At 32.1% G+C, this 57,671-nt stretch carries 58 protein-coding genes, 1 tRNA gene, 1 pseudogene and 1 riboswitch (2 of these 61 cut by a window edge); of the genes and pseudogenes, 55 read left to right on the forward strand and 5 right to left on the reverse strand.

Features of this window, described 5'->3' with window-relative positions:
- From ABDJ34_RS04055 to ABDJ34_RS04095, 9 genes are all read left to right on the forward strand, one after another.
- On the forward strand, positions 1 to 1,192 hold the 3' portion of the coding sequence (locus ABDJ34_RS04055) for a DUF4153 domain-containing protein (RefSeq protein WP_412701473.1). The gene continues 569 nt to the left of window position 1, outside the view; 1,192 of the gene's 1,761 nt are visible here — the last part of the coding sequence; the start codon falls outside the window, past its left edge; it ends in the stop codon at positions 1,190 to 1,192.
- Positions 1,193 to 1,281: 89 nt separating this feature from the next.
- The gene (locus tag ABDJ34_RS04060; protein ID WP_412701474.1) at positions 1,282 to 2,298 is read left to right on the forward strand and encodes a threonine aldolase family protein; all 1,017 of its coding nucleotides are present in this window, start codon (positions 1,282 to 1,284) and stop codon (positions 2,296 to 2,298) included.
- A 537-nt stretch (positions 2,299 to 2,835) separates the two neighbouring features.
- Positions 2,836 to 4,491, forward strand: a complete 1,656-nt coding sequence (locus ABDJ34_RS04065; RefSeq protein WP_412701475.1) for a peptide ABC transporter substrate-binding protein — start codon at positions 2,836 to 2,838, stop codon at positions 4,489 to 4,491.
- Between the two features lie 72 nt (positions 4,492 to 4,563).
- The gene (locus ABDJ34_RS04070; RefSeq protein WP_094223720.1) at positions 4,564 to 5,490 is read left to right on the forward strand and encodes an ABC transporter permease; all 927 of its coding nucleotides are present in this window, start codon (positions 4,564 to 4,566) and stop codon (positions 5,488 to 5,490) included.
- 9 nt (positions 5,491 to 5,499) lie between these two features.
- Complete coding sequence (locus ABDJ34_RS04075) at positions 5,500 to 6,417, forward strand: ABC transporter permease (protein ID WP_316103487.1); 918 nt, start codon at positions 5,500 to 5,502, stop codon at positions 6,415 to 6,417.
- 11 nt (positions 6,418 to 6,428) lie between these two features.
- On the forward strand, positions 6,429 to 7,664 hold the full coding sequence (locus tag ABDJ34_RS04080; RefSeq protein ID WP_002835178.1) for an ABC transporter ATP-binding protein: 1,236 nt from the start codon (positions 6,429 to 6,431) through the stop codon (positions 7,662 to 7,664).
- Positions 7,665 to 7,673: 9 nt separating this feature from the next.
- Positions 7,674 to 8,849, forward strand: coding sequence for an ABC transporter ATP-binding protein (locus tag ABDJ34_RS04085; protein ID WP_412701476.1), 1,176 nt, complete (start codon positions 7,674 to 7,676; stop codon positions 8,847 to 8,849).
- A gap of 149 nt (positions 8,850 to 8,998) precedes the next feature.
- Positions 8,999 to 9,643 carry an HAD hydrolase-like protein gene (locus ABDJ34_RS04090; RefSeq protein ID WP_412701477.1) on the forward strand — a complete coding sequence of 215 codons (645 nt, stop codon included), beginning with the start codon at positions 8,999 to 9,001 and terminating at the stop codon, positions 9,641 to 9,643.
- A 5-nt stretch (positions 9,644 to 9,648) separates the two neighbouring features.
- Complete coding sequence (locus ABDJ34_RS04095) at positions 9,649 to 10,497, forward strand: aminoglycoside 6-adenylyltransferase (RefSeq protein WP_110057791.1); 849 nt, start codon at positions 9,649 to 9,651, stop codon at positions 10,495 to 10,497.
- Between the two features lie 30 nt (positions 10,498 to 10,527).
- Here the strand turns inward: ABDJ34_RS04095 and ABDJ34_RS04100 are convergent, their stop codons facing one another.
- Positions 10,528 to 10,899, reverse strand: coding sequence for a DUF6483 family protein (locus ABDJ34_RS04100; protein WP_094204014.1), 372 nt, complete (start codon positions 10,897 to 10,899; stop codon positions 10,528 to 10,530).
- 92 nt (positions 10,900 to 10,991) lie between these two features.
- On the opposite strand from ABDJ34_RS04100, the gene aroF reads away from it, so the two are divergent.
- From aroF to ABDJ34_RS04215, 23 genes are all read left to right on the forward strand, one after another.
- Entirely contained in the window at positions 10,992 to 11,993 is a 1,002-nt protein-coding gene (gene aroF / locus ABDJ34_RS04105) for a 3-deoxy-7-phosphoheptulonate synthase (RefSeq protein ID WP_094210087.1), read from the forward strand.
- On the forward strand, positions 11,981 to 13,012 hold the full coding sequence (gene aroB, locus ABDJ34_RS04110) for a 3-dehydroquinate synthase (protein WP_412701478.1): 1,032 nt from the start codon (positions 11,981 to 11,983) through the stop codon (positions 13,010 to 13,012). Before aroF ends, aroB begins: the two co-directional genes overlap by 13 nt.
- Positions 13,002 to 14,198, forward strand: a complete 1,197-nt coding sequence (locus ABDJ34_RS04115) for a 3-phosphoshikimate 1-carboxyvinyltransferase (RefSeq protein WP_412701479.1) — start codon at positions 13,002 to 13,004, stop codon at positions 14,196 to 14,198. The genes aroB and ABDJ34_RS04115 overlap by 11 nt, the downstream gene beginning before the upstream one ends.
- Entirely contained in the window at positions 14,182 to 15,273 is a 1,092-nt protein-coding gene (aroC, locus tag ABDJ34_RS04120) for a chorismate synthase (RefSeq protein WP_412701480.1), read from the forward strand. Before ABDJ34_RS04115 ends, aroC begins: the two co-directional genes overlap by 17 nt.
- Positions 15,249 to 15,500 carry a chorismate mutase gene (locus tag ABDJ34_RS04125; RefSeq protein WP_412701481.1) on the forward strand — a complete coding sequence of 84 codons (252 nt, stop codon included), beginning with the start codon at positions 15,249 to 15,251 and terminating at the stop codon, positions 15,498 to 15,500. Before aroC ends, ABDJ34_RS04125 begins: the two co-directional genes overlap by 25 nt.
- A complete protein-coding gene (locus ABDJ34_RS04130) occupies positions 15,497 to 16,708 on the forward strand; it encodes a shikimate kinase (protein ID WP_412701482.1) in 1,212 nt (403 codons plus the stop codon). Before ABDJ34_RS04125 ends, ABDJ34_RS04130 begins: the two co-directional genes overlap by 4 nt.
- Positions 16,689 to 17,117 (forward strand): type II 3-dehydroquinate dehydratase, encoded by a 429-nt coding sequence (gene aroQ, locus ABDJ34_RS04135; RefSeq protein WP_412701483.1) that lies wholly within the window; start codon positions 16,689 to 16,691, stop codon positions 17,115 to 17,117. The genes ABDJ34_RS04130 and aroQ overlap by 20 nt, the downstream gene beginning before the upstream one ends.
- A 28-nt stretch (positions 17,118 to 17,145) precedes the next feature.
- Positions 17,146 to 18,189 carry a ribonucleotide-diphosphate reductase subunit beta gene (locus ABDJ34_RS04140; protein ID WP_412701484.1) on the forward strand — a complete coding sequence of 348 codons (1,044 nt, stop codon included), beginning with the start codon at positions 17,146 to 17,148 and terminating at the stop codon, positions 18,187 to 18,189.
- A gap of 52 nt (positions 18,190 to 18,241) precedes the next feature.
- Positions 18,242 to 19,549 carry a coproporphyrinogen III oxidase gene (locus ABDJ34_RS04145; RefSeq protein WP_412701485.1) on the forward strand — a complete coding sequence of 436 codons (1,308 nt, stop codon included), beginning with the start codon at positions 18,242 to 18,244 and terminating at the stop codon, positions 19,547 to 19,549.
- Positions 19,542 to 19,922, forward strand: coding sequence for a hypothetical protein (locus ABDJ34_RS04150; protein WP_002835162.1), 381 nt, complete (start codon positions 19,542 to 19,544; stop codon positions 19,920 to 19,922). The genes ABDJ34_RS04145 and ABDJ34_RS04150 overlap by 8 nt, the downstream gene beginning before the upstream one ends.
- 413 nt (positions 19,923 to 20,335) lie before the next feature.
- Positions 20,336 to 21,292, forward strand: coding sequence for a 3D domain-containing protein (locus tag ABDJ34_RS04155; protein WP_412701486.1), 957 nt, complete (start codon positions 20,336 to 20,338; stop codon positions 21,290 to 21,292).
- Between the two features lie 143 nt (positions 21,293 to 21,435).
- A complete protein-coding gene (locus tag ABDJ34_RS04160) occupies positions 21,436 to 21,918 on the forward strand; it encodes a CarD family transcriptional regulator (protein WP_094223707.1) in 483 nt (160 codons plus the stop codon).
- A gap of 24 nt (positions 21,919 to 21,942) precedes the next feature.
- Complete coding sequence (locus ABDJ34_RS04165; RefSeq protein WP_094206070.1) at positions 21,943 to 23,046, forward strand: PIN/TRAM domain-containing protein; 1,104 nt, start codon at positions 21,943 to 21,945, stop codon at positions 23,044 to 23,046.
- Between the two features lie 125 nt (positions 23,047 to 23,171).
- Positions 23,172 to 23,867, forward strand: coding sequence for a 2-C-methyl-D-erythritol 4-phosphate cytidylyltransferase (gene ispD / locus ABDJ34_RS04170; RefSeq protein ID WP_412701487.1), 696 nt, complete (start codon positions 23,172 to 23,174; stop codon positions 23,865 to 23,867).
- Positions 23,864 to 24,343: a 2-C-methyl-D-erythritol 2,4-cyclodiphosphate synthase gene (gene ispF, locus ABDJ34_RS04175; RefSeq protein WP_110057799.1), complete on the forward strand. Its 480-nt coding sequence runs from the start codon at positions 23,864 to 23,866 to the stop codon at positions 24,341 to 24,343. The genes ispD and ispF overlap by 4 nt, the downstream gene beginning before the upstream one ends.
- 8 nt (positions 24,344 to 24,351) lie before the next feature.
- Entirely contained in the window at positions 24,352 to 25,395 is a 1,044-nt protein-coding gene (gene mreB, locus ABDJ34_RS04180; protein ID WP_094206067.1) for a rod shape-determining protein, read from the forward strand.
- Positions 25,396 to 25,480: 85 nt separating this feature from the next.
- Entirely contained in the window at positions 25,481 to 26,023 is a 543-nt protein-coding gene (locus ABDJ34_RS04185; RefSeq protein WP_316537405.1) for a rubrerythrin family protein, read from the forward strand.
- A 56-nt stretch (positions 26,024 to 26,079) separates the two neighbouring features.
- Positions 26,080 to 26,343 carry an HPr family phosphocarrier protein gene (locus tag ABDJ34_RS04190; protein WP_094207460.1) on the forward strand — a complete coding sequence of 88 codons (264 nt, stop codon included), beginning with the start codon at positions 26,080 to 26,082 and terminating at the stop codon, positions 26,341 to 26,343.
- A gap of 103 nt (positions 26,344 to 26,446) precedes the next feature.
- Positions 26,447 to 27,289, forward strand: a complete 843-nt coding sequence (cdaA, locus tag ABDJ34_RS04195) for a diadenylate cyclase CdaA (protein WP_094206064.1) — start codon at positions 26,447 to 26,449, stop codon at positions 27,287 to 27,289.
- Entirely contained in the window at positions 27,279 to 28,256 is a 978-nt protein-coding gene (locus ABDJ34_RS04200) for a CdaR family protein (protein WP_154253706.1), read from the forward strand. The genes cdaA and ABDJ34_RS04200 overlap by 11 nt, the downstream gene beginning before the upstream one ends.
- A 1-nt stretch (position 28,257) precedes the next feature.
- Positions 28,258 to 28,509, forward strand: a complete 252-nt coding sequence (locus ABDJ34_RS04205) for a hypothetical protein (RefSeq protein WP_412701488.1) — start codon at positions 28,258 to 28,260, stop codon at positions 28,507 to 28,509.
- Positions 28,510 to 28,611: 102 nt separating this feature from the next.
- The gene (gene glmM / locus ABDJ34_RS04210) at positions 28,612 to 29,961 is read left to right on the forward strand and encodes a phosphoglucosamine mutase (protein WP_412701489.1); all 1,350 of its coding nucleotides are present in this window, start codon (positions 28,612 to 28,614) and stop codon (positions 29,959 to 29,961) included.
- Entirely contained in the window at positions 29,958 to 30,635 is a 678-nt protein-coding gene (locus ABDJ34_RS04215; protein WP_094208940.1) for a 5'-methylthioadenosine/adenosylhomocysteine nucleosidase, read from the forward strand. The genes glmM and ABDJ34_RS04215 overlap by 4 nt, the downstream gene beginning before the upstream one ends.
- 148 nt (positions 30,636 to 30,783) lie before the next feature.
- Here the strand turns inward: ABDJ34_RS04215 and ABDJ34_RS04220 are convergent.
- Positions 30,784 to 30,860, reverse strand: a tRNA-Pro gene (locus ABDJ34_RS04220).
- Positions 30,861 to 31,034: 174 nt separating this feature from the next.
- Positions 31,035 to 32,297 (reverse strand): M18 family aminopeptidase, encoded by a 1,263-nt coding sequence (locus ABDJ34_RS04225; protein ID WP_412701490.1) that lies wholly within the window; start codon positions 32,295 to 32,297, stop codon positions 31,035 to 31,037.
- A gap of 83 nt (positions 32,298 to 32,380) precedes the next feature.
- Positions 32,381 to 32,495, forward strand: a riboswitch (FMN riboswitch).
- Between the two features lie 70 nt (positions 32,496 to 32,565).
- On the opposite strand from ABDJ34_RS04225, the gene ABDJ34_RS04230 reads away from it, so the two are divergent.
- The 5 genes and pseudogenes from ABDJ34_RS04230 (at position 32,566) to tsaD (ending at position 35,839) form a co-directional block, all read left to right on the forward strand.
- Positions 32,566 to 33,156 carry an ECF transporter S component gene (locus ABDJ34_RS04230; RefSeq protein WP_412701491.1) on the forward strand — a complete coding sequence of 197 codons (591 nt, stop codon included), beginning with the start codon at positions 32,566 to 32,568 and terminating at the stop codon, positions 33,154 to 33,156.
- Positions 33,157 to 33,266: 110 nt separating this feature from the next.
- The gene (gene tsaE, locus ABDJ34_RS04235) at positions 33,267 to 33,731 is read left to right on the forward strand and encodes a tRNA (adenosine(37)-N6)-threonylcarbamoyltransferase complex ATPase subunit type 1 TsaE (protein WP_316102549.1); all 465 of its coding nucleotides are present in this window, start codon (positions 33,267 to 33,269) and stop codon (positions 33,729 to 33,731) included.
- Entirely contained in the window at positions 33,712 to 34,398 is a 687-nt protein-coding gene (gene tsaB / locus ABDJ34_RS04240) for a tRNA (adenosine(37)-N6)-threonylcarbamoyltransferase complex dimerization subunit type 1 TsaB (protein WP_002835140.1), read from the forward strand. Before tsaE ends, tsaB begins: the two co-directional genes overlap by 20 nt.
- A gap of 4 nt (positions 34,399 to 34,402) precedes the next feature.
- Positions 34,403 to 34,795: pseudogene (gene rimI, locus ABDJ34_RS04245) on the forward strand (ribosomal protein S18-alanine N-acetyltransferase); the annotation flags it as partial.
- A gap of 21 nt (positions 34,796 to 34,816) precedes the next feature.
- Positions 34,817 to 35,839 (forward strand): tRNA (adenosine(37)-N6)-threonylcarbamoyltransferase complex transferase subunit TsaD, encoded by a 1,023-nt coding sequence (gene tsaD / locus ABDJ34_RS04250; protein WP_412701565.1) that lies wholly within the window; start codon positions 34,817 to 34,819, stop codon positions 35,837 to 35,839.
- 71 nt (positions 35,840 to 35,910) lie between these two features.
- Here tsaD and glmS read toward each other — a convergent pair whose 3' ends face one another.
- A complete protein-coding gene (gene glmS / locus ABDJ34_RS04255) occupies positions 35,911 to 37,731 on the reverse strand; it encodes a glutamine--fructose-6-phosphate transaminase (isomerizing) (RefSeq protein WP_412701492.1) in 1,821 nt (606 codons plus the stop codon).
- Between the two features lie 344 nt (positions 37,732 to 38,075).
- Here glmS and ABDJ34_RS04260 point away from each other — a divergent pair, with 344 nt between their 5' ends.
- From ABDJ34_RS04260 to ABDJ34_RS04275, 4 genes are read left to right on the forward strand one after another with little or no spacing between them, the layout of a single operon-like run.
- Positions 38,076 to 38,300, forward strand: a complete 225-nt coding sequence (locus ABDJ34_RS04260; RefSeq protein ID WP_412701493.1) for a FeoA family protein — start codon at positions 38,076 to 38,078, stop codon at positions 38,298 to 38,300.
- 29 nt (positions 38,301 to 38,329) lie between these two features.
- Positions 38,330 to 38,560 (forward strand): FeoA family protein, encoded by a 231-nt coding sequence (locus ABDJ34_RS04265; RefSeq protein WP_035109672.1) that lies wholly within the window; start codon positions 38,330 to 38,332, stop codon positions 38,558 to 38,560.
- Positions 38,561 to 38,572: 12 nt separating this feature from the next.
- Entirely contained in the window at positions 38,573 to 40,702 is a 2,130-nt protein-coding gene (feoB, locus tag ABDJ34_RS04270) for a ferrous iron transport protein B (RefSeq protein ID WP_412701494.1), read from the forward strand.
- A 27-nt stretch (positions 40,703 to 40,729) separates the two neighbouring features.
- A complete protein-coding gene (locus ABDJ34_RS04275) occupies positions 40,730 to 40,870 on the forward strand; it encodes a FeoB-associated Cys-rich membrane protein (RefSeq protein ID WP_412701495.1) in 141 nt (46 codons plus the stop codon).
- Positions 40,871 to 40,884: 14 nt separating this feature from the next.
- Here the strand turns inward: ABDJ34_RS04275 and ABDJ34_RS04280 are convergent, their stop codons facing one another.
- Entirely contained in the window at positions 40,885 to 41,547 is a 663-nt protein-coding gene (locus ABDJ34_RS04280) for a helix-turn-helix transcriptional regulator (RefSeq protein ID WP_094224981.1), read from the reverse strand.
- Positions 41,548 to 41,673: 126 nt separating this feature from the next.
- Between ABDJ34_RS04280 and ABDJ34_RS04285 the strand changes: the two genes are divergently transcribed.
- From ABDJ34_RS04285 to ABDJ34_RS04350, 14 genes are all read left to right on the forward strand, one after another.
- Entirely contained in the window at positions 41,674 to 42,660 is a 987-nt protein-coding gene (locus tag ABDJ34_RS04285; protein ID WP_412701496.1) for a cell wall-binding repeat-containing protein, read from the forward strand.
- A 123-nt stretch (positions 42,661 to 42,783) separates the two neighbouring features.
- Positions 42,784 to 44,109 carry a trigger factor gene (gene tig / locus ABDJ34_RS04290; protein ID WP_412701497.1) on the forward strand — a complete coding sequence of 442 codons (1,326 nt, stop codon included), beginning with the start codon at positions 42,784 to 42,786 and terminating at the stop codon, positions 44,107 to 44,109.
- A 40-nt stretch (positions 44,110 to 44,149) separates the two neighbouring features.
- On the forward strand, positions 44,150 to 44,737 hold the full coding sequence (gene clpP / locus ABDJ34_RS04295; protein ID WP_002835127.1) for an ATP-dependent Clp endopeptidase proteolytic subunit ClpP: 588 nt from the start codon (positions 44,150 to 44,152) through the stop codon (positions 44,735 to 44,737).
- 10 nt (positions 44,738 to 44,747) lie between these two features.
- Entirely contained in the window at positions 44,748 to 45,983 is a 1,236-nt protein-coding gene (gene clpX / locus ABDJ34_RS04300) for an ATP-dependent Clp protease ATP-binding subunit ClpX (RefSeq protein WP_412701498.1), read from the forward strand.
- Between the two features lie 63 nt (positions 45,984 to 46,046).
- Positions 46,047 to 48,377, forward strand: a complete 2,331-nt coding sequence (gene lon / locus ABDJ34_RS04305) for an endopeptidase La (RefSeq protein WP_316533118.1) — start codon at positions 46,047 to 46,049, stop codon at positions 48,375 to 48,377.
- A complete protein-coding gene (gene yfcE / locus ABDJ34_RS04310) occupies positions 48,377 to 48,919 on the forward strand; it encodes a phosphodiesterase (protein WP_311437415.1) in 543 nt (180 codons plus the stop codon). Before lon ends, yfcE begins: the two co-directional genes overlap by 1 nt.
- 53 nt (positions 48,920 to 48,972) lie before the next feature.
- Positions 48,973 to 50,886 carry an ABC-F family ATP-binding cassette domain-containing protein gene (locus ABDJ34_RS04315; protein WP_412701499.1) on the forward strand — a complete coding sequence of 638 codons (1,914 nt, stop codon included), beginning with the start codon at positions 48,973 to 48,975 and terminating at the stop codon, positions 50,884 to 50,886.
- A gap of 11 nt (positions 50,887 to 50,897) precedes the next feature.
- Positions 50,898 to 52,205 carry an NCS2 family permease gene (locus tag ABDJ34_RS04320; protein ID WP_412701500.1) on the forward strand — a complete coding sequence of 436 codons (1,308 nt, stop codon included), beginning with the start codon at positions 50,898 to 50,900 and terminating at the stop codon, positions 52,203 to 52,205.
- Positions 52,206 to 52,458: 253 nt separating this feature from the next.
- A complete protein-coding gene (locus ABDJ34_RS04325; RefSeq protein ID WP_412701501.1) occupies positions 52,459 to 53,103 on the forward strand; it encodes a cysteine peptidase family C39 domain-containing protein in 645 nt (214 codons plus the stop codon).
- Between the two features lie 150 nt (positions 53,104 to 53,253).
- Positions 53,254 to 54,009, forward strand: a complete 756-nt coding sequence (locus ABDJ34_RS04330) for an acyl-CoA dehydratase activase (RefSeq protein WP_094208925.1) — start codon at positions 53,254 to 53,256, stop codon at positions 54,007 to 54,009.
- Complete coding sequence (locus ABDJ34_RS04335) at positions 54,009 to 54,803, forward strand: 2-hydroxyacyl-CoA dehydratase (RefSeq protein ID WP_412701502.1); 795 nt, start codon at positions 54,009 to 54,011, stop codon at positions 54,801 to 54,803. The genes ABDJ34_RS04330 and ABDJ34_RS04335 overlap by 1 nt, the downstream gene beginning before the upstream one ends.
- An 11-nt stretch (positions 54,804 to 54,814) precedes the next feature.
- Positions 54,815 to 56,098, forward strand: coding sequence for a double-cubane-cluster-containing anaerobic reductase (locus tag ABDJ34_RS04340; RefSeq protein ID WP_278735580.1), 1,284 nt, complete (start codon positions 54,815 to 54,817; stop codon positions 56,096 to 56,098).
- Complete coding sequence (locus ABDJ34_RS04345) at positions 56,088 to 56,351, forward strand: DUF3343 domain-containing protein (RefSeq protein ID WP_412701503.1); 264 nt, start codon at positions 56,088 to 56,090, stop codon at positions 56,349 to 56,351. The genes ABDJ34_RS04340 and ABDJ34_RS04345 overlap by 11 nt, the downstream gene beginning before the upstream one ends.
- Positions 56,352 to 56,448: 97 nt before the next feature.
- Positions 56,449 to 57,671, forward strand: the 5' portion of a protein-coding gene (locus tag ABDJ34_RS04350) for a GTP pyrophosphokinase (RefSeq protein WP_412701504.1). It continues 145 nt past the right edge of the window; only the first 1,223 of its 1,368 coding nucleotides appear in the window; the start codon lies at positions 56,449 to 56,451; the stop codon falls past the right edge of the window.

The following is a 57,671-nucleotide window of genomic DNA, read 5'->3' on the forward strand; positions in this document are numbered from 1 at the left end:
TGCAGCGGTAATTTTTCTATTGCTAAATGCATCTATAATTTTATCCAAATTTCCATTGAAATATAGTGACGAAAATTTAAAAATCAAATGGCTTTTGCCTTTTAAGTTTTTATTTACGAGAATTATTGCTCCTATATTTTTGATATACGGTTTTATTTTACTTCTATATATAATAAAGGTAGTAGTTTTAAAGACGATACCTAACAATATCATCACAAATCTTATTTTGTGGTATGGATTGCTTTCAGTAGTGGTCTTGTTCATATCAAAAACTGTAGAAGACAAATTCATAAATGTTTACAATAAAATTCAACCTATAATATTATTGATACTTTCAGTTATGATGTTCTACTCAATAGGAATCAGAATATCATATTATGGAGTTACGGAAGAAAGATATCTTGTGGTAGTTGGCGGAATATTCATTGTTATATCAATGATTTACTATTTATTCTTCAACAAGAAGACATACATCACGATACCGACAACGTTTTTGATATTAGCACTGATTTCTTCGGTGGGACCTCTTTCTGCATATAATATCAGTAGAATAGACCAAAAAGCCAAATTAGAAAAAATGCTAGTTGAAGAAAATCTGCTTGTCGATGGCAAAATAAAATCTCAAAGCAATGTAAATCCAGCTAAAATAAAGGAAATAAAAGACAAACTTGACTATTTTGTAGTCAAACATAGTACAAAAGAACTTCCTTATTTGGGTGATAAATTTACAACTTCACAAGAGGATATGAATCGTGTATTTGGATTCAGAGGAGACGAATTTGAGTCGCTATACGGACAAATCAGATCCTTTGTCAATGATAGGTTAGAAATTGACACGACAAACTACGACCGTTTATTGGAAAATATTCAATTTCAATACGATTCCAACACACAAAATATCGAAAATTTAGGAAATCAAAACGTTACGTTTTCCAAAAAATCAAATATTGTTGTTATAAAATACAAAAATGAAACAATTAGTAAATTCAACATAGAAATATTTAATAACAGATTAGAAGAATTGTGGAATCTACAAGGTCCTGATATTAACACAGAAGATCCTGACAATTTGATAAAAGATGAAGGTGTAATTAACAATCGTAAATACAAGACGATACTTGAAAGAGCTGAATGTCTTTATGACAATGGACAAAAAATGACATATTACATCAAATGTTTATACACAAAATGAGTGAATAATATTCTTTACAAAAAATTATCAAGTGTTATAATAAATCTGTATTTTAACAAATTAATTATTGTCGATTGAGGAGAAAAATTATGTATAATTTTAACTGTGATTATCTAGAAGGAGTTCATCCAAATATCATAAAAGCACTTGAAGAAACCAATATGGTTCAACAACAAGGCTATTGCAACGATGAATACACTCATCAAGCAAAAGAACTTATCAGAAAAAAGATTTCAGATCAAGACGTTTATTTTCTACATGGTTCTACAGCTTGTAACAAGCTTGTGATTAAAACATCTTTGAGACCGTTTGAAAGTGTAATTGCGTGTGATAATGCTCATATTAATACATTAGAAACAGGGGCTATTGAAGATATTGGTCACAAAATAGAAATAGTAGAAGATGAAGATGGATTATTAATTCCAGAAGTAATAGATAAGTTTGTATCAGAAAGAATGAACGATCCTGCATATTTTCACAAGCCAATTCCAAAAATGGTTTACATAACCAATTCATCGGAATCTGGAACGATATACACTAAACAAAGACTTTTGGAAATAAAAAAAGTCTGCGACAAACATGGACTGTATTTATTCATGGATGGTGCAAGACTTGCGTATGCTCTTGCTGCAAAGAACAACGACCTAACATTAAAAGAAATTTGTGATATTGTCGATGCAACATACGTCGGCGGAACAAAATGCGGGGCTATGTTTGGAGAAGCGTTGATATTAAACAAAGATGATTTCAAGCTTCATTTTAAAAACTACATCAAAGGCTCTGGAATGTTGATTGCCAAATCCAGATTTTTGGGAATTCAATTTAGAGAGTTATTTACTGACGATTTAATTTTCAAATTAGCTGAAAAAGCAGATGAACAGGCTGACAGAATCAGACGAAGATTAAAAGAACAAGACTATGTGTTAGCTACTCAATCTACTACGAATACAATATTCGTCAACATGGATTATGAAAGATATCACAGATTAAAACATAAATATAATTTTTGCGAAAATTACAAAGCAGATGATTACATAAATGTAAGAATTTGTACATCATGGTCTACGGAAGAGCACATGGTAGATGAATTGATAAATGACTTATAAAATTGCGACCTTAAATGGTCGCTTTTTTAATAGAGATTTTTTAAAAATAAAAAAATATTACAAAAAAGTTACAATGATTTACAAAAAACTACTAAATACTTTTGTGGTATAAATTCCTAAAATATCTCATCTTTTATTTGTTTAAATCCGTTTATTAAATTTTTCACACAAAAATAACAAAAATATCGCCCAAAAATGTAAAAATATTTCACTCAGAACGGATATGATAACAAATATCAAATGAGAAATTTATGAAAACAATATTTCAATAAAATAGCGATTATTACGAAAAGTATACAATCCTGCAAAGATAAATTAAAACGAAAAAATCTATAAAAAAACAGAACAAGACAATTAAATAACAATTTAATATTAAAATATTTTGAAAAAACGTTGTTTATGTTATCATTTTCATAAATTCATGTTATAATGAAATTACGAAAAAAGTGAATGCTAGAACTTATATATTTTCAAATGTGTATTCACGATTAATTCGGATTTTCTCATATAATTAAAATATTTAAGGAGGAATTGTAAATGAGAAACAAGAAAAGGTTTGTTGCCTTGATGTTAGCCGGCCTTATGGTTGCTGGTACAGCATGTGGAAATGGAGGCTCAAAAGATGGAGGAGCTAAGGGAGAAAACACAGTATATAATACTTTCTTAAATGCAGACCCTGACTCTATTGATGCTCAAAAAGGTAGCGACAGTTATGGTAATACAATTGTTAATAACGTATATGAACCACTTATTAGATTGGTTCAAAATGATGACTTAACATTGAAACCAGAAGCAGCAGCAGCATCAGAATGGAAAGTATCTGAAGATGCTATGACTTACACATTCACAATACGTGATGGTTTAAAATGGGAAGATGGTCAACCATTAACAGCAAAAGATTTTGAATATGGTATTAAAAGAACTGTAGATCCTAAAACAGGTTCTGGTTCATCATTCTTATTGGCTGATATACTTAACTTCCAAGAAGTTAACTCAGGAAAAGCTCCATTGGATAAATTAGGAGTTAAAGCACTTGACGATAAAACATTGGAAATCAAATTAGGTGCTCCAGCACAATATTTCATTAACATCGTACCTTTCAGAGTATGTTTCCCACAAAGAAAAGATATAGTTGAAAAACACGGTGAACAATTCGGTTCTGAAGCTAATACTATCGTAGGTTGCGGACCTTTCAAATTAACTGAATGGACTCACAACTCTAAGTTGGTTCTTGAAAAGAACCCAGACTACTGGAACAAAGACAAAGTTAAATTAGAAAAAGTTAACTTAAGAGTTATTACTGATACAAACACTATGATGAACGCTTTCCAATCTGGAGAAGTAATGAGTGTAAGTACTAATAAACCAGAATGGACTTCTAAGTTCGATAAGAGAGAAGGAACTAAGACTGAAAAAATTGATATTCCAGCAGTAGATTACTTCGCAGTTAACCACCAAGATAAATTATTTAAGAACAAAAAAGTTAGACAAGCATTCAATATCGCTTTAGACAGAGAAGGCTTTAACAAAACAGTTCTTAAAGGAAAATCAGCTCCAGCTTATTTCTGGGTACCAAAAGCTATTACAATTGAAGATTTGAAATACAGAGAAATGGCAGGAAACCCTGTTAAAGAAATGGCTGATAAATTAGGCGATCCAAAAGCTTTATTATCTGAAGGTCTTAAAGAATTGGGAATGGATCCAGATCCATCTAAATTAGAAGTAAGCTTAATTATGACTAACTCACCAGATTTGAAGAAATTCGGTGAATATTTCCAACAAAACTTCCAAAACAAACTTGGTGTTAAGGTTAAATTGGAAATGATGGAATGGGCTATCCTTTCTGGTAAAATCAACAAAGGTAATTACCAAATGGGATACTTAGCATGGACTGCTGACTACAACCATCCATCAGCAATGATGTCTCTATTCACTTCAAGTGCTAACGCAGTTAGAACTGGATGGAAGAGCGATGAATATGATAAATTAATCAGAGACGCTGCCAAAGAAAAAGATAAAAACAAACAAGTAGAATTGTATAAGAAAGCTGAACAAATCCTAGCTGAAGAAACAGTTATTATTCCAATAATTTCTGGTACTACTAATATGTACTATCAAGACTATGTAAAACATATTAACGTAAATCAATTCTCAACAGCAGGATTCAAAGACACTTATTTAGAAAAAAAATAAAATAACTAGTAGCAAATGGCAGGCTGTTACAAATAATTTGTAACAGCCTACTAATTGTATATAGGAGGACTCATGTTAAAATATCTTATAAAGAGAATCTTGTATATGGTGCTTACATTATTTGTAATCACAACAGCAACATTCTTCTTGATGCATAATATTCAAGGGGATCCATTGTCTGCTATGGGTAAAACTCTTCCAGAGCAAACAATCAAAAACTACAAAGCTAGATACGGTTTGGATAAACCAGTATCAACACAATATGCAATATTTTTAAAAAATGCATTGCATGGAGACTTAGGTGCTTCATACAAATATCCAGGTAGAGAAGTTAAAACTACTATAGCTCAAACTGCTCCAGTATCTGGAAGAATTGGCGGACAAGCCATGGTAATAGGTATTACTATCGGTATTATTTTTGGTATTCTTGCGGCCTTAAACAGGGGTAAAGTGCCAGATTATATTATCAGTGTATTGGCTATTTTGGGTATTACGATACCTGTATTTATTTTGGGGGCTCTTTTACAATACGCTTTCGCAGTAAAACTAAATTGGTTTCCAACTTCAGGCTACGGAGACGAAATCAAGTATACAATTTTGCCTTCAATAGCATTATGCTTTGGCTCAATAGCTACTTATGCTAGATACATGAGAAGTAATGTATTGGAAGTTTTAAACGAAGACTACATACTAACTGCAAAAGCAAAAGGTGTATCAGGCTTCAATGTAATTAGAAAACACGTATTCAGAAATGCTATACTTCCTATCATCACAATAATAGCTCCACAAATCGTTGGTATTTTTACAGGATCTTTCATTATTGAAAGTATGTATTCTATACCAGGTTTAGGAAGTTACTTTGTAAACTCTATAACTGCCAGAGATTATCCTATGATTATAGGTACAACAATTTTCTATGCATTCTTGTTCTTAGTCTCTCAATTAGTTGTAGATATCTTATACGGAATAGCAGATCCAAGAATTAAAATTGTAGATTAGGGGATTAGTATGGAAAAAATAGATCAAAGCAAATTTCAAAGACTTTCAGATGACGATAGAACATCTGAATTTATAGCAAGACCTGTAGTTACATACTGGTCTGACGCTTGGAGAAGATTTAAAGAAAACAAGGCAGCTTTAGTTGCATTCATTATATTAGTATTTTTAATTGTAATGGTTATCATCGGACCGATGTTAACTGGATATTCTCACGAAGATTTAGTAGGAGAAATTAACTTATCACCAAGCTCAAAATTCTGGTTCGGTACTGACGAACTTGGAAGAGATATATTCACAAGAATTTGGAGAGGTGGTAGAATTTCCATAATAATAGGTCTTGCAGGTGCTATTATTGGTACTGTAATTGGTTCTATTTATGGTGCAGCTTCTGCGTTCTTTGGCGGAAGAGTTGATACAATTATGATGAGAATTGTAGAAATATTGATTTCTATACCTTACCTATTATTAGTAATCATTTTAAGATTGGCTTTAAACTCAAATGGTGTAGGAACACTTATTTTAGCCATGACTATCACAGGATGGTGTGGTCTTGCAAGACTTGTAAGAGGTCAAATTCTTTCATTAAAAGAACAAGACTATATCATGGCAGCTCGTGTATTGGGAGTAAGCAACAAAGATATCATTATCAAACACCTTATTCCAAATACTTTGAACGTAATACTTGTATCAATTTCATTTGATATTCCAGGATATATATTTGGTGAAGCTTTCTTAAGTTACTTAGGACTTGGTGTACAACCTCCAGAAACTTCTTGGGGACTTATGTGTTCACAAGCTCAACAAGTATTCCAATTTTATCCTTATCAATTGTTTTTCCCAGCTCTAATGATCGGGTTAACAATGCTTTCATTTACTTTGTTAGGTGATGGTTTGAGAGATGCGCTTGACCCTAACCTTAGACAGTAGGAGGAAAAAACATGAGCAAGAATAAATACAAAGATGTAGACGAATTAAAAAAAGAACAAAACCTTTCAGAAGAAACATTAGTTGAAGAAACTGTAATTAATGAAAATAATGAAGTGGAAACTACAACTAAATATGTTTCCTCTGAAGTTGTAGAAGATAGAGTTAACGAAGAAAAAAATATGAACGAAAAACAAAATTTATCAGAAGAACTTACAAGAACTGCTAGAGTAGAAAAAGATTACACTAACAGACCAAAAGTAATTGAAGTAGATAACTTAAACGTATCATTCAATACTTATGCTGGTGAAGTAAAGGCTGTAAGAGGTGTAAGCTTTGATATATACGATGGAGAAGCTTTGGCTTTAGTAGGTGAATCTGGATGTGGTAAAACAGTAGTAAGTAAATCTATACTTCAAATTTTACCTCAATCAGCAGTTATTAAAGAACCATCTTCAATTAAATATATGAATGAAGAAGTTCTTAACATGGATAAGAAGAGATTAAGAGAATATAAAGGTTCTGATGTATCAATGATTTTCCAAGACCCTATGACTTCTCTTAACCCAACTATGAAAATAGGTAAACAAATTACAGAATCTCTTTTATTGCACACTGATTTATCAAAAGATGAAGCTAAAAAAGAAGCTGTTAAATTGTTAAAGACTGTAAATATTCCTAATGCTGAAGAACGTGTTAAACAATATCCACACGAATTATCAGGTGGTATGAGACAAAGAGTTATGATTGCCATAGCATTGGCATGTAACCCTAATGTAATCTTGGCTGACGAACCAACTACAGCACTTGATGTAACTATTCAAGCACAAATCTTGGATTTGATGAGAGAATTAAGAGATACTAAAAATACTTCTATAGTTCTTGTAACTCACGATTTAGGTGTAGTAGCTGACTTTGCAGACAGAATTCAAGTAATGTATGCCGGTGAAATCATGGAAACTGGTACAGTACAAGAAATATTTAAAGATGCACATCACCCATATACATGGGCATTGTTGATGAGCGTTCCAAGACTTGATTCATCAAAAGACAATGAATTGTATTCATTAGGTGGAACTCCACCAGATTTATTGATGGAAATTCCGGGATGTCCATTTGCGGCAAGATGTGATTATGCAATGCAAATTTGTAGAGAAAAGAAACCACCTGAAACAAGATACTCAGATCATCATGTTTGCAGATGTTGGTTAACACACGAACAAGCACCAAAAGTTGAAAGACCTTATTAGGAGTGAATTATGTCAGAAACTAAAGTAATAAAAGAAAAGAACATAGATTATTCAAACAGAGAAGTGCTTGTTGAATTAGAAAACTTGGATAAGTTTTTCAAAGTTGGTAAAAACAAGACTTTAAAAGCTGTTGAAAATGTAAATTTAAAAATATATAAAGGGGAAACTTTCGGACTTGTAGGAGAATCTGGATGTGGTAAAACTACATGCGGAAGAACAGTTATTAACTTATATAAACCTACAAATGGTAAAGTTATATATGAAGGAAAAGATATCACAAAGTTGAGCAGTAAAGAAGAACAAGCTTTCAAGAAAAAAGCTCAAATGATTTTCCAAGACCCATACTCATCACTTGACTCTAAGATGACTATTGGTGATATCATTGGAGAAGGTATCAGAGTTCACTTCCCTGAAATGCAAGAAAAAGATATTCAAAACAGAATTACTGAATTATTAAAAACTGTAGGACTTAACGCTGAACACGGAGCTAGATTCCCACACGAATTATCTGGTGGACAAAGACAAAGAATTGGAATTGCTAGAGCTTTAGCAGTAAAACCAGAATTTATCGTATGTGATGAACCTATCTCAGCGCTTGATGTAAGTATTCAAGCACAAGTTGTTAACTTACTTATTGAATTACAAAGAGAAAAGAAATTAACTTATTTGTTCATTTCTCACGACTTATCAATGGTAAAACACATTTCAGATAGAATAGGCGTAATGTATTTAGGTAGTATGGTAGAAGTATCTTCAAACACTAAGATTTATAATCAACCACTTCACCCTTATACTAAAGCATTGATTTCTGCAATTCCTATTCCAGATCCTGATGTTTCAAGCGAAGGACGTGTTAAATTACAAGGTGAAATTCCTTCACCAATTAACGCACCAGAAGGATGTAAATTCTGTACAAGATGTAACTATGCAATGGAAATCTGTAAAACTGATAGACCAGTTCTACAAGAAATTGCTGATAAACACTTTGTAGCCTGTCACTTATTCGATAAAGGATTAGACGAAGGTATAAGGGCTATGAAAGAACAAGATGCTAAGCTTAGTCGTGCACCACAATCTGAAGTTCAAGAAAAAGTTGAAGAATCAACAGCTGAACAAGAAATGGGCAAGAGATTAGATGATGAAGCACAAGCTAGAAACATCGATTCAACAGGAATGACAAAATAAATTATATTCCCCGCCATGTGCGGGGTTTTGTTTTGCCCAAAATTCAAACACAAAAACAAATATATGATAAAATAATCATTGGTGCTAAAATTAATTTATAAATACACCACAGTAAATTTGCTATGATATAATAAATTGAGAGGGGAATTATGATTAAAAATATAATATTTGATCTTGATGGTACTATTACGAATTCTTATGAGGGAATTGTAAATGCTGTTAAGTTTAGTTTGGATAAAATAAATTTCAAATACGATGAAAGTAAGCTTATATCTTTTATAGGTCCACCTTTAAAAGACAGTTACATGGAGTTGGGTTTTAGTGAAATTGAATGTAAAGAAAGAATTGAAGATTTCAGAGATTATTATTTCAAAAAAGGTATGAAAGAAATGGAACTCTACGATGGAATTGTAGAAACTATACACAAATTTTATGATGAAGGATATAAAATTTATTTGGCTACAAGTAAGGTTGAATCTTCAGCTAGGAAAATTTTGTCAGATAATAATTTGTTGAAATATTTTTCATATACTGCTGGTGCGACTTTGGATCAATCAAGAGTAGAGAAGGAAGATGTAATAGCTTATTTAATTGATAAAACTGGTATAAATCCAGAAGAATCGATTATGGTTGGAGATAGACATCACGATATTGAAGGGGCAAGACTTAACAATATTAAATCAATTGCTGCAGGATATGGATTTGGAAATCCAGAGGAATATAAAAATGCGATTTTTGTTGCAGATAATCCAATTGATGTGTATGAATTTGTGATTAATCAAAATGATAGGTGATTTGAATGGTTAATAATATTAAAAATACGGTTATGGAATTTTCAAAAGAAAATGAAGAAGTTAGAAGTCTTATAGAAACGGGTAGAAGACTTAATCCTACTTTAAAAAAGGACGAAAACACAGATTATCATTTTGTTTTCGGAGTAAGTGATCTTGAAAAGTTTAAGGATTCACATTTCATTGAAAACTTATTCGGTGATGTGTTAATGTTAGAAAAATCTGACAAATTAACCTACACAAATAAAATTAATCCTCACAATATCAGCTACACTATTGTGCTTAATGATATTTCTAAAATCAGAATATTTTTCATTAAGGAAAACACGATGCAAGCTTATATTAATGAAGATAGCCAGGCGGAAATTTTAGTAGACAAAGACCAAGTTTTAGTTGGCAATAGCACCAAATCAGATGTTTGTTTCAGACAATTAAAGCCAACTAAGCATGAATTTGAATCGCTAGTCAATCAGATGTTCATAAATTCATTGAATGTTGCAAAAGGATTGTATAGAAAAGAAGAAATCTACGCCATTCAAATGTTTTATCATGTCAGAGAGAACGTAGATAAAATGACTGGTTACTATATTGGTAGTAATTACGACTTCAATGTTAATATAGGATACAATTACGAATATATCAAGACTTATCTTCCAAAAGATCATTATGAAAGATATTTGCAAACATATCCACTTCCTGAAATAGAGAATCTGTGGAGTACATTGTTCAAATCATGTGATCTTTTTAGAAAACAAGGGCTTCATGTCGCAGAGCTTCTGGGATATGAATATCCTAAGAGAGTTGATCGTGATATAATGCAAAAAATTAGAGATATATGGCAAAGATCATACGATTAAAAAAACTGGTTTATAAAAAACCAGCTTTTTTTATCCCTTGAATATTTCCAAACCAAACATATCACACATATCGTTTAATCCTTGTAGGATTTCGTCACGACTGTAGTTTGATTTTTGAAGTTTTTCATCGGAAAGTCCTTTTAATTTGTCATAAAATCTAGTTGCGATTGTTGCATACATAAGATTATTTGTTTCTAGCTTTTCGAACAAAATATTTTCAGCATCGTTAATTCTATCTTCTTCGATAAGATTTTCCAACAATCTTTCAAATTCGAATGAATCTTTTTGATATTGTTCATTCTCATTTAATTTTCTACCTTTTTCCATATCTGTAAATAATTTTTGTAAAAATTCACTGACTACGTTGATTTGTTTTAGTAGCCAATCGTTTGATTCTATCATATTATCACTCTTTCTAAATTTCTCTACTTATATTATACTAAATTTCTCAGTTTTGATATACTATTAATAGAATAAGATTATCGGAGAAAATTATGATTGTAAAATTAAAAAGAAATCCTAACGAAAAGGAAGTAAAAAAACTAATAGATTTTTTAAATGAACAAAACGTCAGAGTTGATGAGACTGTTGGCGATAGATACACGATTATTTCGTTAATAGGAGATACTTCAAGCATTGATGAAAAGCTAATATCACGCTTTGATATTGTGGACAAGGTTATTAGAATAGAAGAACCTTTCAGTAAGGCAAACAAAAAATACCATCCACAACCTAAAATTGTCGATGTCGATGGTGTAAAAATAGGTGACGGAAATTTCTGCGTGATGGCAGGGCCATGTTCTGTTGAAAGCGAGGAACAGATTATTACGATTGCTAAAAGCGTGAAGGAAAACGGAGCAAATATCCTTAGAGGCGGAGCTTTTAAGCCTAGATCCTCGCCTTATGCTTTCCAAGGATTAGGCAAAAAGGGAATCGATTTGTTAATCCAAGCAAAAAAAGAAACTGGACTTCCAATTATTACAGAGATAATGGATTTGTCTGATTTGGATTATTTCAACGATGTCGATATGTTGCAAGTTGGAGCTAGAAATATGCAAAATTATTCCTTGCTTAAAGAGTTGGGACATTCAGATAAACCGATTTTACTAAAGAGAGGTTTGAGTGCTACTTACAAGGAATGGATAATGAGCGCAGAGTACATTATGACGGGTGGCAACGAAAATGTCGTATTGTGTGAGAGAGGAATTCGAACTTTTGAAAGCTACACTAGAAATACATTGGATATTTCAGCTATTTCTGTGATGAAGGAATTGTCACAACTTCCTATAATTATGGATCCATCACACGCGAGCGGCAAATATACTTTGATTGAACCATTATCACTTGCATCGACTGCTGCAGGCTGCGATGGACTTATGATTGAAGTTCACAATGATCCTGAAAATGCACTTAGCGATGGACCACAATCTGTCACTTGCGAAAGATTTAGAACTATAATGAGAAAAGTAAGGAAATTAAGACAATGTATTCAGTAATAAATGTCAAAAATTATGATTTAATAGTTGGTCTTGATGCTTTGAATCTATCACGCGATTATTTGAAAAATTTCATAAAATCAAAGGCAATTATTATTACCGATGAAAATGTCGATAGGTATCACCACAAAACATTGGATATTTTATTAGATGAATTGGAGATTGAACATGAATTTTACGTTATAAAACCGGGAGAATCTTCCAAAAGTTTATCAGAGTACGAAAAAATAATGACTTACATGAGTATGTCTTATCACAGAAATGACACTGTGATTGCTTTTGGTGGAGGAGTCGTTGGAGATTTGGCTGGTTTTGTAGCTGCAACTTTTATGCGTGGGATTGATTTCATTCAAATTCCTACGACTGTTTTGTCAATGGTGGATTCATCCGTGGGCTCTAAAACTGGGATTGATTTGCCAACTGGGAAAAACTTAATTGGAGCGTTCAAAGATCCAAAGCTTTGCATTATTGATCCACTTTTGCTGAAAACTTTAGACGATTACGTGTTTGAAGATGGTTTCGGGGAAATTATCAAATACGCGATTTGTTTTGATGAAGAATTATTCGACATGATAAGTTCTAAAAGATACACTAAACAAAGCAATTTATCGGAAATTGTGGAGAATTGTGTGAGCATTAAAAAAGATATCGTGCTCCAAGACAAGTTGGAGCACGATTTAAGAAGATTATTAAATTACGGGCACACATTAGGACATGCTGTCGAAAAACTGTCCGATTATAATGTTATGCATGGACATGCCGTGGCTTTCGGAATGAAGTGTATGGCGAAAAAATACAGCAAGGATTACAACAGAATCTTGGAAGTTTTGAAAATATATAATTTGAATGATAATTACGATTATTCTGTGGAAGATGTCTATGAAGTTAGCCTTCGCGATAAGAAAAACACAAAAGACATGATTAGTTTGATAGTTTCCGAAGAAATCGGAGACTGTACGGTTTTGAGTATGAACAAATCGAATTATAAAAAGGTTTTGAGTGATATTTATGAAGATTAAAACGGACAATTTACAGGGAACAGTGGAAGCTATATCTTCCAAATCATTTGCGCACAGGTTTATGATTTTAGCAAGTGTTGCAGATACCGATACAACAATTATCATTAATGAATTCTCAAACGATATAATGACAACTATTGATTGTCTGAGAAATTTGGGAGTTGAAATCGACATAAACGAAAATGAAGTTACAGTTCATCCTTCGTTTTTTCAAAAAGATGTGTCCGATATTAATGTAAATGATTCGGGTTCAACTTTGAGATTTTTGCTTCCATTGATTAGCTTCTTATCTCAAAAAACTAACGTAAAATGCACTGGTAGATTACAAGATAGGCCTATAAAAGAATTGATGGATCAATTGAAATTATCGGGGCTTACTTTTAGTGAAGATAAACTTCCTTTTACAGTTGATGGAACTTTTCACAAAATTGATTTTGAATTTCCTGGCGATGTATCCAGCCAATATATTTCTGCGATTATGATGATTGCACCACTTATTGGTGGCTGTGAAATCAAATTGACATCACAACTTGAATCAACTGGATATATCAAAATCACACAAGAATGCTTGAGATTATTTGGAGTGGAATCTGAGATTTTGTGGGATAAAGTAATAGTCGAATCAGGTGCATTAAAATCACCTGGAGAAATTATCGTAGAAGGAGACTGGTCAAACGCAGCGTTTTTCTTGTGTGCAAATGAATTAGGTGCAGATATAAACGTTCAGAACTTAAACATGGACTCAGTTCAAGCAGATAGAAAAATAGTTGAATTATTAGAAAAAATAAATAAAAACAGAGATTACTGTGAAATAGATATATCACAAACACCAGATTTATTTGTGATTTTGGCAGTGGTTTTGTCTCAAAAATGCGACAAATCGGTGCTAAAAAACGCTAAAAGATTGAGGTTAAAAGAATCGGATAGAATTCAATCAACTTACGATATGTTAAAATCATTCGGCGTAAACTGCGAGATAGAAGGAGATAATCTCGTAATCTACAAATCAGAAATGAAGCCTGCAGTTATAAATTCTTGTGATGATCACAGAATTGTAATGGCGGCTGCAATAGCATCTATCATTACAAAAGAAGTTGAAATAAAAGATTGGCAAGCTGTGAAAAAATCTTATCCATCGTTTTTTGATGAAGTAGAAAGGTTGGGTAGCGATGTCATCGATAGGTAAATTAGTTAAGTTAACTGTGTGGGGAGAGTCTCATGGCTCGATGATTGGTGGCGTGATTGATGGAGTTGATCCAGGAATCAAAATCGACCACGAAAGATTGAGAGCACATATGAAAAGAAGATCTCCCGGAAAATCCAACACTACACTTAGAAAAGAATCAGATGAAGTTGAGTTCGTATCGGGGATTTTGAATGATACAACAACGGGTGCTCCGTTATCTTTTATTATAAAAAACTCGGACCAGCACTCAAAAGATTATTCAAATATTTACAATACTCCAAGGCCATCGCATGCAGACTATCCAGCAACTGTTAGATACAATGGTTTCAACGATATCAATGGAAGTGGACATTTTTCTGGAAGATTGACTGCAGTCATTAACGTGGCAGGATTTATTGCACAAGAAATATTGAAGGAACACGACATATATGTGTTCAGCCATTTGTATTCACTGGGAGATATTGTAGATGAACGATTTGATGATTTAAAATTTACAGACTACAGTTATTTGAAGAATAGGAAAATCGAAGTAATAAACGATGAAATAATTGATAAAATAGATGACAAAATAGAAGAATTGAGAGATAGAAAAGATTCCGTTGGCTCAAGTGTCGAAACTGTTGTGTATAATTTGAGAGCGGGAGTTGGAGATACGCTTTTTGATTCGATTGAATCTAGGTTGTCACAAAGTTATTTTGGAATTGGAGCAGTAAAATCGGTTGAATTTGGTTTGGGGAAATCATTCGACAAATCAAATGCATCTGTTGTGAATGACTGCTATTATATAGAAAACGAACAAATTAAAACAAAAACGAATTATAACGGAGGAATACTGGGAGGAATTTCGACGGGAATGCCGATAATTTCCTTAGTTACGTTCAAACCACCAGCATCGATTGGATTGACACAAGATACTGTTGATTTGAAAAACAAAACAAATACTAAGCTTACTGTTGAAGGACGACACGATCCAAGCATTGGAATAAGGGCTGTAAGCGTGATGGAATCAATCACTGCATTTGTGATTTACGATTTGTTAAAGGAGTATGGATGGAAAGATTTAGGAAAGAAATAGATAAAATTGATTCTGAAATCGCCAGATTATTAGAGAAAAGATTTGAGATTTGTTCTGAAATTGGCGATTTTAAAACAAAGAATAATATTGAAACAGAAGACAAATCGAGAGAAAAGGAAATTTTTGAAAAAATAGAACAAATAAATTTAAAATACCGCGACAATATAAAGGAAGTTGAATCCAAAATTTTACTAGAATCAAAAAAAATTCAGGATAATTTGAAATGAAATACGGATTATTAGGAAAATCTTTAAAGCATAGCTACTCCAAAGAAATTCACGAACTATTAGGATACTACAAATACGAATATTTTGAAGAAGATGATTTGGATAGATTTTTCAAAAGAAAGGATATCAATGGAATCAATGTAACTATTCCGTACAAGGAAGACGTCATAAAATACTTGGACGAAATGAGTGAAGATGCGAAGAAAATCGGATGCGTAAATACGATTAAATTTTCTGATACTATCAAAGGATATAACACCGACATCGACGGAATGGAGTATATGATTAGTCGAATTGTCGATTTGAAAGGTAAAGAAGTCGTGATTTTAGGTGATGGAGCTACAAGCAAAACAGCCGTAGAGTGCGCGAAAAGACTTCAGGCAAGAACTATTAAAGTGATTTCACGAAAAGGTGAGCATAAGTTTGAAGATGTACATTATTATAAAAACTGCGACGTTCTAATCAACGCAACTCCAGTGGGAATGTATCCGAATAATTTGAAATCAGTTATAAAATTAGGGAAAATCAGACCAAAAGCTGTGTTCGATGTGATTTATAATCCGAACAAAACTTCCATTTTAATGGATTGCGATAGACTTAAAATTCCTAACGACAATGGTTTGCGAATGCTGGTGTATCAAGCTGTCAAAGCGTGTGAGATTTTTACTTCTAAAAAAATAGACGATGATGTTGTAGAAAATATCGTACAGAAAATTAGAACAAAAAATATGAATATTGCACTGGTTGGAATGCCTGGAAGTGGTAAAAGTACAGTTGCTAAAATTATCGCAAAAAACACTGACAAGGAACTTGTGGATATCGACAAAATCATCACAGAAAGATACGGAAATATTAATGATATATTTGCAGTACAAGGCGAAAAATATTTCAGAAAAATAGAGTCTGAAGTTTTAGAAGAATTTTCCAAGGAAAAGAACTTGGTTATCGCAACTGGGGGAGGGGCTGTAACTGTGAAGAAGAATTTTTATTATCTTCATCAAAATTCAGTTGTTTATTGGATTGACAGACCGAACAGTAAATTATCCAGAAAAAACAGGCCGATTTACAAAACGAATACTATGCGTGAGATTAGACAAAACAGAAATTATTTGTATCGAAGATTCAGTGATAAATATTTCAACAATTACAATGCAAAAAAAACCGCCAAATTAATCGTGGAGGATTTCAATGAAACTATATATTATTAATGGACCGAATTTAAATATGCTTGGCATAAGAGAGCCTGAAATTTATGGTAAGCTGACATTACAAGACATTGAATCCAAGATAAACTTATACTGCGCAAAAAATCAAATAGATGTAGAGCTTTATCAATCGAATCACGAAGGAGAAATCGTAGATATTATTCAAAGTGCTTACAAAAAAGCAGACGGAATAATCATCAATCCTGCAGCATACACGCATACTTCTGTTGCGATTTTGGATGCATTGAAAGCTGTAGATGTAGACACAGTTGAGGTGCATCTATCAGATGTAGATGAAAGAGAGGATTTCAGAAAACTTTCTTATGTATCACTTTTTGCAAAAAAAGTTATCAAAGGAAAAGGAGCAGATGGATATATTGAGGCTATCGATTTTTTCTTAAATAGAATATAATATAGGTATGAAAAATCAAGGAGGAGCAATGGACGAATTACAAAAACGTGGTTTATTTAATGAACACGGAGATATTGAATTATCAAAGAGAAAAATAATTAATGGCAATACTACTAATTTGAACGATTTTAATAACATAAAATACTCTTGGACAAGTGAATGGTACAGACAAGCTATGAATAATTTCTGGATTCCAGAAGAAATCAACCTGAATCAAGATATCAAAGATTACAGAAATTTATCGGAAGACGAAAAGATTGCTTACGACAAGATTTTATCGTTTTTGATTTACTTGGATAGTTTACAAACTGCACAACTTCCAAATTTGGAAGCATACATCACTGCTAATGAAATAAACTTGTGCTTATCCATTCAAGCATTCCAAGAATCTATTCACTCACAATCTTACAGTTATATTTTGGATACGATTTGTTCTCCAGAAGAAAGAACAGACATTTTGTATCAATGGAAGGATGATGAGTTTTTGTTAGAAAGAAATAGATTCATTGGCGATCAATACAACGACTTTTTTGAAGAAAAAAGCGAACGAAACTTCATGAAAGCTCTCATCGCAAATTATATCTTGGAAGGAATTTACTTCTATTCTGGATTTATGTTCTTCTATAATTTGGGAAGAATGGGCAAAATGCCAGGAACCGTTCAAGAAATCAGATACATCAACAGAGATGAAAACACTCACTTGTGGTTGTTCAGATCGATGATTTTAGATTTGAAAAAAGAACGTCCAGAATTATTTACTGAAGAAAAAAATGCACTATACAAAGAAATGATAAAACAAGGCTCAGAAGCTGAAATTGAATGGGCAAAATACGTTATCGGTGAAAAAATCCAAGGGTTGTCTATCAAAATGGTTGAAGATTACATCAAATACTTGGGTAATTTGAGATCAACAGGACTTGGTTTTGGAGTTATCTATCCAGGTTACGAAAGAGAAATTCCTTCAATGAAATGGGTAAGCGAATATTCTGACCCAAATAAAATCAAGACAGATTTCTTCGAAGCAAAACCATCAGCTTATTCTAAGTCAGCTATAATAGAAGACGATTTATAAAATATACCCGGCATTTTTATACAGGAAATGCCGGATTATTTGATTTAAGCATATGAAAATACAATTAGAAGACAAAAGATATCAAAAAGAGTGCATAGATATTTTTACGATATTTGATTCCAAACAAAATCTAGAATTTGCTGAAAGTGATTTTGTAGTAGGAAAAGATTATGTGAAAAAAGATAAAACTTATCCATTCACTACAAGATTAGAATTAAAAAGAATACTCTATGCCATATTTTCAAGAAGATACAATTATACAAATGATTGGGGAATATTAACAGGAACGAAACCATCTAAGATTTTGAAAAATCATACAGACGAAGAATTAAAACAAATGTATTTAATTAATGATGAGAATTTGAAATTACTTAGAGACATCGACGAGGTTCAGTCTAGCTTAGATTTTGATGAGAAAAACTACAACATTTACATCAATATTCCTTTTTGCCCAAGCCGTTGCGATTACTGTTCCTTTCCTACTATTGTTTACAAAAATAACGACAGAAGAGAAGAATACTTGGGGTATCTATTAAAAGAAATAACCGAAGTCTCAAAAAATATGGGCAAAAACATAATTAAAACAATTTATGTTGGAGGTGGAACTCCGACTAGTTTAGACTACACAATGCTTGAAAAATTATTGAAAGTTATTGAAAACTGTTTTGTTTCAGAAAACTTGGTTGAATACACATTTGAAGCTGGACGAGAAGATAGCTTGGACTTTGACAAGCTAAAATTGTTAAAAAAGTACAACGTGACAAGAATTAGCTTGAACCCACAAACTTTTAACGAAAAAGCACTGAAAGCTATGGGAAGAATTCAAAATAATGAGAACTTGTTTGATTTGTACACTCAAGCTAAAGACTTGGGATTTGTGATAAATATGGATTTTATACTTGGATTATTGTATGATGATGTGAAAAATACAGAAAAAAACCTCGAAATTCTAAGACAGCTACAACCTGATAATATAACTTTTCACACACTGTCGATAAAAAAAGGAAGTAAATACTCACAACAATACGACAAGGGAAATTTTGAAGAAAATATTGCTGAGAAACAAATGCAATTGATAAAAAAATGGACATTTCAAAATAGTTATCGTCCGTATTATTTATATCGTCAGAAAAATATTCTGAATAACATGGAAAATATCGGCTATTGCAGAGATATTCCTTCCAGATACAATATCGTAATCAATGAAGAATTAGAAAGCATAATAGGATTTGGAATGACTGCTAATTCTAAAATCATAAAAGATGATATAATAAAATACACAAACTACAAAAATTTAAGAGATTATTCAGAAAAATTAGACGGAATAATAAAAAGAAAGGTGGAAATCATCAATGGGTGAACTAAAGAAAAGAGAAGAATTCAAATCGGATAAAAGTAGAGTTTTCCAAACGATAAAAGATAGATTATTAGACAATTCAAAACCAACGGGAGTTGAAAATCAGTACGTAATAGATAACTTGGGAGTTACAATGACCTACACTATAAAAGAAATCGTTGAAAACGAAAAAATGTACATCGATTTAAACTCCAAAAGCATAGATGGATATTTGAATTTTGATTTTGGAGATACAAATTCAGGAAGTTTTGTGGATGTTGATATGAAACTTCACAACAAATCATTATTCGGCGGATTGATGAATTTCGTAATGGATGTGGAAAAACTAGAGAATAAATTAGTGTATGAATTGAAAAAGGAATTGGGAGAATTGTAGAACTTCAATGTTTTCAATTGAATAATATATGACATAGTCCTCATGATTGTAATTCAAAATTTCTTGTTTTGGATAACTTTCATGGGGATTTTTTTGGTTTTATAATGACAATTTTTTCTAAATCTAGTCAAAAGCACTTCAAATATTACAAAAATGAAATATTTTAGACTATTGTACTCAATTAACAAATGAAATTAAAATTTATTGTAACCTTTTTGTAACCCTTAATTTTCAAGCATTTAACAATTTTAAAATTTAAGCGAATAGATACAAAGAGTTCTAATGAAAACAAATATCGTTTAAATGGGCAAAAATATGTTCCTTTTTCTTGAATTATTTTTCTTGGTTTAATAAAATAGCTGGGTAGTAAAAAATAAACACAAAAAAATCTAAAAAAGAAAGAGGAGATACAAATGAATTTTAGAAAGTTAATTTTAAATTCTTCGGTTGTCATTATGACAAGTTTATTAGCATTTGTACCATCAAATTCACAAGCAAAAGATTTAAATAATGTTAAAGTAGAACAAAAATCAAGTGAAAATATACAATCAAAAAAATATTGGATAAATGATGATACAGATTTGTTTAAGGAAGAAAATGAACATAGTAAAATAATCGGAGAATTAGAACAAGGTGACACTGTAAAAGTTGAAAAAATCGGAGAAGTTTTTGCGAAAGTAAATTTCACAAAATATGACAAAAAATTCGAAGGTTTTATTTATAAATCATATTTGTCAGAAAAAGAAGTTAAACCAGATCCAGATAAATTTGAAGGATGGGTTAACGAAGAAACTAAAGTTTTCGATTCAAAAGAAAAAGAATCAAAAGAATTGGGAGTAATCGACAAAGACTCAGAAATCAAGGGGCATATCGATGAAGATAATTTGAGAATTACTTATTTCGGAAGAACTGCTTATATTGTTGCAAAGAATACAACAAAGGAGTCTCCAGCAGATAGAGATAAGAGATTAGCAAAAGAAAGAAAAATCCAAGCTCAAAAACTTGCAGAAAAAAGAAAAAAAGAACAAGAAGAAAGAGCTAAGAAGGAAAAACAACAAGCACAATCAGCTCCTCAAAATGTTTCAGGAAGAACTATCACAATGAGATCTACTGCTTATACTTCAGATCCTGCAGAAAATGGTGGATATTCTACAACTGCAATGGGAACGGCAATTAGATATGGTGTGGCAGCTGTGGATCCTAGAGTTATTCCATTAGGAACTAGATTGTACATTGAAGGTTATGGATACGCTAGAGCAGAAGATACTGGTGGAGCTATTAAAGGAAATAGAATAGACTTAGTATTTGGCTCAAAATCTCAAAGCAATAATTGGGGAAGAAGAACTGTTAGAGTTACAATTTTAAATTAATTAAATATTATTACTACGATTAATGAAGGCGATGAATTTCATCGTCTTTTTTGATTGACAAATACATAAGATATGATATAATAAAAAGATTTGTTATTGAATTAAGTTTGTGATTAAGCTATAATATAAGGTGAGGTGATAGTATGTTTAAAATAGGCGATAAGATTGTTTATCCTATGCACGGTGCAGGCATAATTACCGAAGTACAAAATAAAGAGGTCTTGGGAGTTAAAAAAGATTATTATATTTTGAAAATGCCAATGGGGGAAATGAAAATCTCGATACCTGTAGATAAGATAAATGATATGGGAATAAGATTTGTTGCAGAAGAAGAAACTATTCATTCTTTAAGAGATATTTTAAAGAATAGCGAAGTTGATTTTCCTTCAAATTGGAATAAAAGGTACAAAGAAAATCTCGAAAAATTGAGAATGGGAGATATAAAAGAAACTGCTATTGTGTATAAGGGTTTGTATGAATTAGATTATTCAAAAGGCCTATCCATGATTGAAAAGAAAGTACTTAATACCTCCAGAAAAATGCTCATTAGCGAAATAGCAAGTGGTTTGAATATTAAACCATCAGAAGCTGAAAGTATGGTGAACGAATTAATCGATTTAGATTAAAATATTTGTGAAAGGAGAAATATTTTGTTCAGACGAGGGATGTCAATACTGATATCTATCATCGGGGCTATTTTAGGAATTATATTTACTAATGTTATTTTCAGTAATTTTATTGAAAAATCAACTAGTGTGATTATTAAGATAGTCGCTATGATTGTAGCGGCAGTCGTATTTGGATTTATATTTTATGCTTTGGCTCCGAAATTCATATCAGTAGAATTAAAATTGATAGAATCTATTGAAGATTCTCTTAAAAAGTTCTCTCTGGTCGATATTGTTATAGGGACAATTGGTCTTGTGGTAGGGCTTATACTAGCATTTTTGATATCGCAACCGTTGTTAAAATTAAATATTCCAGGGATAGGAACTGTATTGACTGTTATTTTTGAAATTGTGTTTTATATTGGAATGGGATTTTTGGGAGCAAAACTTGCTCTTAATTATCACGATGATTTTCTCGCGTTTTTCGATAGAATTAAAACCAAAGAAAAACCAAATCTCAAATTTTCAAGCAAAGATAGCAAAGTTAGACCTAAAATCGTAGATACTTCTACTATTATTGACGGTAGAATTATCGATATATTGAAGACGGGATTTTTGGAAGGAAATTTAATAATTCCAATATTTGTCATCGAAGAACTACAACATATAGCAGATTCGGATAATTATTTGAGAAGGCAAAAAGGAAGACGTGGATTGGATATTTTAAAAACTATGCAAACTGAGTACAAGGACAAGGTTAAAGTGGTTGATAAAAGATATCCTAATATTGACAAGGTCGATTCAATGCTTGTGAAAATGTCAGAAGAATTGAATGCAAATTTACTTACGAACGATTATAATTTGAATAAGGTCGCAGACTTGCAGGAAGTTTTCGTGTTCAACATAAATGATTTGGCAAATGCTATGAGGCCTGTTTTCGTGGCAGGTGAACCGATTAATGTGTCAATCATTAAAGAAGGACGTGAAAATAATCAAGGGATAGGTTACTTAGACGATGGTACCATGATTGTAGTTGAAGATGGCAAAAAATATTTGGGACAAGTTATTGAATGTACTGTTACAAGTGTTCTTCAAACTTCTGCAGGAAAAATGATTTTTGCAAAGAAATCTGAGGGAAAAGATTAGTAGTTATATATTTTATTTATTATTTGAACTTATTAGAGAACTATTTGTGTAGTTCTCTTTTTTATTGCAATGGCAAATCTTTTTAATTAAATTGATTTTTTGATATAATAATAATGAGGTGTTATATGGATAAATATATTTCAGCTATTATAACTGCGGCTGGATCCTCTCAAAGAATGAATAAAAAAATTCCAAAACAATTTTTGAAAATAAAAGACAAAATGATTTTGGAGATGACTTTGGATGTGTTTCAAACAATTGACGAAATCAAGGAATTCATTCTTGTAATTAGAGAAGAAGACGAAGAATTTGTACGAAATTTTATAAAAGATAAAAATTACAGAGATATCGTAATCGCTATCGGTGGAGACACAAGAGAAAAATCTACATACAATGGCTTGAATAAAGTAAATGAAAATTGTGATTTGATAATAAGCCATGATGCAGCAAGACCGTTTATTAGACGTGAAAAAATACTTGAGGCCATTGAATCTATCGGCGATTATGACGGGCTTGTGGTGAGCGTGGGAGCTAAGGATACCATAAAATATGTTGACGATGATATGAAAGTTGTTAACACTCCTAACAGATCACACTTGTATATGGCGCAAACGCCACAAGTTTTCAAATACAAGTCTATCAAAGACGCATACAAACTAGTATTTGACGAAAAAATAAATGTGACAGACGATTCATCTTTACTTGAAATCGTCGGTAAAAAAGTTAAAATAATTAAGGGCGATTATTCCAATATCAAAATAACAACACAAGAAGATTTGCTATTTGGAGAGTTAATTGCTAGAAAGAGAGAAAACGAATGAGAATAGGTTTTGGGTTAGATGTACACAAACTTGTTGAAGATAGAAAATTGATATTAGGCGGAGTTGAAATTCCACACGACAAAGGACTTTTGGGTCACAGCGATGCGGATGTTTTGATTCACGCTATAATGGATTCGATCTGTGGTGCACTTTGTTTGGGAGATATCGGCAAATTATTTCCAGACACTGATATGAAATACAAAGACATTGATTCTAGAGTGTTGCTTAGGAAAGTTTTTGAAATCATGGATGATATGGGTTATGAAGTTGGAAATATTGATTCTACGATTTCTTGCCAAAAACCAAAACTTAGAGATTACATTGATACAATGCGTGAAAATATCGCACAAGATTTGCACACTAATACTTTTAATATTTCAGTCAAGGCAACTACAACAGAACAACTTGGCTTTGAAGGCAGATGTGAAGGCATTACAGCTAACAGTGTCTGCATATTAAATAAAAAAGCTTTATAGGTGATAATATGAATTTTCGAAGAAAAATAGCAATAGATTTGGGAACTGCGTCTGTTCTTGTGTATTTGCCAAACAAAGGTGTCGTATTAAACGAGCCTTCAGTTGTGGCGATGAATAGTTTTAATTCCAAAATAATATCTGTTGGAAAAGATGCTAAGAAAATTTTGGGGAGAACTCCAGGAAATATTGTCGCTAAGAAACCACTAAAGGATGGCGTGGTTGCAGATTTTAATTCAACAGAAAAAATCATTTCTTATTTGCTCAGAAAAACTTTGGGCAAATCACTAATCAGACCAGAAGTTTTGATTTGCGTTCCAAGTCAAATCACACAAGTTCAAAGAAGAGCTGTCATTCAAGCTTCAAAATACGCTGGAGCGTACAACACATATTTAATAGAAGAACCATTAGCAGCAGCTATAGGTTCAGGAATTGATGTAACAGATGCAAGAGGTAACATAGTTGTAGATATCGGTGGAGGAACTACAGATGTTGCGGTGATTTCTATGGGAGGAATTGTGATTAATAAATCAATTCCTGTTGCAGGAGATGAATTTGACAAAAAAATTCAAGATTTTGTCCAAACAAAATACAATATGATAATTGGGGAATCTACTGCAGAAAAAGTTAAAATAAATGTAGGCAGTGCATATCCTAGAGATGATGGAGAGTTGTATGAAATCAAAGGGAGAAATCTGGTAAATGGATTACCAATGCACATCTACGTTTCGTCAAAAGATATTTCAGTTGCATTGAAAAAGCCGATAGATAAAATTGTAGACACTGTACAAGAAGTTTTGGAACAAACTCCAGCTGAATTAGCGGCAGATGTTTACGAAAGAGGAATCATTATGAGTGGCGGTGGATGTCTACTGAAAGGGTTGGATAAATTAATTTCTGAAAGAATAGGTGTGAACGCTAGGATTGTAGATGGTCCAATCACGGCAGTTGTTAGGGGAACTGGTAAATCATTAATGTGGATGGATAAATTAAAAGAAGACAGTGATTCTCATCAAGATTTGAGAAGAAAAGTAATTGTTAGCAGAATGAGATAAAATTGTAATTATTACAAATTGTATTCATTGTTTGTTAACGATGTGATATAATATATGTATAAAATAAAATAGGGGGTATTTTGATATGAAAATGATGACACAAACAAATTTACAATCAGCATTCGGAGGAGAATCTCAAGCAAGAAACAGATACAACATTTGGGGGAATAAAGCTGAAAAAGACGGTTTTAAAAATGTTGCAAGATTGTTCAACGCTACAGCTGACGCTGAAAAAATCCACGCTGCATTACACTTTGATGCATTAAAAGATGTTCACGGTGATTTCGCAGTAACTAGCATGGCTGGTTTCGGAATTGGAAGTACTTCTGAAAACTTAGAAGGAGCTAAAAACGGAGAAATCTTCGAAGCAACTGAAATGTACCCATCATTCATCGAAGTAGCTGAAATGCAAGAAGAAAAAGAAGCAGTAAGAGCTATGAGATTTGCTGTAGAAGCAGAAAAAGTTCACGCTGAAAGATTCGGAAAAGCAAAAGAATTTGTTGACGGTGGAAAAGACTTAGAAGTAGAAGAAATATTACTATGCCCAGTTTGTGGATACATAGGATTTGAAAAAATCGATGCGTGTCCAATTTGCGGATGCAAATCCGAAAAATTCATAGAATATTAATTTTTTGATATAAGCCGGATAATACCGGCTTATATTTTTAAAATCTGGAGGAAATTATGGTAGAGAAAAAGGTTTGTATTACAAACGAGATAGGACTTCACGCAAGAGCTGCATCCAAATTTTTGAATGAAGCAGTAAAATACAATTCTAATATTGAATTCATAAAAGACAATAAAACATACAGTGCTAAAAGTATTATAAGCATTTTGTCATTATCAGCGCACAAAGGATGTGAGCTTATTTTAAGATGCGATGGTGAAGATGAACAATTGGCACTTGAAAAATTAAGCGAATTAATTGAAAACGGATTAGATTATTAAAATAGAGTGTGAAAATGTTTTTACGAATAAACGGTGCTATGATCGTTTAATTTTGCAAAAAATTGGTGATAATTTATGGTATCATATAATTAAAGAAGCATAGATGGGAATGATTAATTTGGTTTTTTTGGATAAATTTTTTAATATGATCAATACACTAAGATTTTTGGATATCATAGATATCGCTATAGTTGCGGTCTGTATTTACAAACTATATATGATGATAAAAGAAACAAGGGCTGAACAACTCGTAAAAGGACTTGTAATCATATTTATTTTTGTAAAAATTAGTGATTCGTTGAAATTATACACTGTAAACTGGGTTTTGGAGAACATGATGACGGCTTTGGCCATCATGATAATAGTGGTATTTCAGCCTGAACTTAGAAAAATTTTGGAAACAATAGGTAGAAGTAATATTTTGACCAAATCATTTGCGGATATCAGAGGAGAAAAAGTGGATAAGTGCGTGGAAGAAATTGTACACGCTGTATTTTCACTTTCAAGACAAAAAATTGGTGCATTGATTATTTTCGAGAGAAGTACAGGTCTTGGAGACGTTGTAGAAACAGGCACAGTTTTAAATTCTGCGATTTCTAGCGAACTTTTGATAAATATATTCATACCTAATACTCCACTTCATGATGGTGCGGTTGTAATCAAAAATGATACTATCAAAGCGGCGGCATGTTTTTTGCCATTGTCCACAGAACAATCCATATCTAAAGAATTGGGAACAAGACACAGGGCAGCTATAGGAATGAGTGAAAAAAGTGATTGTTTGGCACTTATAGTTTCAGAAGAAACAGGTGGTATTTCAATAGCTGAACACGGTAAAATCAACAGATACGTTGATGAACCAACTCTAACAAAGATTCTGACAAAATTATACAATGATCAAGATTCTTATATTTTCAACAGAAAGGAAATAGAAGATGAAAGATAAATTAAAGAATAGTTCATACTTAAAAAATATTGACTTCAAAGGATTTTATTCAAATAATCTTATAATTAAAATAGTCTGTCTTTTTTTGGCGATATTTTTGTGGTCTTTTGTAATGGGAAATAAAAACCCTGTAGTAACAAAAGATATTCCAGTAGTAAACGTTGAATATCGTGGCGTAGATAAGTTAAGAGAAAATGGAAGAGTGATAATATCACCGAAAACTCCTACAATATCTATGCGTGTGGAAGGAAGAAGAAACACAATCACTAAAATGAAAAATTCGGAAATAAAAGCTTTTGTAGATGTTAAATCTATAAAAGTTGATTCTGAAACATTACCCGTAGAGATCAGCCTTCCTCAAGGAGTCAACGTAGCAGATCAATCTGACGAAACTATTTTAGTGAAAACAGAAACAGTTGATACTGTTAAATTTCCTATAAGAATAATGAAAGTAGGAGATTTGCAGGAAAATGTAGAAATTGATTCTATTAAATTAGATCCAAAAGATATAAAAGTATCTGGAGCTAAGACGTATCTCAACTCAATTGATTACGCATCAGTCAAAATTGATCAATCAAATATTGATAAGGATATCAACTTAGATTTACCGATTAATCTAAGCTTAAAAGACGACACTACAAGATCATACTTGACAAAATCATCTGAAAGCTGCAAAGTAATAATCGATGTATTGCTTAAAAAAGATGTTGAAATCAAACCAGTTGTGACTAATATTCCAGACGGGTTGAAAGTCAAGAAAGTTACATTCAGTAGACCGACAGTAAAGATAAAAGGTCAAGATGATATTATAAAATCACATTCAAATATAACAACAAAAGCAATAGATTTAAAAAGTTTTAAAGAGGGAGAAAACACAGTAGATGTAACATTGGACTTACCGCAATCAATTGTACTTGCAGAAGGCTCCAACGGAAGAATCACAGCAACAGTAGTCCTGGAAAAATAATATGAAAACTAAAAACAAAATCCCATTAATAACAATTGTAATAGGTATAATTCTAACAGTAATTTCATTTTATATGGAAAAAGTTGCTGAAACTTCACCGGATTTTCCAAAATTACTGAGCCAAGTTGTATTTTTCTCATTGCCAATCACATCTTTTATTGGTGTGTACTTTTCATATAAAACTGAAAATTTAAAAACTTTAATAATAAATACATTGTTCTTGTTACCGATTACAAGTTTTATGTTTATATAAAAGCGAGTGCAAACTCGTTTTTTTGTTTGCAAAAATGTACATTTTAATTGATTTTTACATTATGTGTTATAATTAGATTATAAAAATATGAGGGGGATATTGATGGGAAAATATTTCGGAACTGACGGTATAAGAGGCGTTGCAGGCGAAGATTTAACTGTTGAATTAGCTTATAAGCTTGCGAGAGCAGCTTGTTATAAATTAAAAGATGTAGATAATAAATTAATTGTTATAGGAAAAGATACTAGAATTTCTGGGGATATGTTGGAAGCGGCTTTGATTAGTGGAATTACTAGCATGGGTTTTGATGTGTACAGATTAGGCGTGATTCCTACACCAGCTGTTGCATATTTGACTAGATTTTACAATGCTTGTTGCGGGATAGTGATTTCTGCAAGCCACAATCCTTACGAATTTAATGGAATAAAATATTTTTCGAATGAAGGTTTCAAATTAAAAGATAGTCTTGAAGAAGAAATCGAATATTTGATTGATCATCAAGATGAAATCAACGTAAAAATTACAGGAGAAAAAGTAGGTAGAGTTTATGAAGAAGAATGCGCAAAGGATACATATATCAATTATCTTTTGAGCAGGGTTGATTTGGATTTGACTGGTGTGAAGGTGAGCTTGGACTGTGGTTATGGAGCTACTTCTGAAATCGCACCAATTATTTTCAATAGATTAAATGCTGATGTGACTGTTACAAATACAGAATACGACGGAAAGAATATCAACTTTAAATGCGGTTCAACAAATCCTGAAGTTATAAGTAATTTGGTAAAAATTTCTGAATCTGATATGGGATTTTCATTTGATGGAGACGGGGATAGGTTGATTGCTTGTGATGAAACTGGTGAAATAATGGATGGAGACCACGCTATTTGCGCAGTTGGACATTTCTTAAAAGAAAACAACAAGCTTAAGAACAATGCAGTTGTAGGAACTGTTATGACCAATATCGGCCTTATAAAAAGTTTGAAAGAAGTTGGCGTGGATGTTATTAAAACACAAGTTGGGGACAGATACGTTCTTGAAGAAATGAGAAAAAATGGCTACATTATTGGTGGAGAACAATCAGGACACATTATTTTCATAGAAGATAATACTACTGGTGATGGAATCTTATCGGCGATTAAATTAGCGGAAATAGCTGTGAAATCAAAACAAAAACTATCAGAAATGAACAAATTGATGACTAGTTTCCCACAAGTTTTGGTGAATGCAAAGGTTAATAATGAATACAAAAAAGTGTACAAAGATGATGAAGTAATCAATCAAAAAATAGCTGAACTTGAGCATGAATTCAAAGATGAAGGCAGAGTTTTGATAAGACCTTCTGGAACTGAGCCTTTGATTAGAGTTATGATTGAGGGGGAAAACCAAGAATATTTAGAGAAAAAAGCTATTGAATTAAAAGATTTAATAGAAGAAAGATGTGAGCTAATATGAAAACAATAGCGATTATTTCGGCATTAGAAAGTGAACAAGAGTATTTCAGAGAACAATTTAAGCCGGTTAAAAAGGACAAGTTTAATCACTATGAAATATATGTTTCGGAATTTGAAGACAAGAAAATTATAAATTGCGTTTGTGGAATTGGAAAAGTAAACTCAGCAGCTTTAACACAAAGAATTATCGATATGTACAATCCAGATTTGGTGATAAATTGTGGTGTGTGCGGTGGATTGGACAAATCTCTTACTTTTGATGAGGTAATACTTGCGGACAAATTAAAATACCACGACATAAATTTGGATATTTTTAGCGACAATATTCCTTACACTGACACCTTTGAGGCTGATAGTGAAACTTTGAAAAAATTGGATGAGATTATGACACAAGAAAATTTGAAGCACAGGATAGGGCTTATTGTAACTGGAGATCAATTTATCTCAACGACCGAAAAACAAGAAGAATTATTCGAAAAATATCACGCGTTGGGAACGGAAATGGAAGGCTGCTCCATTGCTCATACGTGTTATCTTAACGATGTGAAGTTTTTGGTTATAAGAAGTTTGTCCGACTTTGCAGATGACGATGCGGATGATGAATTTTACAATGATTTAGAAACAAAAACAAAGAAGGCTGCACATAGTGTAGTTGTATTGATCAAAAATATGTAGAGAATAGCGTAGGATGAATGAGAATTTGTCCTGCGTTTTTATTTTATTAAAAATGGGCAAAAAAATACATCTGTACGAAACAGATGTATTTTTTCATAATATCAATAACAAAAGGAAACAAAAAAATCACAAATATAATTTGTGATTATGGTCGGGGTGAGAGGATTTGAACCCCCGGCCCCATGGTCCCAAACCACGTGCGCTACCGGACTGCGCTACACCCCGACGTTTTTATTACTTGCTTATCTCAAGTACTTTATTAGTATACGATAGATTTAGATTTATGACAAATCCATTTATAGATAAATAAAAGGAGATAAAATCGATTAAATTTAATAATCATATTTTATCTCCGTTTTACTAAGAATTAAAAAATCTTAACTTTTAATTTACATTTTGTTAATATTCGTAGTAATACTTGAATAATTCATAGATATATTCGTTGTCTTTACATCCACCTAATTCCCTTACAGAGTGCATTGAAAGAATTGCGTTTCCTATATCAATAGATTGAATATCCAAATTAGAAACAGTGATAGGTCCAATTGTGGAGCCTCCTCTTTTATCTGATCTGTTTGTGAATTCTTGGCATGGAATATTTTTATCTAAGCATAATTTTTTAAATATTGAAGAGCTAACAGCATCCGAAGTGTACGCTCCGTTTGCAGCGTATTTTATAACAGGACCGTTGTTGATTAGTGGTCTGTTAGTAGGATCTGCCATTTCTGTGTAATTTGGATGCAAACTGTGAGCTTGGTCTGCACTAATCAAGTAAGAATTGTGCAATACTTCATAGAAGTTTTTATTGTTATCTTCTACGATTTTTTTGAAACAATCGCTAAGAAGTGTGCTGCCTGCGCCTTGTTTTGTTGAAGAACCTATTTCTTCGTTATCAAATACCATAGCTAATGCTAAAGTATTAGTAACATTTGAATCTATTAATGATTTTATAGAATTAAATGCCATTCCCAAATTATCGATTCTTCCTACTGAATAAAATTCGTCGTTTTCTCCGACAAATTCTCCTTTTTGTCTATCGTACAAGAATAAATCAAAATCTAAAATATCTTCTGAATTTATTCCAGTATTTCTTGCTAAAATTTCTTCAAAAGAAATATTTGAATCTTTTTCTGATAATGCTAAAAGTGGCAAAGTGTCCTTTTGTGCATTGAATTTGTATCCGTTATTTACATCTCTGTTCATGTGGATTGCAACGTTAGGAATTATCAATAAATTTTTGTCTACATTGATATGTTTGATTTCAGGTTTGAAAGGATTATCTGATTTCAAAACAACTCTACCAGCTACAGACAATGGACGGTCGAACCATGTGCTTAGTATTGGTCCACCGTAAACTTCAGTATTTAAAGTCAAAAATCCGTCTTTGTTTACGATAGAATTTGGTTTTATTCTAAAAGTTGGGCTGTCTGAATGAGACCCAATCAATCTGATATTATCGAAATCAGAACTTCCTTTAAAAGCGATAATTGATGAATCGTTATTTGTTACAAAATATCCTTTGCCATTTTCGATTTTCCAATTATCCTTAAATTTTAATTCAGTAAACCCGTCTTCTGTTAGTGTTTTTTTAAAATTATCGATAACGTGAAAAACAGATGGACTGTTATCGATAAAACTCATTAATTCTTTTGTTATGTTCATAAAATCACCTCAATAATAGTATACCCAAAAATAAAAATACTTAATAGCAAAAGTTTACAAAAAATATACTTAGTGGTATAATGAAGTTACTTCAGGGCGAGGTTGATTTCCTCACCGGCGGTTATAGTCCGCGAGCATTATGCATGAATTGGTGTAATTCCAATACCGACAGTAAAGTCTGGACGAAAGAAGTAAATGTAATAATTAACATTTAGCCCTAAATATAAGGGCTTTTTTATTTGCCCTTGAAAATCTTAGGAGGTAGGTTATGGAAACCACAAGAAAAAATTCTAGTACTCAAACTATGGTGAAAATCAGTATTTTAGGGGCAATAAGTGCATTGCTTATGATTTTTAAATTCCCTCTACCATTTGCACCACCATTTATGACAGTGGACATAGGAGATTTGGGAGTATTAATTTCAGGATTTGCACTAGGACCTGTAGCAGGAGTGTTAACTTCTGCAGTTAAGATTTTGTTGAACTTTATAATTAACGGAACAACTACTGGTGGAGTTGGGGAATTATCTAACTTTATATTATCATCAGTATTCGTTGTTGTAGCAAGTTCAATTTACAACAAAGGAAAAAGCAAAAAATCAGCAATCACTGGATTAGTTTTTGGTGTATTGGCGTACACAGTAGTTGCTTGTATTTCTAACTATTTTGTAATTTTCCCATTGTACGGAATTAATTTGGTTGATTTTACAAAAGAGTTTTCAAAAGTAAATTCATTGGCAAGCACTCCATTGATGTTTGTGCTTTTCAGTATCGTGCCATTTAACATTGTAAAAGGTATCATCGTATCTGCAGTTACAATCGCACTTTACAAGCCAATTTCAAGATTTTTGAAAAAATAATCAATAACATACATGTAAAAATTCATAAAATATACAATGACTCATTAATCTAAAATAATGAGTCATTTTTGTTGTTGTTCAGTTGTGATATAATTTATTTGGTGATATTTATGGAATATATTTTAAATGATTTAAAAGATACTGAAAAATTTGGACAACTTTTTGCAAAAACTTTAAAAAAACAAGATGTTATATCTTTGATTGGTGATTTGGGAGCCGGAAAAACTACTCTTACTAAATCTATTGCAAAAAGTTTTGGGATTGAAGAAAGTGTAACCAGTCCAACTTTTTCATTGGTAAATACATACTACGGTGATGTTGAATTAAATCATATTGATTTGTATAGATTAGAAGATGAGATGGAGATAGAATCCTTGGATATAGATGAGTTGTTGTATCCAGAAGGAATTACTATCATTGAATGGGCAAGTCAAGCACAGTCTTATATGCCTAGAAATTTAATTGAAATTTACATTGAAAAAACTGGTGATGTTTCCAGAAAAATTAGAATTGACGGGAACAACAAAAGAGAAAAAGAAATTATAGAGGAATTAAATGAAAATTTTAGCGATTGATACTTCAACTATGATTAGCTCTTGTTCTTTGATGGAAGATGGACTAATCGTTGGAGATTATAATATAAATCAAAAGAAAACTCACAGCGAAACTTTGGTTTTGATGATTGAGCAAATGCTTGAAAAATTAGATACAGATATTGAAGATGTGGACGTGTTTGCGGTGTGCAAGGGACCTGGATCTTTTACTGGTCTTAGAATTGGAATGACCACTGCAAAGACTTTTGCGCAAGTTTTCGATAAAAAAATCGTCGGCATATCTACCTTGGAAGCTTTGGCTAATATGATTAGCACTGACAAAATCATTATTCCTATTTTGGATGCAAGAGGTGGGAGAGTTTACTACTCGATGTTCACTAACGATTCAAAATTAGAACGTTTGATGGATGATGATTTGATTTATTTTGAAGATTTGGTTGAACAACTTGACGATGATAAGGAATATATTTTCGTAGGAGATGGAGTGTATTCTTTCTTAGATGAAATCAAATCTAAGAAGAACTTCCACCTTGCAAATTCTTCGTTGAATAATTGTATTACAAGGTCGATTTGTGACTTGGCAAATAAAACCGAAACATTTGATAGCTATTACACTCTTAGCCCAGATTATGTGAGAAAATCACAAGCACAACGAGATTACGAAAGAAGACACAGTAATGATAATTAGACAGATGGATTCCTTTGATTTGGATGATGTTGTAGAAATTGAAAAAGAAAGTTTTTCAGATGCTTGGAGCAAAATAGGATACGAAGCTTGTTTGAAAAATGAATGTAATCATTATTATGTCGGAGAAAAAGATAGCAAAATCGTTGGAATTATTGGATTTTCAATAGTTGTTGATGAAGCTGAGCTTCAAACAATTTCTGTGAAAAAAAGTTGCAGAAACTGTGGGATTGCAACTGAATTTATAAAATTTATGTTAGATTTTTGCAAAAAAGAAAATGTCAAAAATATTTTCTTGGAAGTTAGAGAGTCTAACTTTGGAGCAATTAATCTTTACACGAAATTTGGATTTCAAAAAAATGGCAGAATTAATGGATATTATGAAACTCCAAAAGAGGACGCATTGAGGATGATGTTGAATATGGATGATATTAAAGAAAATATAATTACACTTGCGATTGAAACGTCTTGTGATGAAACAAGCGTTGCGATTGTAAAAAATGGAAGAGAAGTGTTGAGTAATGTGATTTCTTCTCAAATAGATGTGCACAAAAGATATGGTGGGGTGGTTCCGGAAGTTGCGAGCCGTCTTCACTTAGAAGCGATGAATTCTATCTTGCAACAATCTTTGGACGAGGCGAATTTAACGTTGAAGGATATTGACGTAATTTGCGTTACGAAAGGGCCAGGACTTATTGGTGCATTATTAGTTGGGATTTCTTGTGCAAAATCTTTAAGCTATTGTTTGAAGAAACCACTTGTAGGTGTTAATCACATGCAAGGCCACATTTGTGCAAACTACATTAGCCACAAAGAATTAGAACCACCATTTATTTCGTTGGTTGTATCTGGTGGCCACACTTATTTAATAGATGTTGTGGATTATCAAAATTACGAAATAATTGGGTCTACAAGAGATGACGCTTGTGGTGAAAGCTATGATAAAGTTGCACGTGCGTTGGGATTGGAATATCCAGGTGGGCCTGTTATTGACAGGCTTGCAAAACAAGGGAATCCAACAGCGATAGATTTTCCAAGAGTAATGCTTGAAAAAGACAGCTACGATTTTAGTTTTAGTGGATTGAAAACAGCTGTTCTAAATTATTTGAACAACAAAAATCAAAAAAACGAAGAAATAATAAAAGAAGATGTTGCAGCATCTTTCCAAGAAGCTGTCATAGATGTTTTGGTTGAAAAATCTTTTAGATTATTAGAAGAAAAAAATCAAAAAACTTTCGTACTAAGTGGTGGAGTAGCAGCAAATTCTAGATTAAAAGAGAGAGTTTTGGAAAAAGCAGAAGAAAAAGGAATGCAAGTGTATTTTCCAGATAAAATCTTGTGCACAGATAACGCTGCAATGATTGCAACTGCGGGATACTACGATTATATCAACGGAAAACAAGATGGACTTGATTTGAAAGTTTATCCTAATTTAGAATTATAAAATGTAGCTATAAAATTAAATATTAACATTAAAAAAGGAGTTCTCACTTTAAAATGAGGACTCCATATTTTTTATTCAACTGTTACTGATTTTGCTAAGTTACGTGGTTTATCTACATCTAAGCCTTTTTTCAAAGAAGTATGATATCCCAACAATTGTTCAGGGACTACTGAAAGTATCGGATACAATAATTCTAAAGTTTTAGGAATGAAGATGATTTCTTCTGAGAAATCTTTCATATTGTCATTTCCTTCAACTGTGATTGTGAATACTTTCGCTCCTCTTGTCACAACTTCTTGAACATTTGAAATTGTCTTTTCAGCTAATTTTGATTGTGTAATAACTGATAATGCTGGTGTGTTTTGTTCTATCAAAGCGATTGAACCGTGTTTTAATTCTCCTGCAGGGAATGCTTCAGTGTGAATGTAGGAAATTTCTTTTAATTTTAAAGCTCCTTCTTTTACACTCAAGAAGTCCAATCCACGTCCGATAAAGAACATCGATTTATCTTCCTTGATAGCTTCAGCTATTCTTTCAGTTATTGATTCTGATTTTAATGTTTCTTCTATTTTTTCAGGCATTGTTTTTAACTCTTCGATGTATTTTGAATACTCAACATCTTCAATTGTGCCTAATTTCTTTGCAAAATCCAAAGCCAACATTATCACTGTAACCAATTGTGAAATGTATGCTTTAGTACTGGCTACTGCAATTTCTGGGCCTGCCAAAGTGTAGATAACCTTGTCAGCTTCTCTTGCTATTGATGAGCCAACTACGTTTGTAACTGCTAAGATTTTTGCACCTTTGTTTTTGGATTCTCTAAGAGCTGCCAATGTATCAGCAGTTTCTCCTGATTGAGAAATCAAAATCACTAGAGTGTTTTCGTCGATAAATGGATCGTTGTATCTGAATTCTGATGCGATATCAGTAATTACAGGTATTTTTGCTAATTTTTCAATAGCAACTTTACCAACTTCACCTGCATGATAAGCTGTACCACATGCAACGATGTATACTTTGTTTATTTTTAATAATTCTTCTTTAGTTAATGAATTTTCTGCAAAATCTATTACGTTATTTTTTACATTAACCTCCAAAGTCTTCTTAACAACTTCTGGTTGTTCGTGAATTTCTTTTAACATAAAATGCTCGTAGCCACCTTTACTAGCTTGATCAATTGTCATGTCTACAGTTTTAACTTCACGATCTACTTTTTCGAAATCTTTATCGTAAATTGTGTAATTTTTCTTATCTATTTCTACGATGTCTCCATTTTCCAAATACACAATGTCTCTTGTGTATTTTAAAACAGAAGGAATATCACTTGCTAGAATTATTCCGTCGTCACATTTTCCTAAAATCAACGGAGATTCTTTTCTTACAGCAATTAGTTTGTCTTTTTCGTATTCTGAAACAATTCCTAATGCATAAGCTCCCTTTAATCTTTTGATTGTAGATTTTACCGCTTCTAATAAATCGTCTTTATAGTACTGGCTAATCAATGCAACAACAATTTCTGTGTCTGTAGTTGATTTGAAAGTGTAGCCATTATCTTCTAATTCTTTTTTTAATTCTTTGTAATTTTCGATAATACCGTTGTGAACAACTGAGAATTTACCATCTTCACTTACTTGTGGGTGAGCGTTAATTTCATTTGGTTCACCGTGAGTTGCCCATCTAATATGACCAATTCCGACACTAGCGTTGTTGTCGATTTCATCGATAGAATCTATTAAATTTTGCAATTTTCCTTTTCTTTTTACTGTTTCGATTTTATTTGTTACTACAGAAATACCGCTTGAATCATAACCTCTGTATTCCAGAGATTTTAATCCGTTTAATATGATTTCAACGGCTGATTTTTCGCCGTTATAACATACTATTCCGCACATATATTTACCTCCAAATTTTTTAGAGATACACTTCATTATTTTTGTTTCAAAATTGCTCTTGAACTTTGTTAAATGCTAAGGCTGTGTTACCTATAGAGCTCCCGCCGAAAAATTCGATAACTCTATCCCTCGTTAACCGTAAAGGTCTGGCGCTTTTTTGTTTTTATCTCTTGAGATATTATATCAAATATAAAATGTAGTGTAAATTTTATTAGCAAATTGCAATAATTTTGTAACAAATGAAAACGGAAGAGAAAATAATTCTCAATTCCTCTTGACATTAATACTCTTTATCAATATAATATCAATGTAATAGATTTAAACGTTTAAATGAAGGTGATTAAATGAATTTGGCATTAGTGCCACTCAATGAAGATTTTCAAATCGTAAAAATAAAAAAAATAAAAGATGATTCACAAAAAAAATTATTGAATAATATGGGCTTTGTTGAAGGAGCATTAGTTACAGTTGTTTCAGAAAGCTACGGAAATTTGATAGTTAAAATAAAAGGTTCAAGAGTGGCTATAGGAAAAGATATAGCTATGAGAATTATGGTAAATCATATTTAATTAAGGAGGATACATAAGTGGATAACGAAATGAATCTTAAACACGCCGAAGTAGGAAAATACTACAGAGTTGTTAAGATTTTGGGAAAAGGTCCTGTTAAAAGAAGAATAATGGATATGGGTATTACAAAAAATGTAGAAATCTATATCAGAAAAGTAGCACCATTAGGAGATCCAGTTCAAATTAATTTGAGAGGATATGAACTAAGTCTTAGAAAAGATGATGCAGAAAATATTTTAATAGAAATTATAGATAAATAATTAGGAGGACTTATGTCAATAAGAATTGCTTTAGCAGGTAACCCTAATAGTGGTAAGTCCACGATGTTTAACGCGTTGACAGGATCCAATCAATATGTTGGTAACTGGCCAGGCGTTACTGTAGAAAAAAAAGAGGGAACCTTAAAAAATAACAAAGATATTAAAATTACCGACTTACCGGGAATTTACTCGCTTTCTCCATATACTTTGGAAGAAGTTGTTAGTAGAAATTACTTAATAAACGAAAAACCAGATGTAATTATTGATGTTGTGGATGCTTCAAATATTGAAAGAAACTTGTATCTTACAACACAATTATCTGAAATTGGAATTCCAATGGTTTTGGCATTTAATATGATGGATGTCGTTAAGAAAAATAACGATAAATTAAACACAAAACTAATATCTGAAAAATTGGGAATTCCAATAGTTGAAGTATCAGCACTTAAAAAATTAAACTTGGATGAATTAATTGAAGTTGCACAAAAACAAGTGAAATCTCATCATGAATCGATAAAATCATTTAGTGATGAAATTGAAAATGTGCTTACTGAAATAGAAAATAGTGTAGAATCCATTAAAAATTCTGAATCAAAAAGATGGTTTGCTGTAAAAGCTTTGGAAAGAGATGAAAAAGCATTACAAGCTGTTCATATCACTGATGAAGAAAAAGCAAAAGTTGAAGAAATTGTTTCGAAAATTGAAGAAGAATACGATGATGATGGTGAATCCATAATTACAGATGAAAGATATACATTCATTACTTCAGTAATTTCAGATTCTGTACAAAAAGGAAGATCGGGATTAACTACTAGCGATAAAATTGATAGGGTGGTTACGAATAGATTTTTGGCATTACCAATTTTCGTATTGATAATGATAGCCGTTTACTTTATTGCGGTAAAGGTTGTTGGAGGTCCTCCATTCCACGATTGGTGGGCAGATACTGTAATGACTGATGGTTTAGGAAATCTAGCTACAAAAGGACTAGAAGCAATAGGAACTAGCGATTGGGTAACAAGCCTTGTTGTTGATGGTATTGTCGCCGGTGTTGGTGCAGTATTGGGTTTCTTACCATTAATTGCGACGTTAGAATTATTACTTGCTATTTTGGAAGATATTGGATATATGTCCAGAATTGCATTTATTTTGGATAGAATGTTTAGAAAATTTGGATTGTCTGGAAAATCATTTATTCCGATTTTGATTGGTACTGGTTGTTCAGTTCCAGGAATTATGGCGACAAGAACGATAGAAAACGAAAACGACAGAAAAATGACTATAATTGTTGCATCATTTATGCCTTGTGGTGCCAAAACAGAAATCATAGCATTATTTGCGGCAGCGATTTTCGGTCAATGGTGGTTTGCCCCATTATTGTATTTCACAGGAATTTTAGCTGTAATAGTTAGTGGTCTTATCTTGAAAAAAACTAAGGCATTTTCTGGAGAACCTGCACCATTTGTAATGGAACTTCCAGAATATCATACACCAACTGTTTCAAATATTTTGCATGTAACTTGGGACAGAGTTAAATCGTTCATCATCAAAGCTGGTACAATAATTTTAGTTGCATCAATAGGAGTTTGGATTTTACAAAATATTTCTGTTAAGGGAGAATTTGTTCATTTCGCTGATGATAGTACCGATACTATATTGGCGTTCATCGGAAAAATATTCGCACCATTGTTTGCTCCATTAGGATTCGGAAATTGGACTGCAACTGTAGCTTCATTCTTAGGAACTGTGGCAAAGGAAATGGTAGTCAGCGTTTACGGAATAGTTTCTGGTGTAGGTGATGATACAGGTAAAATAGCTGATTTGGTTAGAAATAATTTTACAATTGCTTCTGCGATGAGTTTCTTGATATTTAACCAATTATCAGTTCCATGTTTTGCAGCGGTAGGCGCGATCAAAGAAGAAATGAATTCTTCAAAATGGACGGCTTTTGCAATTATATATCAAATTACTTTTGCATATTTAATATCGTTTATGGTATATCAATTCCTAAATGTTTTGGTAGTAAAACAACCATTTACAATTATGACAGCAATAGCGCTTGTAGTGTTGGTTGGAATGTTGTATATGATATTAAGAAAAGATAAATACAAAAACAATCAATCAAAAAGAGCAGTAGAATAGAGATAGAATTTTAAAGAAGGTGATTTTTTGAATATAGCTGATATAGTAGTATTATCAATAATTGTCGTAGCAATTGTGTTTGCAGTACGTCGTATGATTAAAAAAGGTGGTAGCTGCGATTGCGGTTCCACTTCTTGCCCTCATTCTCAAAATTACAATAAACAATAAAAAAAGCGTGGCCTTTAGCAGAGGTCACGCTTTGTTATTGTTCTAAACTTTTTAGGTGTAATTTGTTTTATATTTTTGAATTGTTGACAAAAATATGAATCAGATTGAAATCCAACTTCCTTTGAAATCTCGCTAACGGATTTGTCGGTGTAAGTCAAAAGCAGTAGACTTTTTTCTATTCTAAAAGTAGTCAAAATATTTGGAAGATTGCTTCCCGTGTTTTGACAAATCAATGTTGACAAATAGCTTTTGGACACGTGCAAGTGATCAGACAGAATATCCAAAGAAATCTTCTGCTCACTGTTATTGTAAATATAATCCAATGCCCTTCTGATTAATGGGTTTTCACAACCCTTTGTAAATATATTTTGGTTTGTAGTGTAATATTCTACGATTTCGTGAAGTATTTCACTGGTGTTTTCAGATTCATTATTTTCTACTTTATATAATAGTTTGTTTTTTTCATTTTCACAATATTTTAAACTTTGAGAATCGTTTATATTTTTCATCTGATTCCATGAAAATATCGCTAATAACTGAATAATTGTGTTCTTTTGGGATCTAATATTAGTTTCAGAATCTTCCCAATTTTTTAATATTTCTTCAGCTAAATCATGTGCTTTTTTGTTTGATTTTATCTGAACAGCCTTTATTAACTTTGATTCCAATTCGAACATATACAATTCCTTTCATTTTTTGAGTGTTACGAATTAATTATATAACTAATTTGCTTGAAATTGCAAGAAATGATACATTTTTGCAATTTGATTTGATTTTAATATATAATTAATGGAGAGGTAATTATGAAAAGAATTTTAATTTTGTGTATGTGTTTGTTGTTTTTATCGACAAAATCACTTGCGAATACGGATGTAGTTCTGGATAAAATAATTGAGAAAGACTGTTCCGATTTGTCAGAAAAATTGACAGAGGAAGTTTACGACAAAAATGCAAACTTAGTCATAGTAAATGAAAAAAAGGAATGCGACATAATTTCGGCGCTTAGTTTTGCATATAAGAATAAGGCTGCGATATTGCTTATTCAAAATGATGGAGCATATATAAAGAAAGAAAGTCCGATATTAAATGAAGCTAATAGGTTGAAAGCGAAAAATGTATATATCATAGGCGGACCAAAATCAGTTTCAGAAGAAATCTCTGATAATTTGAAATTGAGCGGTTTGTTGGTTACAAGAATTGATGGAAGAGATCGCGTCGAAGTGTCCAAGAATGTAATCAAAGAAAACACGAATTTGAATCCTACGGATACTTTAGTTATTAGCGATTTGTCCAATTTCAATTTTATTCAAGCAAAGATGGGTTACTATCTTAAAAATGGATACGCAATTACATTTGTACAAGGTAAGAAATTTGACGATTCAATTACAAAGTTTGCTATTGATAAGGGAATTTCAAATATTTTGATAGATCAACCTACATCGGTTATAAGTAGTGAATACGATGAGAAGCTAAAGCAAAATGGTTTCAAGGTTACACGAAATGATTACAAATCGGTCTATGATGCAAATTATGTTCAAAACAGTGATATTAAGTATTCTAAAATTATATTTACTGAATACAAAGATATTAGAACATCTTTATTGGCATCGTATGTTAGCCTACAAAAAAATTACGTAAATATTTTAGTAAATGAAGGCAATGTAGACAAAACTACCAATAAACTTCTTACGACATCTATACAAAATGGTATATATATCGGGAAAAAAGAAGAAAATTTCGAAAAATTAGCAAATAAATTGGATTTATACTACAAAGTTGAACAAAAATAACAGTTTTTTAATCATTTTAGCTAAAAAACTTTAAAAAAAATGGTATTTAGGGTATAATATTAGCTGGAATTTCTATTTTAAGTGAAATTAATTTAAGTTTTAAATAAAAATTAGGAGGAAAGTATGAGCGCAGTGCTTGTAAGTAAAGAAAATAATCAAGCGGTATTCACATGTGAAATACCTGCAGAAGATTTCAATAACGCAATTGAGGAAAGTTATAAAAAGAATAGATCTAAATTTAGTTTAAAAGGATTTAGAAAAGGTAAAGTTCCTAGAAAAATGTTGGAAAGAGCTTATGGTGAAGGTTTATTCTACGAAGATGCTGTAAATCTTTTATTACCAGGAATTTACGAAAAAGCTATCGAAGAATTAGAATTAGAACCAGTTTCTCAACCAGACATCGATCTTGACGATATTACTGAAAATAATGATGTAAAAGTAAAATTCACTGTTGATTTAAAACCAGAATTTGAATTAGGTGATTATTCTAATCTATCAGCTGAAATCGAAGAATACAAGGTAACTGATTCTGATGTTGATTTGAAAATTAACCACGAATTAGAATCAAACGCAAGAGTTCAAGAAGTTGAAGGTAGAGAAGCTAAGGAAAATGACACTGTTTCTATTAATTTCAAAGGTTTTGTAGATGATAAAGCATTTGACGGTGGAGAAGCTGAGGATTATGAATTAGTTTTAGGTTCACACACATTTATTCCAGGATTTGAAGAACAAATCGTAGGTCACAATGTTGGAGACGAATTTGATGTTAATGTTAAATTCCCAGAAGATTACCACGAAGATTCTTTAAAGGGACAAGATGCTAAGTTTGAATGCAAAATCAATTCAATCAAAGAAAAAGTGTTACCTGAATTAGATGATGAATTCGTAAAAGATGTTTCTGAATTCGATACTCTTGACGAATACAAGAAAGACATCAAAGAACACTTAGAAAAAGACAACGAACAAAGACAATTAGTTGAAAAACAAAATAAATCTGTAGAAGCTTTGATTGATGCTACTGAAATTTCAGTTCCAGAATCAATGATTGACAACGAAGTTAACCGTCAATTCCAAGATTTTGCAAGAAGAGTTCAACAAATGGGCTTAAATACAGAACAATATTTCCAAATTACTAACACTTCAGAAGAAGATGTTAAAAACGAATTAAGAGCTAACGCTGAATTAAAAGTTAAAGGTGATTTGGTATTAGAAAAATATATCGAAAAAGAAGCAATCGAATCTACAGATGAAGAATTAGATGAACAATTAAAAGAATTCGCTAAAGTTTACGGACAAGACGACGAAGAAAAATTCATCGAAGAATTCAAAAATAGTCCAAACGTAGAATTCTTAAAAGAAGACATCAAGAGAAAGAAAGCTTTAGAAAAATTAGTAGAAATCACTAAATTTGAAACAAAGAAAGCTGAAGAAACAAAAGAAGATAAATAATATTTCAATATATTAGAATTAATAATAGGAGGTTATTATTATGCCATCTTTAGTACCAATGGTTGTAGAACAAAGTAATAGAGGGGAAAGATCTTACGATATTTTCTCTCGACTTTTAAAAGAAAGAATTATTTTCGTCACAGGCGAAGTTAATGATCAGATGGCGGATCTTGTTATAGCTCAATTATTGTTCTTAGAAAGTGAAGATCCAAAAAAGGATATTCAATTATATATCAATTCACCAGGAGGTTCTGTAAGCGCAGGATTAGCAATTTACGATACTATGCAATACGTTAAACCAGATGTTTCAACAATCTGTGTAGGTATGGCTGCTAGTATGGGAGCAATCCTTCTAACAAGTGGTGCAAAAGGAAAAAGATATGCACTTCCAAATGCAGACACTTTAATCCATCAACCACTTGGTGGAGCACAAGGACAAGCTAGTGATATCGAAATTCACGCTAAGAATATTTTGAAGAAGAGAGAATTATTAAACAAGATATTATCTGAAAGAACTGGACAACCTCTAGAAAAAATTGAAAGAGATACAGACAGAGATTTCATACTAACAGCAGAAGAAGCAAAAGAGTATGGATTGATAGACGAAGTTATTTATACTTCTAAATAAGGAAATATTTATGCCAAAAAATGAAAATCAATATAAATGTTCTTTTTGCGGTAAATCACAAGATGAAGTCAGAAAATTAATTGCTGGACCTGGAGTATTTATTTGCGATGAATGTGTTTCATTATGTAACAGCATAATAGAAGAAGAATTCAAAGATGTAGATACTATCCAAGAAAGAATTGATTTGCCTAAGCCAATCGAAATCAAGGATGTGCTTGATGATTATGTAATCAAACAAGAAGAAGGCAAGAAAGCCTTGGCTGTTGCAGTATATAATCATTACAAAAGAATTAATTCTAATCTAATGAATAATGATGTAGAATTACAAAAATCAAATATTTTATTGGTGGGTCCAACTGGAAGCGGAAAAACACTTTTAGCTGAAACTTTAGCCAAGATATTGGATGTTCCTTTTGCTATAGCCGATGCAACTAGCCTTACAGAAGCTGGATATGTCGGAGAAGATGTAGAAAATGTAATTTTGAAGCTTATTCAAGCGGCGGATTACGATATAGAAAAAGCAGAACAAGGAATCATCTACATTGACGAAATCGACAAGATTACTAGAAAAAGCGAAAATCCTTCCATCACTAGAGATGTTAGCGGTGAAGGTGTACAACAAGCTTTGCTAAAAATAGTTGAAGGTACAATTTGTAATGTACCGCCACAAGGTGGAAGAAAGCATCCTAATCAAGAATATATTCAAGTTGATACAAAAAATATTTTATTCATTGTCGGTGGAGCTTTTGACGGCTTAGAAAAAATAATCGAAAAAAGAACAGAAACAAAATCAATAGGTTTTGGGGCAGATTTGGGAGAAAATGAACACAAGAGAATTTCTGAATTGTTCAAAGATATTAGGCCAGAAGATTTGATTAAATTTGGTTTAATTCCTGAATTTGTAGGAAGAATTCCAGTTTTAGTTACACTTGATGAACTAGATGAACAAGCTTTAATTAAAATACTTTTGGAACCTAAAAATGCAGTTATCAAACAATATCAAGAATTATTCAAAATGGATGATGTTGAGTTGGAATTTGATGAAGATGCATTGAAAGCTATCGCCAAGTTGGCTTACGATAGAAAAACAGGTGCCAGAGGTTTGAGAACAATAATAGAAAAATCTTTGATGAATATTATGTTTGAGCTACCATCAAGACAAGACATTTCCAAAGTAATTTTGACAAAAGAAAGTGTACTAGAAGGAAAAGACCCAAAACTTGTTTTCAAAACAAATAATAAATAACACAAATAGCTCACTTTAGGTGAGCTATTTTTATCAATAGATTAAATTCGAAAGAGGAGTTTGATGAAAGAATACTATACAATATCAGAAAAGAAACTTCCAATAATCGCGTTGCGTGGTTTGTGGTTGTTTCCAAATAATATCCAACATTTTGAAGTTGGAAGAGAAGTTTCATTAAATGCTTTAAATGCTAGTTTGCTCAGAAATTCTGAGATTTTTATTTGTACGCAAAAAGATCCAATGGTAGAAAACATCACAAAAGAAGATTTTTATCATACAGGAGTTCTTGCAAGTATCAAACAAACTATTAAAATGCCAAATGGAAATGTCAGAGTTTTGGTTGAAGCTTACGACAGAGCTAAAATCGTAGACTTTGTTGAAAACGACAGTTTCTTAGAAGCAAACGTAGAAGTTATGGAATACGATAAAACAAAATATCATCCTACAGATAAATCACTGACTATGATTAGGATGATTATTTCTTCGTTTGAAAGCTTGGCAGAAATTATCAAAAAACCATTACCACAAGATTTGCTTGGGGGACTTTTAAACGAAGAAGATCCAAGTTCTTTGATAGATACAATTTCAATGCTAATTTCATTAAACGACAAGGATTCAATTTTATTATTGGAAACTTTGGATATGGATGAAAGAATTGAGTTGGTGTACAAATTTGTAATAAAAGAAATTGAATTTTTGAAGATAAAAGAAGATATCGAACAAAGAACAAACAAAGAAATATCTGACACACAAAAAGAGTATTTTCTTCAAGAACAATTGCGTCAAATCAAGATGGAATTGGGTGAAGAATACGACATTGAAGACACAGATGATTATGCCAACAAAGTTAAGAAACTAAAACTAAAAAAAGATTCTGAAGAACACGTTTTAAAGGAAATCAACAGATTATCTTCTATGAATCCAAATAATCCCGAAAGCACAGTAATCAGAAATTATATCGATCAAGTATTGGATATTCCTTGGAACAAAAAATCAAAAAGTTCGATTGATTTAAAAGTTGCAGAAAAAGTTCTAAATGATGGTCATTTTGGATTAGAAGATGTAAAGAAAAGAATTTTGGAATATTTAGCTGTTAAGAAGATGACTGGATCATTAAAAGGACCTATCCTTTGTTTAGTTGGACCTCCAGGTGTTGGTAAAACTTCAATTGCAAGATCAATCGCTGAAGCAACTAATAGAAAATTCGTATCCATGAGACTTGGTGGAGTGCGTGATGAAGCAGAAATTAGAGGTCACAGAAAAACTTACATCGGAGCAATGCCAGGAAGAATCATAACTCAATTGCAAAAAGCTAAGAAATTAAATCCAGTTTTCTTATTGGATGAAATTGACAAATTAGCATCTGATTTTAGAGGAGATCCTGCAAGTGCCTTGTTGGAAGTTTTAGATCCGGAACAAAACAGTGAATTTACAGATAATTACATCGAAATTCCAGTTGATCTGTCAGATGTATTATTTATCACTACTGCAAATTCACAAGAACAAATTCCAGATGCATTGTTAGACAGAATGGAAGTTATAAGAGTTACAAGTTATACAGATTATGAAAAATTTGAAATAGCTAACAGATATTTGCTTCCACGTCAATTAAAAGAAAATGGAATGGACAAATCCCAATTCCACATCACAAGAGATGCTATCTATACGATTATAAACAACTACACAAGAGAAAGTGGAGTAAGAGAGCTTGAAAGAAATATTGGAAAAGTAGTCAGAAAAGCCGTTGTGAAAATCGTAAGAGATGATGTTAAAAAAGTTGTTGTCAACAATAAAAATCTAGAAAAATTCTTGGGATCAAAATTAGTTTTAGATGATGAAATTCCAAGGGAAGACACAATAGGAGTTGTGAATGGTTTAGCGTGGACACAAGTTGGTGGAGTTATCCTGACAATTGAAGCGAATGTAATGGACGGTACAGGCAAAACTCAACTTACAGGAAAACTTGGAGATGTAATGAAAGAATCTGCAATGGCTGCAATTTCATACATCAGAAGTAACCAAGAGGATTTGGGTATAAAAGGAGAATTCTACAAAGAAAAAGATATTCATATCCACGTTCCAGAAGGTGCTGTTCCAAAAGATGGACCGTCAGCGGGTGTTACAATGGTTACAGCGCTAGTAAGTGCATTGACAGGAAGAAAAGTAAAACACGATTTTGCAATGACTGGAGAAATCACACTTACAGGAAGAGTATTGGCAATTGGTGGAGTTAAGGAAAAAGTATTGGCTGCTCATAGATACGGAATTAATAAAGTTTTCTTGCCAAAAGAAAACAAAAGAGATATCCAAGACATTGATCCTAAAATTAGACAAAAAATCAAATTCTATTTTACAAATAATGTAAAAGAAATTTTGGATGAGGTATTAATCTAATGAAAATAGGTGTAATAAGCGATACACATGGCTCTTTAGATAATACGAAAAAAGCTTTGGATATTCTAAAAGATTGCGACACGATTTTTCATTTGGGAGATGTTTTGTATCACGGACCACGCAATGCTCTTCCAGAAGATTATAATCCCAAAGATTTGGCAGTTATTTTCAAATCTATGGATAATGTGATATATACAAGAGGAAATTGCGATAGTGATGTGGATCAAATGGTTATTGAACACGATTTGACACAAAAACATAGAATCATAAATATTGGCAAATTTAGAATTTTCACAATTCATGGATACGAGGAAGATGAAGAAAAGAGAATTAGAATTGCTAAGGCCAATAATTGTGATATCGTAATAACAGGACACACTCATGTAAAAGTTTTGGAAGATAAAGAAGGCGTTATTTTGTTAAATCCAGGTAGTCCTTCTATTCCAAAAGACGGTGTAAAATCAGTTGCAATAATAGATGATGATGAAATCAAACTTATAGATACAGACTCAAACAAAGTTTTGTCATCTTTGAAAATATGAAGTCAATTAACTCAGAATTGAGTTGATTGACTGTTTAGTTAGGAAGTGAAAAAATGATTCTAATAGGCGCAAAAGACATAGAAAAATCTTTCTTAGATAAAAGTATCTTAGAAAATGTTACTTTTAATATTAACGACAATGATAAAATTGGAATCATAGGAATAAATGGTGCTGGTAAATCCACTTTGTTTAATATTTTGACAGGAGAATTGTCTAAAGACGGTGGAGACTTGTTCATCAAAAATGATATGAAAATAGGATACTTGAAGCAACATAATTCATTCGATTCGACTAATACTTTGTACGAAGAATGCTTGAGCGTTTTTTCAGAAGTATTGAGATTGGAGAACAAACTTCGAGAATACGAAAATCAAATGAAGGATACCGAAGATTTGGAAGATTTGATGAACAAATACCACAGAGATTTGGAAAGATTTGAATCAATGGGAGGATATCTCTACGATTCTGAAATCAAAGGCACACTAAAAGGTTTGGGATTTTCGGATGATGATTTGGATAAAAATGTCACTAATTTCAGTGGTGGTCAAAAATCTCGAATAATGCTCGCAAAACTTCTTCTACAAAAATGTGACGTATTGTTACTAGACGAACCAACCAACCATTTGGATATCAAAGCTATCGAATTTTTGGAAACTTTTCTGAAGAATTACAAAGGCGCTTGTGTGATAATTTCTCACGATAGATATTTCTTAGATGGAATTGTGAATAGGATTTTTCATATGGAAAATAGAACCATCAAAACGTACGAGACAGATTACACTGGTTTTATGAAACAGAGAAAAATCTATATGGATATCCAACGAAAGACTTACGAAAATCAACAACGTGAGTACAAGAGACAACTTGAAATCGTTGAAAAATACACTAGCACTGATAATGCTAAGAAGAATAAACAGGGACAATCCAGAAAGAAACTGTTGGACAAAATGAAGCTTATGGATAAGCCTACTTATGATGACGGAACATTTGGAATTAAATTCAAAATATCTTCACCAAGCGGCAAGGACGTGTTGATGGTTGAAGATTTGTCCAAAAAAATTGACGACAAGCTTATTTTTGAGAACTGTAACTTAGATATATATAAGGAAGAAAGAGTAGGACTTATTGGAGCAAATGGAGTTGGTAAAACGACTTTATTCAATATTATAACCAAAAATTTAAAACCAACTTCAGGAAAATTCAGATTAGGATCTAATGTTAATATCGGATATTTCGACCAAGAACAAATTTATTTGAACGACAAAAACACAATTATCGATGAAATTTGGGACGAATATCCTAAAATGACTCACTACGAAATCAGAAGTGCTCTTGCTATTATGAATTTCGTGGGAGACGATATTTTCAAACTTATTGAAGATTTGAGTGGTGGAGAAAAGGCGCGTGTATCTTTACTGAAGTTGATGCTTTCAAAATCAAACTTTTTGTTACTGGACGAACCTACTAACCACTTGGACATTGACTCAAAGGAAAGTTTGGAAGATTCTCTGATAAATTACGAAGGTACTGTTTTTGTAATTAGTCACGATAGATACTTCTTGAACAGAGTTTGTGATAAAATCATTGTGTTGGAAAAAGATAAAACGACTACTTTCCTTGGAAATTACGATTATTATCAAGAGAAAATCAATGATTTGAAAGTGGACAAAACAGAGGAAAGTTTGAACAAAACTGCAGCTTTGAAAGAAAAGAAAAAACAACGTGCTATCACAAATAATCTTAAAAAATTGAGAAAACAAATTGAAACGATTGAATCGACTATAGATAAAATTGACGAACGAATCAAAGAAATTGAAGACCTGTTTTGTCAAAATGATATTTACGATGATCCTCAAAAAATTCTTCAATTAAATGAAGAACTGGAACATCTTAACGCTGACAAAAATTCTTTGTATTCAGATTGGGAAGATAAACAATTGGAATACGAAGATTTTGATAAAAATTAAGGAGGGAAAACTTGGATTTTTTAGAAAAAAAATTTCGTCTATCTGAGAGGAAAACAGATGTAAAGACGGAATTAATGGCGGGATTTACTACATTTATGACTATGAGTTATATCTTGGCAGTCAATCCTCAAATGTTAAGTGAAACTGGAATGGACAAGGGTGGAGTTTTTACTGCTAGTGTAATTGCAAGTATTATTGCCATGGTTTGTATGGCGTTCTTAGCCAACTTGCCATTTGGTTTGGCACCAGGTATGGGGCTTAATGCATTTTTTACATTTACAGTTGTTAAAACACTAGGCTATACTTGGCAATTTGCGCTTACTGCAGTATTTTTGGAAGGTATTGTATTTTTAATTCTTTCATTATTTAAAGTAAGAGAAATGATTTTTGATGCGATTCCAATTAATTTGAAAAAAGCAGTTAGCTGTGGAATTGGACTTTTCATAGCGCTAGTTGGTTTGGTAAATTCAGGAATTATTTTGCAAGGTGAAGGTACTGTTTTACAATTGGGAAATCTCTTGAGCAGAGAAAGCGTAGTATTTATTGTAGGATTATTCATTATCGCTTTACTTTTGGCTAGAGAAATCAAAGGTGCGTTGATGTATGGGATTTTGGCTTCTACGATTTTAGCTTTAATTTTGGGAGTGTCAAAATACCAAGGCGGATCTCCAATAACATTGCCACCATCATTAGCTCCAGTAGCTTTTAAAATACAATTCGATAAAATATTTACTTTCGATATGTTCACTGTAGTATTCACATTCTTATTTGTAGATATTTTCGATACAGTAGGAACTTTGGTTGGAGTTAGTGCAAAAGCTGGTATGTTAGATGAACAAGGAAAATTAAAAGAAGCATCTCCTGCATTATTAGCAGACGCGATTGGAACAACAATGGGAGCTCTACTTGGTACAAGTACAGTAACTACATTTGTTGAATCGGCATCAGGAGTTGCAGAAGGTGGAAGAACTGGTCTAACAGCTTTGTCAACAGCATTCTTTTTCTTCCTAAGCTTATTCTTGTTCCCAGTATTCGGAATGATTCCTGCACAAGCAACAGGACCTGCATTGGTAATCGTAGGATTATTTATGCTTAGCTCAATCAAAGAAATCGACTTTTACGATTATTCAGAAGCAATTCCTGCATTTATAACAATAATTGCGATGCCATTTTGTTATTCAATTGCAGAAGGAATTTCTTTTGGAATGATAAGCTACGTTTTAATAAAATTATTAGCAGGAAAAAGAAAAGATAATTCTATTTTGATGTATATCTTGGCAATAGTATTCGTTTTAAGAATAATTTGGCCTTTATTTTAAACATTAAATAAAAATAGTAGTGCATGAAAAATGTGCTACTATTTTTTTGTTCAAAACTATTTCATAATTTAAAAATAAGTGTTATACTTTTATTGTAAACGATAACATAATTACAGAGAACACATAGATTTATGAAATTAATTGTTATAAAATCAAATAATTTAGCTAATAAAAAGAAGAAAAATAAAATAAGGAGGTTATAAATATAAGTAAAACGTCTTCTTTTTAAAAATAAAATCAAAGGAGTAAAAATATGAAGAAATTTAGCAAAAAAATATTAATGCTTTTAATGGCAATCGTAGTTTTAGTAACACCTACTTTTGCAGGCGCAGTAAGACAAGAAGTACACAACGATAGAAACTATAATTGGTACATAGATCAAGGAAACACTGGCTGGGCTAGTAACTCAAATTGTGGTCCATCTTCAAGTGTAATGGTCGAAAAATGGTTCAATAGAAATACAATCGCTACAGCAGCAGGAGCAAGAGATCGTTATCCTATGCAAGGTGGATGGTGGTCAACAAACACTGTATCACAATATTTGAATGATCAAAGAATTCCAAATCGTACAATTGTATACAATGGAGAAGATACTTTGACAGATATATTGGATAATGGAAATATTGCAATTGTTTGTGTGAATACTGGATTTATTTCATTTAATAATAACAACAATTCAAATATCGGTAGATTTTACAACTACCAAGGAGGACATTTCTTAGTTGTAAAAGGATACACTCATATAAACAATAGATTGTATTTTGAAGTTTACGATCCAAACAATTGGGGAGAAATGTACTTTAATGGACAACCAAAAGGAAAAGACAGATTATACGCTGCAAATGAATTATCACAATCAATTTTTAGATGGTGGGGAAATATTATAGTAATAGGATAAGAATGAGAGCCTTGAAATTAATTTTTCAAGGCTTTTTTTAATTCTCATTTTATTTATAGATTTTTCCTATAAGTAATGCTTGATTTATTGAATAATCCTATAAATTATAAAATAGTTTTGTTTGATGTTATAATGAAGATGGTGATAAATATGTATTATGTAGGAATTGATATAGGTTCAACTGCTTCAAAGGTAGTTGTTTTAGATGATTCAAAAAAAGAAATTCTTTTCAAAAAAGTTATGCCAACGGGCTGGAGTTCTGTTGAAACAAGTAAAACTATAAAAGAATGGCTAGAATCAAATGGAGTAAACGAAGATAATAGCAAAGTTGTCGCTACAGGATATGGAAGAGTTTCTGTTCCATTTGCGGACAAAGTCGTTACAGAAATAACATGCCACGCAAAAGGAGCAAGTTTCTTCAACGATACTGATATGACTATTATCGACATTGGAGGACAAGATACAAAAGCCATAAGTTACAAAAATGGTATGGTGGAAGATTTCATCATGAATGATAAGTGTTCTGCTGGTACTGGGAAATTTTTGGAAGTAATGGCAAATCGTCTTGGTGTTGGACTGGACGAAATGTTTGATTTGGCAAGAACTGGAAAAGATGTGAAAATTTCTTCGATGTGTACGGTTTTTGCTGAAACAGAAATCATTTCTCTAATAGGAAAAGGTACACCAAAAGAAGATATTGCTTGTGGTGTAATTAATTCTATCATTAATAAAGTGAAGACTTTGGTTCACAGACTTCCTGCTACGGATTATTATTTCTTAACTGGAGGTTTTTCGGGAAATGATTATATGACAGAACACTTGTCAGAACTTCTGTCAGCAACCGTAGAAACAAATGAGAACGCAAGATTTGCAGGAGCGATAGGAGCAGCAGTCTTGGCAAGATAATGGATTATTTAGATATTAGAAAAAACGCATATATCGATGCCCTCACTTTGAGTAAATCAACAACTGTTGTTTCATTGTGGGGCAGAGTTCCATGGGAAATCGTTGAGAGTTTTGGAGTCACAACAGTGTATTCTTATGGAATGGACAGGGAAGTCACAGAAGGTTATTCGGATAATAATTACTGTGATATGTTGAATTCTTCTTTTGCTTATTTGGAACTTGGAAGATGTCCTTTTATGTTTAGTTCATCGTTTTTCATAGTAGATGATAGTTGCAAAATTCGCTACGAAACTTTGAAAAAGAAAACTGACAAAGATGTTTTCGTGTACAAATACAGGGATTATAAATCTTTGATTGAGTATCTGGAAGACAAATTAGACAAAAAATTTGACGAAGAAAAATTTAATGATTTAATTGAAAAATCCAGAGAAATTTCATCTCTTATATTCAATCTCAGAAAATGCGATATTGATGAGAGAAGAATATACGAGGTGGAATATTTCTCCAAATTTATCTTCGACATCGACAAAAGAATAGAATTCATCAAAGAACATATAGATGATTCTTTTAGGGAAAAATCATCGGTTAAGCTTCAGGCAGCAGCTGGAGTGTACAAAAAATTTGATCAATTAATCAAAGAAGGCTATTTTTGTGAAGGCGAATATCACGATATTTTTACAAAAAAAGGATTTGAATACATAGATGAAAAGTACAAGCAATTCGATTTCAAACCAGATTATGTGATACGTAACTGTAGCCAATTTGATTATGATGATAATGTAATTACTTACTAGGGGGTATTTAAATGGCAGATTACAGAAAAATGTGGGAAGATTTAGGAATGAACGTTGAAGAACACGACGTTTTGTGTGAAGTTTTACCACAAGCATTTGGTGATGTATATTTATCACAAGAAAATAGACCAGAAAAAATGGATTATTTCAACATGGTTGTTGCAGAAATCCACGGAATTAGACCAGCTGAATTAATCGAATTCCAAAAAAACGGCGGAAAAGTTGTAGGAACATTCTGTATTCACGTTCCTGACGAAGTAGTATTTGGATGCGGAGCTATTAATACTGGTTTGTGTTCAGGATCTCAATTCTGGGTACCAGGTGGAGAAAAATATCTTCCAACTGCAACATGTCCACTAATCAAAGCATCTTTAGGTGCTAGATTTGAAAAAACTTGTCCATTCTTCAGACTTGCAGATTTATTCGTCGGAGAAACAACTTGCGACGGCAAGAAAAAAGCATGGGAAATCATGTCAAAAGATGCTCCAATGTACATCTTTGATTTGCCACAAATGAAAAGAGACAAAGACGTAGAATTCTTCAAAGATGAGGTTTATAGATACATAGACAGAATCGAAGAATTAACTGGCAACAAATTAACTCCAGAATCTCTTCATGATGCAATTGTTTTAATCAACAATAAAAGACGTGCAATGCAAAGATTGTGGGAATTCCGTAAATTAGATAATGTTCCAATCAGTGGTAAAGATTGTTTATTAATTTCTCAAATCGCATTCTACGATGATCCAACTAGATTTGCACAAAAAGTTAATGAATTGTGCGACGAATTGGATAAGAGAAAAGAACAAAACGTTAGCGTATACAAAAAAGGCGCTACAAGATTAATGTTAACAGGAACTCCATTGTCTATTCCAAACTGGAAACTACACCACATCATTGAATCAAGTGGAGCAGCTGTTGTATGTGAAGAAATGTGTACAGGTTCAAGATATTTTGAATTAACTGTAGATGAATCCGGCAAAACTATGGACGAGATGGTTGACCACTTGACAGACAGATACATGAAAGGCATTAACTGCGCATGTTACACTCCAAACACTGAAAGAGTTGACGACATCATCAGACTTGCAAAAGAATACAACGTTGACGGTGTAATCGATGTTAACTTAAAATTCTGTAACATTTACGATACAGAAGGTCACATTGTAGAAAAAGAACTTAAAGATCACAACATTCCAGTATTGGGAATTGAAACTGATTATACTGACGAAGACAGCGAACAATTGAAGACAAGAATTGAAGCATTCGTTGAAATGATTGAAAATGGCAGATAAAATGAACTACATCTTGTTCAAAGATGTGGCAAACGGACAAAAACTTTACGATTTAATCAAAGAAAATTCTATTAAAGCTACGATTGCACCAACGCCAAGAGTCTTGGATGTGTGTTGTGGGATTTCTATATTGTACGATAACTTGGAAGACAAACCCAAAATCGAAAAAATCATAGAAGAAAACAACATCGAAATCAAGGGCTTTCACGAAATAGAACGAGACATTAATCCTAAAAGGATGAAGTTTCTGTAAATTGTAAAATCAAAAGAGCACACGCAGTGCTCTTTTTTGATGCATGTGAAAAGCTTAAATATGGTAAAATAGTAGTAGCAATAAAAAGGAGTTAAAAATGAGAGCTGGAATTTTTCAATTTATGAATGATGCTGTTAAATTAATTAATAGTCGTTACAAATTCATAAACTTTGTTGCAGAAGAAACAAAAGAGTTTTTCAGTAAAGTTTTTGAAACAAACGAAGATGTTATTAATATTAACGCACGTGTAAAAAAAGAAGACAGCATCAAAGAAAAAATACTAAAACAAAATTATTATATAAAATGTAAAGACGTAGAGGAAGTGTTCAATCTATTTCCAGATTTAATTGGAGTTAGAATAGAATGTCGTTTCAACGAAAATGAAAAAGATTTGTACGAATATTTGAAAAGACTTTTTTATTACAAAGATGAAGACGGCTATTATTATTCTAAGTATGATATGAGAATCAGACTTAACCTAGATCAACCACAACCACAAAAACAAAAAAACGGGTTTGAAATTTATAAAATTGACGCTATTTTTGTGGAAAACGACGATATGAAAATCAATTTTGAAGTGCAAATCAAATCCATGGTTAATGTGTTCTGGGGAGAGGTAGATCATTCGATTTTATACAAAAATTCAAACTACGTTATGACAGAAGATTTGATACGTGATGTAATGTATTCAATCAAAAATAACCTTACAATTATCGACAAACAACTCAACAGTGTTTACAAAAAAATGATGACAGTGGAATCCAACGAAGACGATGCTACAAGACAACAATTTAAAAGCATCATAACAAAAATGATTCACGATGGATACATGCTTAAATTAAAATACAATTTAGGTTTTGTAATAGATATGAGAAATATTGCAAATGTAGTAAGCGATTATTTGTTTTCAATAATGGATGTTTTGGAGAAGAAACAATACGAAGAAAGATTGATCGACATATTAAACAAAGTCAATGCCATAAGTAACAAGCCAATTAGTTTTGGTGAATTGTATGATTTTTCGGATATGGAATTTGGAGATTACATTCACACTTCATTTGCACAGGGACTTAACAGCAGATTGGACAAGGACTTCAACTGGAATTTCTGTTTGTCGATATTATTTGCCCTTGATGACAGAGAAAATAGTGAGATTTTTATGGATTTTGTGTATTATGTGATATATTCCATAAAAAAAGTCATCGAAAAAGAAATCAGCAACTGCAACATCAACCAAACTTACCAAGATATTTTGACGGATAAATTAATGAAAGAAAGCATAAAATATTTGTCGGAATCATATAATATTAATAATTTTTC

Source organism: Finegoldia dalianensis (assembly GCF_046255015.1).
Lineage (GTDB): Bacteria > Bacillota > Clostridia > Tissierellales > Peptoniphilaceae > Finegoldia > Finegoldia magna.

Coding starts and splice junctions, on each gene's coding strand:
- ABDJ34_RS04140 (WP_412701484.1), top strand. CDS start 17,146: ATGGACGAATTACAAAAACGTGGTTTATTTAATGAACACGGAGATATT.
- yfcE (WP_311437415.1), top strand. CDS start 48,377: ATGAAAATAGGTGTAATAAGCGATACACATGGCTCTTTAGATAATACG.
- ABDJ34_RS04090 (WP_412701477.1), top strand. CDS start 8,999: ATGATTAAAAATATAATATTTGATCTTGATGGTACTATTACGAATTCT.
- clpP (WP_002835127.1), top strand. CDS start 44,150: ATGCCATCTTTAGTACCAATGGTTGTAGAACAAAGTAATAGAGGGGAA.
- ABDJ34_RS04075 (WP_316103487.1), top strand. CDS start 5,500: ATGGAAAAAATAGATCAAAGCAAATTTCAAAGACTTTCAGATGACGAT.
- cdaA (WP_094206064.1), top strand. CDS start 26,447: ATGGGAATGATTAATTTGGTTTTTTTGGATAAATTTTTTAATATGATC.
- feoB (WP_412701494.1), top strand. CDS start 38,573: ATGTCAATAAGAATTGCTTTAGCAGGTAACCCTAATAGTGGTAAGTCC.
- aroC (WP_412701480.1), top strand. CDS start 14,182: ATGTCATCGATAGGTAAATTAGTTAAGTTAACTGTGTGGGGAGAGTCT.
- clpX (WP_412701498.1), top strand. CDS start 44,748: ATGCCAAAAAATGAAAATCAATATAAATGTTCTTTTTGCGGTAAATCA.
- ABDJ34_RS04330 (WP_094208925.1), top strand. CDS start 53,254: ATGTATTATGTAGGAATTGATATAGGTTCAACTGCTTCAAAGGTAGTT.
- ABDJ34_RS04335 (WP_412701502.1), top strand. CDS start 54,009: ATGGATTATTTAGATATTAGAAAAAACGCATATATCGATGCCCTCACT.
- ABDJ34_RS04225 (WP_412701490.1), bottom strand. CDS start 32,297: ATGAACATAACAAAAGAATTAATGAGTTTTATCGATAACAGTCCATCT.
- ABDJ34_RS04185 (WP_316537405.1), top strand. CDS start 25,481: ATGAAAATGATGACACAAACAAATTTACAATCAGCATTCGGAGGAGAA.
- tsaD (WP_412701565.1), top strand. CDS start 34,817: ATGGATGATATTAAAGAAAATATAATTACACTTGCGATTGAAACGTCT.
- ABDJ34_RS04230 (WP_412701491.1), top strand. CDS start 32,566: ATGGAAACCACAAGAAAAAATTCTAGTACTCAAACTATGGTGAAAATC.
- ABDJ34_RS04340 (WP_278735580.1), top strand. CDS start 54,815: ATGGCAGATTACAGAAAAATGTGGGAAGATTTAGGAATGAACGTTGAA.
- tig (WP_412701497.1), top strand. CDS start 42,784: ATGAGCGCAGTGCTTGTAAGTAAAGAAAATAATCAAGCGGTATTCACA.
- ispD (WP_412701487.1), top strand. CDS start 23,172: ATGGATAAATATATTTCAGCTATTATAACTGCGGCTGGATCCTCTCAA.
- ABDJ34_RS04285 (WP_412701496.1), top strand. CDS start 41,674: ATGAAAAGAATTTTAATTTTGTGTATGTGTTTGTTGTTTTTATCGACA.
- ABDJ34_RS04260 (WP_412701493.1), top strand. CDS start 38,076: ATGAATTTGGCATTAGTGCCACTCAATGAAGATTTTCAAATCGTAAAA.
- ABDJ34_RS04150 (WP_002835162.1), top strand. CDS start 19,542: ATGGGTGAACTAAAGAAAAGAGAAGAATTCAAATCGGATAAAAGTAGA.
- lon (WP_316533118.1), top strand. CDS start 46,047: ATGAAAGAATACTATACAATATCAGAAAAGAAACTTCCAATAATCGCG.
- ABDJ34_RS04100 (WP_094204014.1), bottom strand. CDS start 10,899: ATGATAGAATCAAACGATTGGCTACTAAAACAAATCAACGTAGTCAGT.
- glmM (WP_412701489.1), top strand. CDS start 28,612: ATGGGAAAATATTTCGGAACTGACGGTATAAGAGGCGTTGCAGGCGAA.
- ispF (WP_110057799.1), top strand. CDS start 23,864: ATGAGAATAGGTTTTGGGTTAGATGTACACAAACTTGTTGAAGATAGA.
- tsaB (WP_002835140.1), top strand. CDS start 33,712: ATGAAAATTTTAGCGATTGATACTTCAACTATGATTAGCTCTTGTTCT.
- aroQ (WP_412701483.1), top strand. CDS start 16,689: ATGAAACTATATATTATTAATGGACCGAATTTAAATATGCTTGGCATA.
- ABDJ34_RS04070 (WP_094223720.1), top strand. CDS start 4,564: ATGTTAAAATATCTTATAAAGAGAATCTTGTATATGGTGCTTACATTA.
- ABDJ34_RS04280 (WP_094224981.1), bottom strand. CDS start 41,547: ATGTTCGAATTGGAATCAAAGTTAATAAAGGCTGTTCAGATAAAATCA.
- ABDJ34_RS04265 (WP_035109672.1), top strand. CDS start 38,330: ATGAATCTTAAACACGCCGAAGTAGGAAAATACTACAGAGTTGTTAAG.
- ABDJ34_RS04190 (WP_094207460.1), top strand. CDS start 26,080: ATGGTAGAGAAAAAGGTTTGTATTACAAACGAGATAGGACTTCACGCA.
- ABDJ34_RS04080 (WP_002835178.1), top strand. CDS start 6,429: ATGAGCAAGAATAAATACAAAGATGTAGACGAATTAAAAAAAGAACAA.
- glmS (WP_412701492.1), bottom strand. CDS start 37,731: ATGTGCGGAATAGTATGTTATAACGGCGAAAAATCAGCCGTTGAAATC.
- aroF (WP_094210087.1), top strand. CDS start 10,992: ATGATTGTAAAATTAAAAAGAAATCCTAACGAAAAGGAAGTAAAAAAA.
- ABDJ34_RS04345 (WP_412701503.1), top strand. CDS start 56,088: ATGGCAGATAAAATGAACTACATCTTGTTCAAAGATGTGGCAAACGGA.
- ABDJ34_RS04060 (WP_412701474.1), top strand. CDS start 1,282: ATGTATAATTTTAACTGTGATTATCTAGAAGGAGTTCATCCAAATATC.
- ABDJ34_RS04125 (WP_412701481.1), top strand. CDS start 15,249: ATGGAAAGATTTAGGAAAGAAATAGATAAAATTGATTCTGAAATCGCC.
- ABDJ34_RS04160 (WP_094223707.1), top strand. CDS start 21,436: ATGTTTAAAATAGGCGATAAGATTGTTTATCCTATGCACGGTGCAGGC.
- ABDJ34_RS04095 (WP_110057791.1), top strand. CDS start 9,649: ATGGTTAATAATATTAAAAATACGGTTATGGAATTTTCAAAAGAAAAT.
- ABDJ34_RS04115 (WP_412701479.1), top strand. CDS start 13,002: ATGAAGATTAAAACGGACAATTTACAGGGAACAGTGGAAGCTATATCT.
- ABDJ34_RS04315 (WP_412701499.1), top strand. CDS start 48,973: ATGATTCTAATAGGCGCAAAAGACATAGAAAAATCTTTCTTAGATAAA.
- ABDJ34_RS04325 (WP_412701501.1), top strand. CDS start 52,459: ATGAAGAAATTTAGCAAAAAAATATTAATGCTTTTAATGGCAATCGTA.
- mreB (WP_094206067.1), top strand. CDS start 24,352: ATGAATTTTCGAAGAAAAATAGCAATAGATTTGGGAACTGCGTCTGTT.
- ABDJ34_RS04205 (WP_412701488.1), top strand. CDS start 28,258: ATGAAAACTAAAAACAAAATCCCATTAATAACAATTGTAATAGGTATA.
- ABDJ34_RS04155 (WP_412701486.1), top strand. CDS start 20,336: ATGAATTTTAGAAAGTTAATTTTAAATTCTTCGGTTGTCATTATGACA.
- ABDJ34_RS04145 (WP_412701485.1), top strand. CDS start 18,242: ATGAAAATACAATTAGAAGACAAAAGATATCAAAAAGAGTGCATAGAT.
- ABDJ34_RS04065 (WP_412701475.1), top strand. CDS start 2,836: ATGAGAAACAAGAAAAGGTTTGTTGCCTTGATGTTAGCCGGCCTTATG.
- tsaE (WP_316102549.1), top strand. CDS start 33,267: ATGGAATATATTTTAAATGATTTAAAAGATACTGAAAAATTTGGACAA.
- ABDJ34_RS04130 (WP_412701482.1), top strand. CDS start 15,497: ATGAAATACGGATTATTAGGAAAATCTTTAAAGCATAGCTACTCCAAA.
- ABDJ34_RS04085 (WP_412701476.1), top strand. CDS start 7,674: ATGTCAGAAACTAAAGTAATAAAAGAAAAGAACATAGATTATTCAAAC.
- ABDJ34_RS04215 (WP_094208940.1), top strand. CDS start 29,958: ATGAAAACAATAGCGATTATTTCGGCATTAGAAAGTGAACAAGAGTAT.
- aroB (WP_412701478.1), top strand. CDS start 11,981: ATGTATTCAGTAATAAATGTCAAAAATTATGATTTAATAGTTGGTCTT.
- ABDJ34_RS04200 (WP_154253706.1), top strand. CDS start 27,279: ATGAAAGATAAATTAAAGAATAGTTCATACTTAAAAAATATTGACTTC.